Raw genomic sequence first — 55,794 nt, forward strand, 5'->3', positions numbered from 1 at the left:
CGGGGGTCAGTCCGTGCGGTCGCCCCAGCGCCCGCCCTCCCCGTCGCCGAGCGTGCTGCCCGTGACCCGCTCCAGGACGTCGAACACGTCCGGGTGCTCGTCGGGACCGAAGTCGGAGAGCAACGAGCGCAGCGCCGTCCGCTGGGCCTCGTACAACCGCCGCACGGCGTCCTCCCCGCGCCAGTTCAGCTCCCAGGGGTCGCTGTCGTCGGCCAGGTAGCCCGCCTCCAGCAGCTCCTGGTGGGCATCCTCCCAACGGGCGGCGCTCAGGCCCGACAACCGGACCAGGTCGATCACGCCGAGCGGCCCCTGGACCCCGATGTGGCTCAGCGCCCAGCAGGCCTCCGTCGACACCTCCAGGCCGGAGGCCTCCCGCAGCCGCTGGTACATGGTCTCGGCGCCCTCGGCCCCGCAGGCCTCGTAGATCTCGCGCTCCACCTGCTCCATGGCGCTGCGACTGGGGGTGACCACCGGGGACACCGTCTCGTCCAGGTCCGGGGTCCTGATGGTGGTGCGCAGTACGTCCTGCCGCAGGAAGAGGGCGAGCACCAGTCCCACGAGGGCGACCGGTACGGCGCACAGGAACACGGTGTCGATGGCGTCGGCGTAGACCTCCAGGAAACCCGCCTGGACCTGTGGCGGCAGGCGGTCGATGGCGCTCGGGTCACTCTCCAGCGAGGTCGCGTCGACCCCCGCGGGGAGGTCGAGGCTCCCGGCCCGCGCGGCCAGGTTCGAGGCGAGCTGTCCGGCGAAGACCGACCCGAACACCGCCGTGCCGAAGGAGCCGCCGATGGAACGGAAGAAGGTCGCGGACGAGGTCGAGACTCCCAGGTCGTCGTAGGAGGAGGCGTTCTGCACCACCAGGACCACCACCTGCATCACCAGGCCCAGTCCGGAGCCCAGGACGAAGAAGTAGACACCCATCTCCCACAGGGAACTGTCGGGCCCCATGCCGGACATCAGGAAGAGGCCGATCGCGGTCAGGGCCATGCCCGCGACGGGGAACACCTTGTAACGGCCGGTCCGGGTGACCAGGCGGCCACTGGTGATCGAGGTGATCAGCATCCCCATGACCATCGGGAGCAGGTGGAGCCCGGACGCCGTCGGGGAGAGCCCGTGCACGATCTGGAGGAAGAGCGGCAGGAAGGCCATCGAGCCCATCATCGCGAAGCCCACGCAGAAGCCGATGGCCATGGCGACCACGATGGTCGGGTTGTGGAACAGACTGAGCGGCATCACCGGGTCCGGGGCGCGGCGCGCGGTGAGCCACCAGCCCACTCCGAGGACCAGCCCCGCCGCGCCCAGGGTGAGGATCTGCCACGACAGCCAGCCGTAGACCCCGCCGCCCCAGGAGGCCACCAGCGTGAGACAGACGGCGGTGGCGGCCAGCAGCACGATGCCCGCGTAGTCGATGTCGCGGCGGCCCACCGGATCCTGCCGCGGCAGCACGGCCAGGACCGTGAGGAAGGCGATCAGCCCCAGCGGGAGGTTCACGTAGAACACCCACCGCCAGGACAGGTGGTCCACGAAGAGCCCGCCCAGCAGGGGCCCCGCCACGCTGGAGACCCCGAAGACGGCGCCGAAGAGGCCCTGGTACTTGCCGCGCTCCCTCGGCGAGACGACGTCGCCGATGATCGCCGAGGCCAGCACCATGAGGCCGCCGCCGCCCACGCCCTGGAGTCCGCGGGCCAGCACCAGTTGGAGCATGTCCTGGGCCAGACCGCACAGGACGGAGCCCAGGAGGAAGATCGCGATGCACCCCAGGAACAGCCGCTTGCGTCCGAACTGGTCGCCGAGCTTGCCCCAGAGCGGGGTGCTGGCGGTCACGGCCAGCAGGTAGGCGGTGATCACCCAGGAGAGGTGGTTGAGCCCGCCGAGGTCGGAGACGATCGTCGGCAGCGCGGTGGAGACGATGGTCTGGTCCAGCGCCGAGAGCAGGACGGCCAGCATGAGGGCGGTCATGATCAGCGCGATCCGCCCTCCGTGGGACTCGCGCTGGTCGGCGGGGCTGTGTGACATCGAATCGCCTCCCGGGGTCGGGCCGCCCGACTCTCCACGGCCCGGCTGCTGGTCCACCCTAGGAACCGGGGACCGCGCCACTCCCGGGAACCGCCCAGGCCACCCGGAACTTTGCTCCGGCTTGCCCCCCGTACTTCAAAACCGAACGCGGTTCGGTTACCGTGTGGGAGCACAGTGATCCCCGACACCCTCGGAGCAGAGCATGAAGCGGGAACTCTTCGACGCCGACCACGACCTCTTCCGCGAATCGGTGGCCGAGTTCCTCAAGCGGGACGTCGTCCCCTTCCACGCCCAGTGGGAGAAGGACGGGATCGTGCCCCGGGAGGTGTGGGTCAAAGCGGGAACCGTCGGCCTGCTCGGCCACGGGGTGCCCGAGGAGTTCGGCGGCACCGGCCTCGACGACTACCGGTACAACCAGATCGTCAACGAGGAGATCTGCCGGGCGCACGCCAGCGGCCTGGGCATCACCCTCCAGAACGACGTCATGGCGCCCTACATGGTGGGCCTGACCACCGACGAGCAGAAGCGGCGCTGGCTGCCCGGCTTCGCCAGCGGCGAGCTGATCACCGCGATCGCCATGACCGAGCCCGGCACCGGCAGCGACCTCCAGGGGATCCGGACCTCCGCCGTGCGCGACGGCGACGAGTTCGTCGTCAACGGCGGCAAGACCTTCATCACCAACGGCGTCAACGCCGACCTCGTCATCGTGGTGTGCCAGACCGACCCCGACGCCGGGGCGCAGGGCTTCTCCCTGATCGCCGTGGAACGCGGCACCACCGGGTTCGAGCGCGGCCGCAACCTCGACAAGGTCGGCATGAAGGCGCAGGACACCGCGGAGCTGTTCTTCGACGACGTCCGCGTGCCGGCCGCCAACCTCATCGGCACCGAGGGCCAGGGGTTCATCCACCTGCTCCAGAACCTGCCGCAGGAGCGGCTGTCCATCGCCACCTGCGCCGTGGCCTCGGCGGACCACGTCCTCCAGCACACCATCGAGTACTGCCGGGAGCGGACCGCCTTCGGACGGCCGATCGGGCGGTTCCAGAACACCCGTTTCGTCCTGGCCGAGTTGGCGACCGAGGTCGACATCGCCCGGACCTACGTGGATCGCGGGGTCGAGCTGCTCAACAAGGGTGAGCTCACCGTGGAGGACGCGGCGAAGGCCAAGTGGTGGACCACCGAGATGTGCAACCGGGTGATGGACCGTTGCCTCCAGCTTCACGGCGGGTACGGGTACATGATGGAATACCCCGTGGCACGGGCCTGGCAGGACTCCCGCGTCCAGACGATCTACGGTGGCACCACCGAGATCATGAAGGAGATCGTCGGCAGGGGCCTGGGCCTGTAGGACCCCCCGAACCCCGAAGGGACCGGTCGTGAGCGGATCGTGGGACGGCCTCATCGTGATGGGCCTGCTGGCGGTGCTGTTGGTCATCGCCGTGCGCAAGCTCCGACCGAAGATCCACATTCCCTGGGCGACCAGCGGCATCGTGGTCTTCTTCGTCTTCGTCTGCCTGCTCCTGTGGGCCAACTCCTACCGCTGAGCGCGCCCGCGCCGCGACACCGGAGCCCCGACGCACACCGAAGGCCCGCCATCCCAGCTCCTCGACTGGGGCGGCGGGCCTTCCGGCGTCCGGGAGGAGGGACGGGCACGGCGCACGATCCAAAGGCGGGTGAGGACCGTGCGGGCGGACCCGGCCGTGATGGTCTGACGGGTCGGGGGCGGGCCGGTTCTCGTGGTCGGGTCAGGGGGCGTACGGGTCGAAGTCGATCCCGTCGGGCAGGGCCTTGGCCAGGGAGTCGGCGAACCGCTCGTCCTTGAGGTCGAGCTGGGCCGCACCGTAGTCGGCGGTCACGAAGATCTCCCGGATCCCCTCGGGGTAGCCGTCCCAGCCGACCAGGTCCGGGTACTGCCACTCGCCGTAGTGGTTCTCGGGCGGGTCGTCGTGGTCGGCGGCGAACCGGAAGGCGTGGGTCGAGGCGCCGTCCTTGTGGTAGACGATCTTGGCGTGCGTGCCCTCCCACAGGAGGTCCTCCGCCGCGCGGGTGTCGTAGTCGCCGTGCGCGGAGGCCGACACGTAGCGGGCCTCGTCCTCGAACACCCAGACGACGACGTGCTCCAGGTCGTGCCGGTGCCCACAGCAGCCGTGCATGATCTGGTCCTTCTCGAAGTAGAGCGCGTACATGTACGCGCACCACCCGCTACCGTCACAGCTGGACCGGGAATAGGAATTGGTGTTGTCCAGGTCCGACTGGTCCCGGCAGTTTCCGTTCAGCGCACCCGAGGTGTTGAGCCCCTCGGCGACAGTTCCGTCCGGCCCGATGGCGGGGGTGGAATAGCAACCGTCCGTGTCGTAGTCGAAGGCGGGCTGCCATTTGGCCTCGGCCTCGGAGGAATGGGCGGGGAGCGCGGGAGGCGGTTCCGCGAAGGCCGGCGTGGCCATCGCGACCACCAGGGCCAGGGCTCCCACGAGCGAGACTCCGCCGCGCAGAGCGGACCTCTTCGGGAGGCGAAGCGGCCCCGGGAACCTCTTGGGACTTTGTTCCATGAAACCCCATGAGGAACCCGGAGCCACTTTCGCGCCGTCTTCCCGCAATGCGCACACCGCCATTCTCCGAACCGACCAGTCCCTTTACCACTGAATAAAGTAACCAGTCGACTACAGACAAACAAGACGGGTTCTCCGCATTTTTTCCGTGGCCGGGAACAGGTTTACCGCGACACTGTCCCCGACCAGCGAAAAAGGCGTCGGAGGGCGGTCACAGCCGTCCGGCGTCGATGATGCGTTGGAGGAACCGACGGGTGCGCGGCTCGGTCGGATCTCCCAGGACGCGCTCCGGCGGCCCCTGTTCGAGGATGCGCCCGCCGTCGAGGAAGCACACCGTGTCGGCCACCTGGCGGGCGAACCCCATCTCGTGCGTGGCCAGGAGCATGGTCATCCCGTCCTCACGCAGCCCGCGTACGAGGTCCAGCACCTCACCGACCAGTTCCGGGTCCAGGGCGCTGGTCACCTCGTCCAGCAGGAGCAGGCGCGGGGAGTTGACCAGGGCCCGCACGATCGCGACCCGCTGCTGCTGCCCGCCGGACAGCCGGTCCGGGTACTCATCCGCCTTGTCCAGCAGGCCGACCCGGTCCAGGAGGGCACGCCCCCGTTCCTCGGCCTCCGCCCGCCGCCTGCGGTGCACGCGGCGCGGGGCCAGTGTGACGTTGTCCAGCACGGACATGTGCGGGAACAGGTTGAACGCCTGGAAGACCATCCCGATCCGGCGGCGCACGCTGTCTTGGTCCACCCTCGGGTCGGTGACGTGCTCGCCGTCCAGGTGGATGGAGCCGTCGCTGATCGGCTCCAGCAGGTTGGCGCAGCGCAGGAGCGTGGACTTGCCGGAACCGGAGGCGCCGATGAGCACCACCACACCGTGTTCGGGCACGTCGAGGTCGAGCCCGTCCAGTACCACGTCGCCCCGGAACTCCTTGCGGACCCCGCGCGCCCGCAGCACGGGGACGTCGCCCTCCAGTCGGGAGAGCCGTTCGAGCTCGCTCACCTTGCGCCCTCCGAGGACTGTCTGCGGGCGGCCCGTACGGTCACCCAGTCGGTCACCGCCACCAACGGGATCGCCATGAGCACGAACAGCACCCCGGCCACCACGTAGGGGGTGAAGTTGTAGGTCTGCGCGGTGGCGATCTGCGCCGCGCGGATGGCGTCGATCGGCCCGGCCAGGGAGATCAGGCCCACGTCCTTCTGGAGGGCCACCATGTCGTTGAGCAGCGGCGGCGACACCCGGCGGACCGCCTGCGGCAGCACCACCCAGCGCATGGCCTGTGTGTAGGTGAGCCCGAGCGAGCGGGCGGCGGCGATCTGGCTGGGGTGGACGGACTCGATCCCCGCCCGGAACACCTCGGCGATGTAGGCGCCGTAGGTGACCACCAGCGCGATCCCGCCGAGCACGAGCACGCTCGGCGTTCCCTCCAGGCGGAGCCCGGGCACGCCGAAGGTCATCAGGTACAGCACGATGATCAGCGGGGCGCCCCGGAAGCCGTACGTGTACGAGGCGGCCAGGGCGCGCAGGGGGAAGAACACGGGCCCGCGCAGGGTCCGCATGATCGCCACGAGCAGGCCCAGAGCCAGCGCGCCGAGCGCGCAGAACACCAGGACGCGCAGGTTCAGCCAGAGCCCGGTCAGGACGGCCGGGAGGGCCTCGCGGGCCACGCCGAGGTCGAAGAAGGTCTCCCGGACCCGCTCCCATCCGGGCGAGCCAACCACCACGGTGACCAGCACCGCGCCGAGCAGTGCCGTGGAGAGCGCACCGACCAGGACCGAGCGCACGCCCTGGCGGCGGCGGAACGTGCCGCGCTCCGTCTCCAGCAGGCTCGGGACGTGCGGTTCCCTGGGTCCGGTCACGACAGTTCGGGGGCGTCGGCGGCGTCGGCGAGCCACTCCTGTTCGAGTTCGGCGAGCGTGCCGTCCTCCCGCAGGCTGTCCACGGCCCGGGTGACGCAGTCCGTCAGGGGTGAGTCGAGGTCCAGGACCAGCCCGAACGACTCGTCCCCGGACGCCGACTCCGCCTTCGGCAGCTGCCCGACGATCTCGGCGTCCTCCAGTTCGGCGGAGGTGACGTAGAAGGCGGTGGGGAGGTCGAGGACGACCGCGTCCACCTGACCGTTCTCCAGGGCCTGCTTCGCGTCGTCGTTGTTGTTGAAGACGAGGGGCTCCTGCTCCGGGGCGATGCTCGCGATCAGCGCGTCGTAGCTGGTGGTGCCCACCTGGGCGCCGATCACCAGCTCCCGGAGGTCGTCCAGGCCCTCGGCCCCGGCCGCTTCGCCGTCCGAGAGCGCCACCACGGCCTGTCGGACGTCGTAGTAGGGCGAGGAGAAGTCGACGGCCGCCCGCCGCTCGTCGGTGATGGAGAACTGGTTGACGTCGAAGTCGTAGTCCTTGGGACCGGGGGCGATGGCGTTGTTGAAGGTCACCACGGTCCACTCGACCTGCTCGGCGGGGTATCCCAGCTCCTCGGCCACCGCGTACGCCACCGCGGACTCGAATCCCTCACCGTTGGCGGGGTCGTCTCCGACGAACCACGGCGGGTAGGCGGGGCTGTCCGTGCCGACGGTGAGGGTGCCGTCGGTCAGCGTGGGCAGGGCACCGGGCTCGCAGGCGGCGGCGTCGCCCTCGGCGACCGGGCCCGGGGCCTCCTCCGGGGAGCAGGCGGTGGCCAGCAGCACGGCCGAGGCCGCGACCGCCCCGAGCCGGACGAAGGGTGAGGCGGTGAGGGGACCACGGGTGCGGGGTCGCAGGGGCATGGGGTGCTCCGGAGGCTCAGGCGGGGGACGATGATTTCCCCACATTAGCGACCAAAGCAGTGGACAACCAGGTCTTCTGCGTCACGCTCCCCGGGAGGGCGACGGCCCTGCGGACCGTCGGGCCGCGGTCGCCTCGTCCCACGATCCGTCCCCGATCCGCCTCGGCCACGAGGCGTCCTCCACCGGGCCCCTGGGGACGGGGCACCGGTCGGCAGCCGCGCGGTGGGCCGGGCGCTCCCAGAGCGGCCCGGCTACTCGTCGTCGTCCTTCTCGGCCTCTCGGACCTCGGCCTGCATAGGCATCTCGAACCAGACCGCCTTGCCGTCCGGGGTGGGGCGCGATCCCCAGCGACTGGCCAGCTGCTCCACCAGGTAGAGGCCGCGTCCGCCCTCGTCGTCGGCGGCGGCGCTGCGGATGCGCGGCAGGCGCAGGTCGTGGTCGAAGACCTCCACCCACACCGCGTTGGCGCCACGGCGCAACCGGAGGAGGAACTCCTTGTCGGCGGGGTCCTCGGCGGACTCGTCCTCCTCCGCGACCGCTTCCAGGAGGTCGCTCCAGTCCTCGTCGAACTCGTCGGCCCCACCACCGGCGGCGTCGATCGGGGTCTCCGAGTCCAGGACCCCACTGCCGGTGAACTCGCGGTGCACCGGGTGCGGGGTGGCGTGGATGACCACGTTGGTGACGATCTCCGAGACCAGCAGGCAGGCGAGTTCGGCCTGGTCGCGGTCGACCCCCCACTCCTTGAAGGTGTCGGCCGCCAGGTGCCGGGCGGCGCCCACGGTGGAGGCCTCCGAGGGGAACCAGCCCTCCCGCAGCGCCAGCTCCTCGGAGTGGGTGCGCACCACCATCAGCGCGGTGTCGTCGTCCAGCACGCCGGGCACGCTGTGCACGGCGGCCTCGGCGATCTGGTCGACGTCCTTGTCGGCGACCTCGGCGACGCGCTCGGTCATCCGGGCCAGCGCGCGCTCCGGGTCGGCCTTGCCGCCCACGGGCCGGCGGTCCACCAGCCCGTCGGTGTACATGACCAGGGTGGCGCCCAGGGGAAGGCGCAGGTTGGCCTGGTGGTAGACGATGTCCTCGCCCGAGCCGCCCTTGGCGCGCACGCCCAGCATGCGGTCGGTGACCTCCAGGTCGAGGGTCTCGACCGACTCCGAGGTGATGAGCAGCGGCGGAGCGTGCCCGGCGTTGGCGTAGGACAGCTCGCGGGACCAGGCGTCGTAGACCATGTACAGGCAGCTGACGCTGGGAATCCACACGCCGCCCCCGTTGTCGGGGATGCCGAGCTGTCGGACCCACTCGTCGAGCTCGCGCAGGATGTCGGCGGGCTCCCGGTCGGCCTGCGCGAAGGCGCGCAGCGCGGCGCGCAGCTGGCCCATGACGGCGGCCGCGTGCGGCCCCCGTCCCTCGACGTCGCCGATGACGAGCCCGACGCGTCCGGCGGAGAGCGGGATCGCGTCGTAGAAGTCGCCGCCGACCTGGGTCTGTATGCCGTGGCCGTGGCCCTGGAGGGGGCCGGCCGGAAGGTAGCGGTGCGCGACGGTCAGACCGTCCAGGGCGGGGAAGTCGGTGGGCAGCAGGCTCCGTTGGAAGGCCACCGCGGTGCTGCGCTGCTCCTCGAAGAGCCGGGCGTTGTCGATGGCCAGGGCGACCCGGGAGGCGATGGCGCCGACGAGGTCGCGGTCGAAGCCGCCGTAGCTGCTCTTCTGCCGAGGTGAGAGCCCGGACAGGGCCAGGGTGAGCACGCCGAGAATCTCGCCTCGGGCCCGGAGCGGGGCGGCGATGGCGGAGGTGACCCCGACCTGCCGGGAGACCCGGTCGGAACGGTCGCTGGGTGAGTTCTCGAAGAGGTAGTCGCTGGTGACCACTGTCTCCAGACGACGCATCGCCTGGGTGACGAAGTGGCGTTCGGGGTAGCGGACCTCGTCCCCGACGTCGAACCACGAGTTGGCCGGGGGCGTCCAGCCCTCGGCGTGCACGGAGACCTGTCTGACCAGGCGGTCGCGGTCGTAGAGGTCGATGAAGCAGTGGTCGGCGAACTGCGGCACCAGGATTCCGGCCACGCCCCTGACCGTGGAGTCGAACTCCAGGGAGCTGGCCAGACGGCTGCCGATGCGTTCGAGCAGGCCGTACTGCTCCTCGACCCGGCCGCTGCGCAGCGCCTCGCGGGCGATGAGCGTGATCCCGTCGATCTCGCCGGACTCGTCGCGCATGGGCACCGCCTGGGCGCGCACGTGGATCCACGTGGAGTCGCCCTTGAGCACGGCGAACGTGCCCTCCCACGGCTCGCCGCGCAGCACACGCCGCGCCAGTTGCGAGGCGTGTTCGCGGTCGGACTCGTGGATGCCGATGTCGAGCAGCGACAGGCCGACGTAGTCGCGCCCGCCGACGAACCCGAACAGCTCGCGGGCGTACGGGTTCCAGTAACGAAGGAGGCTGAACCGGTCGATGACGACGATGGCGATCTGGGCCTGGTCGACGACCTCGGCCGTGGCGAGCGCGTCGCTCTCCCGGAAGGGCTCACCCCACCGTGTCATCTAGCCGCCACCTCGCCGTCATGAGCTGCACACATGCCCGCTCCGGGTACCCCGAACGACCGCACCTTGGGGCGAGCGTAGCAACACAGTCAACGTTCCCGCAGCGCAATGAGACAATCCCGATGAGCAACCAATCAACGTGGACGAACGCTTCACGGCTTGGCGACGAAGATGTGCCCGGCGACGTCCGCCGGGAGCTCGGTGTTCTCGATCTCGCCGATGACGCGCACACCGTCGTCGGAAGCCTGAAGCACGACTTCCTGTCCCGGTTGTACCCCGGATTCGCGCAAGGTGAGCATGATGTCCGCGTCCGGTTGGAGTTGTTCACTGATGCGCCGCACTGTCACGGTGGTCTCCGTCTTGGAGGCGGCGTCGATCATCGGCACGATGGAGTCGTCGGTGAACGGCTCGGGGGAGTATCCCTCCAGGCCCAGCTCCTCCAGCCCCGGGATCGGGTTGCCGTGCGGGCACACCGAGGGGGCGTTGAGCAGCGTCACCAGACGCTCCTCGACGGCCTCGGAGATGACGTGCTCCCAGCGGCATGCCTCGATGTGGACGTCCTCCCACGGCAGCCCGATGACGTCGACGAGCAGGCGCTCGGCGAGCCGGTGCTTGCGCATGACGTGGGTGGCCAGTCTGCGGCCCTCGGCGGTCATCACCAGGTGGCGGTCGTTCTCGACCTTCAGCAGGCCGTCGCGCTCCATGCGGGCGACGGTCTGGCTCACCGTGGGGCCGCTCTGGTGCAGGCGCTCGGCGATCCGGGCCCGAAGCGGGACGATGCCCTCCTCTTCGAGCTCGAAGACCGTACGGAGGTACATCTCCGTGGTGTCGATCAGCCCGTGTGCGGTCAAGACTCCCCTCCCAAGGCTCTGCGCCCGACGCGCGGTCACGTGCGGGCACGGCAGGTCTCTCACAACACAGGCCGGGACCACGTGATTCCCTGGGGCCAAGTGGGGACCGGGGCGTCCGCAGGACCGCGGGAGCGACCACCGATGCGTCCAGCATATCGCGACGCGACGGGCGTGGATTTCGACACTGTCTCACGATCCGGACACCATGGGTCCCTGTGGCCCCGACCGCGCAAGGGTCCAAGGTCACAGGCGTGCAGGTGATCCGGTCGATACAAGAAGTATCCGGAAGACCCTTGCCAAACCCTCTCACGCACCCCGCTCCCGCCCGAACCCGCGTTCGACGCGACCAACGTCACCTCGGGGCCAGGATCCACGGGAGCGCCCGTCCGAGCCCTCCGATGGCCGATCGAACAGGGGCGCGGCCTCGCGGTGCCCGGAGGTCCCGGGGACGCTAGGGAGCCAGGCGTTCGATCTCCCAGGCCCGCCCGGTCCACAGGTAGCGGAACCGGTCGTGCATGCGGTCCTCGCCGCCCTGCCAGAACTCCACCTCGCTGGGGATCAACCGGTAGCCGCCCCAGTAGGAGGGCCGCGGGATCGCCTCGTCCGCGCCCCAGACCACGTCGAACTCGTGGAACAGCCGGTCCAGCTCGGGACGGTCGGCCACCGGCTGCGACTGTCGCTCGCTCGCCCAGGCGCCCAGCTGCGAGCCCCGGGGGCGGGAGGCGAAGTAGAGGTCGTTCTCCTCGTCCCCGAGCGGCTCCACGCGCCCGGCCACCAGGACCTGGCGCCGGATCGCGTGCCAGGGGAACACCACGCTCGCGCGGGGGTCGGCCTCCAGGGCCCTGCCCTTGCGCGAGGTGTAGTTGGTGAAGAAGCGCAGGCCGGTGCTGTCGTAGCCCTTCATCAGGACCGTCCGCGACCTGGGCATCCCGGAGGGCTCCACGGACGAGAGCACCATCGCGTTGGGTTCGGCGAGGCCGGACTCGTGGGCCTCGCCGAACCACACGTGGAACTGGGCCATCGGCCGCTCTGCCAGGTCGCGGCGGCGCAGGGGTTCACCCAGGTACGGTTTCCGCAGTTCCGCGGGGTTCAGGTGGTCCACACGACGCATACTCTCACGCCGGTCGTCCCCCGATCCCCGGGCCCAGGGGCAGGCACTCCTCACCTGGTTCGATGGTGTTGGCGTTGCGCATTCCGCACCGCTGCACGACGTGCTGGCGCTGCTCATGGCCGGTCTCCGGGTTGACCACCTCCGGGCCCACCAGCACCAGCTGCACCATACGACCGTCGTACCAGTTCCCGTCGTTCCCGGCGTCGAACTCGATGTACCCGGAGACCCCGGTCAGGTTCCGGATGCCCTTGATCCCGCTGTGCAGGTCGTCCCGCTGTTCCTCGTACTGTTCCTGGGTGCGGAGGAAGGGCGGCCGGTCCAGGCCGACCCAGCGCAGTGGACTCTTCTCCGCGAGCTGCTCCTGGGTGAGCCCGGTGGTGGGCAGCGCCTCGGAGACCACCAGCAGGGCGTCGCTGGCCACGGCCGCGTGCGCGATGGAGGGGAACTCCGTCTTGGGCGCCGACCGCTCCTCCTGGCCGTCCTCCCTGAACAACTCCTCCTGGAGCGTCGCCATGTCGCGGTAGAAGCCCTGGTCACCGCCTCCGGGGCGACCACCCGGACCGCCCCAGGGCCCGCTGGGCGCCAGGGGCGTGTAGAACACCGAGTGGTAGGCGGCGTTGTTGCCGATGAGCTCCTCCTCGTCCGAGACGAACTTGGAGACGTCGTCCCCGCCCAGGATGGTCATGCGTCCGTCCACGCAGTCCTCACCGCCGGTCCGGGTGAACCGGCGGTAGAACTCGGTGAAGTCGTCGGAGCGGCCCGCGTAGTAGAGCAGGTCCGGCGGATCCTCGTCGGTGCACAGGCGCTCGAGCTGCTGCTCGTAGGTGGTGTCGGTCTCCGACTCACCGTTCTGGTAGAGCAGCACGCCCTGGCCGTCGTACTCGTCCCGCTCCAGCCCCTCGGCGCCTTCCCACACCCGGCCGCCGCGGTCCTTGAAGGCGGCGATGAACTCTCGCGCCAGGTGCGGCCCGTACTGTTCGTGCGGCCCGCCCTCGGCGTCCGTCTCCCCGCTGGCGATGGCCACGGCGGTCTGGTGCGGCCTCAGCCCGCGCTCCGCGCCGTCGGCGTCACGCCAGGACACCCCGTACCGGGCCCAGTGCGCCGACTGCTCGGCGATCCTGGTGTTGGCCGGGGAGACCGGGAAGTAGAACTCGCTGTGCTCGCGCGCGCCGGACTGGGCGACGTCGTCGAAGGTGGCGGTGGTGCCCACCATGGTGATCGAGGCGTCCCCGACCTCCTTGATGGCGTTGCTGTTGGGCACGACGCTGTGGCCGAAGCCGACCGCGGCGATGGGGCGGTCCATCCCGAGCCGCTCGTCCTCGGCGCGGTCCACGATCTCCTTCGCGGCCACCAGTGAGTGCTCCCAGTTCCGGCCCGCGTTGGCGATGAGCAGCTTGATCCTGGGGTACCTGGAGTCCTTGATCCGGTTGTGCTGGCCCTGCTGGTACGCCAGGCCGAGGAGTTCGCCCTGGCTGCCGGAGAGCGAGGGGTCGTCGGGGTCGACCACGTCGAACTCCGCGAGGTGGGCGATGGTGACGTAGGGCTGGCCGCTGGCCTCCACCTCCTTGTTCTGCTCATGGACCAGTTCGGTGACCTCGGTCAGCCGCTCGTTGAAGACGAACGCGCCGTCGGTGACGCCGACGCACTGGTCGCCCTTCCGCGTGATGCCCTTCGGCTGCCAGACCCCGTCCTGGACACACGGGTTGCTGGCCTGCGCCAGCGAGGGCAGGAACACCATTCCGAACAGCACCAGGACAGCGGTGGCACCCGCGACCCCGCCGGTCCACAGCCCGGCGAGGACGGGTCCGCTGAGGACCCACTCGGGGGTGCCGCGCCGCGTGAGCTCACCACCGCCCTCGGGCAGCGGCGCGATGTGTCTCGTGATGACGCGTTCCACACCGAGCACACCGGCCAGGTAGCGGCGCCGGGTCCACGACCGCACCGGTTCGAGCGCCCTCTTCTCTTCCTCCTCCTCGTTCTCCTCCCCGCCCTCGATGAACTCGGGCATCGCCTCGTTGCGTGTGGAGTCGACGGTGCCCTCCACCAGAGGACCGAGCCCGGCGTCGCGCACCTGGACGAGCAGCAGGGGGTCCGGGAAGGCCCGGCGCAGGCGCTCCTGCTCGATCAGCCACACGAAGTACCGGCCGACCCGGTCCAGGCGTCGCTGGTCGTAGACGAGCACCGGCCGGGCGCCGCTGCCGCGCCGGAGGCGGTAGCTGCCCGCGCCGTACTCCCGGTGGAGGTCGTCCAGGAGCGCGTTGACCGCGATCTGGTGAGTGCCGGGCGGGCGGATCGGCCCGTTGATCCGGGCCCGGTCCATGGCGAGGTTGTTGAGCTGGTTGAGCAGGTGCACGCCGTGCGCGCGGTGACGGCCCCGGCCGCCCGGGGAGGCGCCCTGCTCGGGACCGCGCCCGTCCAGGTCCATGACGTAGCGGTGCCGGTTCAGCCACAGGTAGGGGCGCCACGGGAGCAGGAAGAAGAACACCGTCAGCATGTAGACGGTGACCAGGAGCGTGCCGACCAGCAGGGAGACGAGTTCGTCGGCCTGCTGCGCGAGCAGACCGAGGTAGGCGACACCGAAGGGGGTCGCCGCGAGTACCAGCGAGAACACGAACGACAGCGGGGTGAGGATCTTCTCGTCCGCGGCGCCGAAGGTGATCACCCTGGAGGCCGCGTTGACGAACCGGGAGAACCCGGCCGCGCCGCGGGCGAGCCCGCGCCAGTAGACCGTGCACCTGCTGCGCAGCAGCTCCCAGCGGCTGGGGGCCGTCACGGCGCCCGGATCCTCGGCGGCGCGCTCCGCGCGTTCCAGGAGCTCGTCCCTGCGCTTGAGCGCGCTGTCGAGTCGCGTCTCCCGCAGGGCCCTGATCACCTCGACCTGGGTGCTGCTGGTGTTGAGCAGGGTGCCGTGCTCGGAGACGCCCGTGCCCTCGGAGAACTTGCCCCTGATGACCTGGAAGTTGCAGCGCCGGAGCCACAGCAGGGAGCGGACCTGGGAGAAGCGCGGCGGAGGTGGCGGCTTTCGTCCGCGGGGCGCCGCGGGCTGATCGTCCCTCCACGCGAACCCGCCGTCCACCAGGCGTTCCAGGAGTTCGTACAGCTCCTGGGTGGTGACGTCGCCGTCGGCGTCCCCGGAGGACGTGCCCTCGCGCGGTTCCCGGACGGGTTCGGCACCAGGGGGCGGAGCGTCGGTGTCCCCGGGCCACGGCCAGCGGCGGCTCCAACCGGTGGTGCGCCGCGCCGGTGGTCGGTGGGCCTCCCCGGTCTTCCGGGCCGGGACCTCCCCGGCCTCCTGGCGCTCCTTCTCGGGGATGCCTTCCGGGAGCAGCCACACGGGGCCGAGCGCGCTCGCCCTCACCAGGGCGCGCAGCACGGCGGGGCGGTCCTCGCGGCGATCGGTCACCAGGTCCAGGACGGGAGGGGGTTCGGCGATGTCACCGCGCTGCCGCTTGCCCCTCCGAGCGGGTCGACGTCGCGCCACCGTGTGTTCCAGGTTACGGACGGTGAAGTGTTCGGAGCGCGAGGGGCGTCGGCGCAGGTTCTCGAAGACCCGGACGAAGGCGGGTCTGCTCGGCTGGTCGTCCTGGGTGTCGGGTGTCTGATCGGACACTCGAAGCATCCCTCCACGGTCTTGTTGTAAGGGTCGGCCCCCGGCAGCTGCCCCATTAGACAGCAGGAGAAGGCCGGCCGACATCCCTTTTCCCCGAATTGGGACTGGCCCATACCGGCCAGAACCACCGACCTGTGATGATTCGTTGCGCGGGTCACGCGGTTTCACTTGCACCAATTGCCGACCTGACCGGCGCCGCCACGTTCTCCACCACTACGCTGGTCGGCGTGACCGAGATTCAGATTCCCGCGAACCTGCTGCCCGCCGACGGCCGATTCGGGAGCGGCCCCTCCAAAGTCCGCGCCGCCCAGCTCGACGCCCTCGCCGCCTCCGGCTCCCGCTACCTGGGGACCTCCCACCGGCAGAAGCCGGTCAAGTCCCTGGTCGGCCGGGTCCGCTCCGGTGTGAGTGAGCTCCTGTCCCTGCCCGAGGGCTACGAAGTGGTTCTGGGCAACGGCGGGACCACCGCCTTCTGGGACATCGCCGCCCACGGCCTGCTGCGCTCCAAGTCGCAGCACCTGGCGTTCGGCGAGTTCTCCAGCAAGTTCGCGAAGGTCGCCAAGGGCGCCCCCTGGCTGGACGACCCGACGGTCATCACCACGGACCCCGGCACCCATGGCGAGGCCGTCGCCGAGGCCGGTGTGGACGTGTACGCCCTCACCCAGAACGAGACCTCCACCGGAGTGGCAGCGCCGATCCGCCGGGTCGCCGGGGCCGACGAGGACGCGCTCGTCCTGGTCGACGCCACCAGCGGTGCGGGCGGCCTGCACGTCGACATCTCCGAGACCGATGTCTACTACTTCGCGCCGCAGAAGAGCTTCGCCGCCGACGGCGGCCTGTGGATCGCGGTCATGTCGCCCAGGGCCCTGGCCCGCGTGGAGGAGATCGCCGCGAGCGGCCGCTACGTTCCCGAGTTCTTCTCGCTGCCCACGGCGGTCGCCAACTCCGCGAAGGACCAGACGTACAACACCCCGGCCGTGGCCACACTGCTGCTCCTCGCCGAGCAGCTGGAGTGGATCAACGGCCAGGGCGGTCTCAAGTGGGCCGTGGCCCGCACGCACGAGTCCAGCTCGATCCTCTACAACTGGGCTGACCACTCCCCCGTCGCGTCGCCGTTCGTCGTCGACCCGGCGCAGCGCTCCCAGGTGGTCGGCACCATCGACTTCTCCGAGGAGGTCGACGCCGCCCGGATCGCGCAGGTGCTGCGCGCCAACGGCGTGGTGGACACCGAGCCCTACCGCAAGCTGGGCCGCAACCAGCTGCGCGTGGCGATGTTCCCGGCCGTGGAGCCCAGCGACGTCAACGCGCTCACCGAGTGCGTCGACCACATCGTGAGCCAGCTGTCCTGACGGGGATCACCCGGGGACCGTCCTGAATCGGTCCACGGACACTGGAGAATGGAGGCCGACCCGCCGCGCGTGGGTCGGCCTCCTTCTCCTACTTCCGCTCATCGTTTCCCAGGACGGTCCCACTGTGCGCAGGAACAAGAAGACTGAACTCCCCATCAAGATCATCTCCCACCGGGGGGCCTCCGGTCACCGACCCGAGCACACGCTGGCCTCCTACGAACTGGGCGCCCGGCACGGCGGCGACTTCATCGAGATGGACCTGGTCGCCACCAAGGACGGTCACCTGATCTGCCGCCACGAGCAGGAGATCGGCGAGACCACCGACGTGGCCGACCGCCCGGAGTTCGCGGACCGGCGCACCAAGCGGACCATCGACGGCCGCACCGCCGAGGGGTTCTACGCGCAGGACTTCACCCTCGCCGAGATCAGGACGCTCCGGGCCCGCGAGCGTATGGCCGAGGTCCGCCCGGACAACGCGGTGATGGACGGGACCTACGGGATCCCGACCCTCCAGGAGGTCATCGAGCTGGCCCTGTCCCTGACCAAGGAGCTGGGCCGCCCGATCGGGATCTACCCGGAGACCAAGCACCCCGCCCACCACGTGGAGCAGGGGCTGGACCTCGAACCTCCGCTGATCGCCGCGCTGCGCGAGGCCGACCTGGTCGGCGAGGAACCCGCGGTCCCGGTGTTCCTCCAGTCCTTCGAGGCCGAGAGCCTGCGCAAGCTCGCCGAGACCGGGCTGCCCCTCGTCTACCTGATGGGCACCGAGGAGCACTGGCTGCACCACACCACCCCGGACGGCCTGGCCGAGGTGGCGACCTTCGCGCACGCCATCGGCCCGCACAAGAGCCTGGTGATCCCCACCAACGAGGACGGTTCCCTGGGGGAGCCCACCGACCTGGTGAAGGACGCCCACGAGGCCGGCCTGGTCGTGCACCCCTTCACGTTCCGCAGCGAGAACCACTTCCTGCCCACCGACCTGCGCTCGGACGGCGACCCCAAGGACTACGGCGGCTTCGCCGCCGAGTACGAGGCCTTTTTCGACGCGGGAGTGGACGGCGTCTTCACGGACTTCTCGCGCCACGCGTTCCTGTGCCGCGAGCACTACCTGGACCCCCAGCCCGAGAAGTAGCGGAGAGGCGGCCACGGCCGTCGCCCGCCTCCCACCCCCCGTATCCAGGACCGGCGGGGGTCGGCCCCGAACAGGACCGCCGACCCTGCCGGTCCTGTTCCGTGTCCACGACCCGAATCCCCCGCGGGTCTCGTCAGGGGGTCGCCTCCGCCGGCCCCGAGTTTCGGTGCGCCCCTGACCTGCCCGCATGCCGCCAGCATTGAACACCCGCGCCGAATCCAGCATAATATGGCATTTGCCGAAATTGCTGACAGACGAGGAACCGATCGCGCATGAGCAGACGTCCAATCGACGATGCAGAAATGAGCGAAAGGGCGCCCTTCTTCACCCCGTGATCCCGGTGGAGCCGTACCGACACGGGCGCTCGCCCGGATTCGCCGACGGAAATCGTCGGCCCCGCACCCCGAACATGAGCGTCCAATCAAATGGTTCAGCTCCGCAGCGCAGAGTTGATGGACCAGAAAAGGAGTAGCCGTGGCGGACGTGGTCAGGGTGAAGTCGAAAACACTGGGCATCGACACACACGAAGCCCCGAGCGCACCCGATCAGCGCAGCGACAAGAGGGACGCCGAGCCGGCCGAACCCTCCGTTGACAGGACGCCGAGGAGAAAACGTCAGCGAAAGCCCCCCGAGAAGGACCCGCTCACCGAACTCAGGCAGAGGAGGCAGAGAGAGCAGGAACGGTTCGTCGAGGACGTGCGGGCCTCGCGCATCACCGCACCGGGTCAGACCCCCCAGGACCAGCACATGATGCTCAACAACCTGCATCAACGCCACGTCTCGACGATGGTGGACCTGTGCCTGAGGCCCCTCCGGAACAAGGTCACCCCGAAGAGGGTGATCGCCACCGTCGGCGTGGCTGCGGCGATGTGGATGCTGTCGCCCAGGTTCCGCTCCCACGTGGGCGAACAGGCAGCACGGGTGGCCGATGCCCTGGGCGTCGGACGCGGTGGACGGGCGCAGACCGCTCCAGCTCCCTTCACCCCGGACGGACCGCTCGGCGCGAACGGGAGCCCGCCCTGGGGCCGGAACGAGCAGCCCCGGGAAGCCTCGAACGACAGCGGTCAGGGCCCCCGGTCGAACGAGCAGAGTGACCGCGAGCCGTACACCGAGGAGAGCGCGGCTCTGGCACACGTGGGGATCGCCCAGAACGCCTACGACGAGATGCGCAGGCCCGGCGCGGACCAGGATCTGATCAGGCAGAACTACCGAAGCGCCCTGGACGGCCTGTACCGCTCCGCGGAAGCCGACGGGTTGAGCCGTGAGGCGATACGGGGCAACATGCGCGCCGTAGTGGGCCAGATGATCGAGCGCGATCCCTCGAAGGCCTCCGTCTTCTCCGGATTCGCGCATGGCGGCGATCCGGGGACCAGCGGCCCCTCGGGGGGTGAGATGACCACCGATGAAGCCTTCACGGTGCGCGAGCCGATGAACGCCGCCGAACACCGCGCGGCTGCCGCCCGGACCATGCACGAGGACCTCAGCAACGCGCACGGACTGGCCGAGTTCGACGAGGTCGTGAAGCAGTACTACGTGGGGTCCTTCACCCGCGAGCACCCGGACCTGGCAAAGGAGGGCAGGGATCCCGCGGAACGCGCCCGGCTCAAACGCTCGCAGTCGATGTTCGCGTCCATGAGCGACGACGGACTCAGTATCGATGAGCAGGGCAAGTTGCACAGGCAGGCACTCGTGGAAACCCTCCAGCACGTGGACCCCCAGTGGGAGAGGCGCCTGCGTGACCTCGACGACAGGGTGAACCAAGCACGCGAGAATCCACGAGGACCCCGGACCTGGGCGGAGCCCGGTCCGGGCGCGCAGCCGGACCCGGAGGACGTCGTCACCGTCGAAGCGGAGATCGTCGATGCCGAGATCGTCGACGAGGACCAGGACGCCGTCGGTGACCAGGGCCCGGCGTCCTCCGTCAGCCAGGCCGTCCCGAAGCCTCCGGGTCCCTCTTCCGCCGTCGAGCAGGCGCAGTCCGGACCGGAGGACCTGCGGGACCTCGCGTCCGGCAGTGACGACACGATGACCGGCCCGAGCCGCGCGAGGACCCTGGCCGCACGGCAGCGCGTCGCGGTGAACCAGGGGAACACGGGTACGTACATGGGCGCCCAGTCGAGGCTGCCCGCCCTGGGACCGGCCCCGTCAGACGGCCCGGAAATGGGCTGATCGCCCCCACGGGAGGGAACGGCGAGGAACCCGGCAAAGAGCGGAAGACCGACGAGGACGCGCTGGAGGGATTTCCTCCAGCGCGTCCTTGTCGCATACACGCTCCTACGAGTTCCCGTCGAAGATGAAGAGAAGCAGAACCAGGTGAGGGATGACCACTGCGGCGATGGCCACGAGATAGCCGCCCCAGTCGATTCCCAGCGGCTCGTTGATCATGGCGATCAGGCGGTCGAATCCGGGGCGTGCAATCTCCAACAGGGGATCAGTCAGGCCGGACAGGAACAACAGCCAGAACAGACCCCACAGCATTGCCGCCGCGATGCACGCACCGAGGAGACGGCGCACGCTGATCGAGCGCCGACCGGCTCCGTTTCCGGACATGAATTCCTCCTCCTCAGCGAGCCGTCGCGCTCACTTTCCTACGGTTTACCATCACTGGATCCCGATCCCCACCGGGTCGAGGTCGACGATGGAACAGCCCCTTCTCGGACGACTTCCCTGACCTGGCTCGAAAGGTCGAGCCTTTGGTTCTCGCGCCCTTCCTCCGTGTTCCACCCGGTCACTACTCCTGAGAACGCATCACGCTCGCCATCGCCCGGTCGAACTCACCGCGCGCCACGTCCAACCAGCTGTCCTTCTCGGCCAGGAACTCGTAGAACGCTCCATGGACGCTGAACCCGTGCAGGTCCGCCCATTGGCCGGGGTCCTCAGCGAACACCCGCTCCTCGCTGCTGGCGCTGGCCTGCTGGAGTCTGCGCATCGCCTCCGACTCGTCCTGACGGGAGATGAAGACCCTCGTGCCGTCAGCGCTGCGCAGGGAACCGTCACGGCCCGTCGAGAAGTGGGCGCCATCCTGTTCCAGTGCGGTCCGAGCCGTCTTGTACGCCTCGACGATCTGTCCGTCCAACGGGCCGTCCAACGCACCAGCGTGCGGCCGCTCGGGGTCCGACGAGAAGTTGACCAGCATGTCCCGACTGATCTGCCTGTCGGCGTAGCGCATCACCCTGAACTCGTCCATCCGCGACTGCTGGATGTCGACGAGCTGTTGCAGGGCCTCGTCGAACTCCCAGTCCATGTCGTCCATGTCCACGTCGCCCTGGATGTCCTCGGGGTCCACGTCGTCGGAACCGCTCAGGCCCTTCTCCTCCGCGTACTCCTCGCCCCGGGCGGCGTCCACCAGCTCCATCACGTCGTTGGCGTAGGTGTCGGGGTCCCGCCGAGAGACGTCGACCGCGGAGAGGCCGTGTGCCGTCCGGTACTTCTCACGGCAGGCCACAGCCAGTTCGGCCTGCTGCATGCGCTTGGCCAGCATCGCCTCGAAGTCGGGCTGGTTCATGCGCACGTCGAAGTCGAGCGCGCTGGACAGTGTGGGGATGGTCTGGAGCGTGTAGTCGTGGCCGGGGTGCACGATCGAGTCCCTGAACAGCCGCCAGCTCATCGGGAGGATCATCTCGTTGCGGTTCCACACCGGGGAGTCGCCCGCCCGGAAGACGATCGAGTTGCGTTCGGAGATGAAGGCCAGGTCGTTGTAGCTGATGACCGGTTCTTCCTTGGTCGCCATGGTGTAGGAGACCTTGCTCTCCACGCTCATGCCCTTGACCAGCTGACCCTTGTCCTGAGTCACGGTCTTGGAGTCCATGTAGGTGGTGTGACGCTTGCCCGACATCTTCTCCAGCGTCTCGAGCATCGAGTCGTCCGTGCTCTTCAGGAAGACGATGTTGGAGGTGTTGCCCTGCACGATCTTGTCGACGCTCTCGCCGTACACCTCTCGCAGCTGCTGCAGGGTCTGGAGGATCAGTGTGAACTGCTGGTCCTGTCCCAGACCGATGGAGAGCATCGTCTCGAACCCGGAGATGCCGTGCCCCTCGGACTGGAGGTTGCCGAGCTCGTCGAGCATGAACCGGGTCTTGTACAGCGGCTTCTGGTTCTCCTTGGTCATGTACGACTTGTCGAAGTTCAGGTCGACCAGCTGCTTGATCAGGATCAGGATCAGCTTGGCGTACTTCATCAGGTGCGGTGGCGTCACCAGGAAGACCGCCTTGGGCTGTTCCGAGTAGCGCACCATCGTCTGCGTGATGGCGCTCGCCTGCCCCATCTCCTTCTGTGGCTGGTCCCCGGTGATGTTGGTCAGGCGCACCTGCGGATAGGTGGTGTGGCCCGGCGCGAACGAACCGTCGTCGTTCCTCTTCAGCTCCAACAGGATGCCGTTGCGTACGATCTTCCTGTTGGTCACCGGGTCGGTGATGAAGAACCGGCCGTTGAGCGAGGTCTGGTAGTCCTTCGTGAACCTGAAGTAGAAGGTGCGGATCAGCATGCCGGACTGCGGGTTCAGCAGCCGCAGTCGGACGTAGGCGACGTCACCCGTGAACTTGCCGCTGAAGTAGAAGCGGGCCCAGCCCTCGCGGGAGACGATGTCCTCGTGCTGGAAGTCCGCACCCAGGTCCTGGGTGAACGCGGGGTCGGCGAAGGCGTCCCACCTGGCCTGGGAACCGATCAGGTGATCGCGCTTGAGGTAGTTCATGGTGAACCGCACACCCATGCGCCGCGGGAAGCTCAGGCCCCCCAGGTCCGTGTTCTGGCTCGGCGTACCCGAGGTGAGCGTGGAGATGGTCGGGTCGGTGAAGAAACTCATCGCCGTGATCGCGATGCCGTACACGGAGGCGAGCATCTTCTCGGCCGCGCCCATGGCACGCAGGGCGTTGTCGGCGTTGCCCACCAGGGTCCGCATCGAGTTGACCGGGAGCGCGTTGGTGGCGTTGAAGAACAGGGTGAGCATGTCCAGCTCCTCCTTGTTCTCCCACAGGAAGGCCTTGCGCTCGGCCTCCGCGTACTCCGCCTCGGCCTCCGCGTCACGGAACGTCCCGTCATCCGGGTTCCCGTACTCGCCCCTCTGGGCCTTCTCCTCGACCAGCTGGACCGGGTTCTTGACCTTCTTCGCGGAGAGCTGCACGAACAGCTGGTAGCAGTTGTAGAGCGTGACCTTGCCCCACCGCTCGTCGAGCTTGGTCTCCAGGACCCTGGGGTCCATGTCCACCCGGCTGGCGTAGGCGCGCAGCTCGCGCTCCTCCTCCAGGTAGTAGTCGATGAGACCGTAGGCGGCTCGTTTGAAGGCGTTGTTGGCGGCGTTGGGCCAGACCGGGTCCTCACCGCCATCGAGAGGGAAGAAGACGTCGGCGATGTTCTCGATGTACATCGCACACTTGGTGGAGTCACCCTCACGGGCGGCCTCCGCAGCCATGCCGAGCGGGTTGTAGATGTCGGTCTTCATGGCGTTGATCAGGTTGAACTGCACCACCTGGAATCCACGCATGGTGGCCCGTACGTAGTGTTTGACCAGCAGTTCGCCCTTGGGGTCATTGATGACCATGTTGTTGGGGCGCTTCTCGCGCAACCACATGTCGATCATCGGCTCGATGTAGGTCTGCCCCTTACCGGCCCGCGTGATGGCCAGCACCATGGTGTTCACGGGGGCGGTGTCGACGATGTAGGCGCCAGCCGGCCGCTGAACCTCGTACTCGGGGAAGGTCCAGTCGTCATTGACCATGTCCGCGACGGTCTTGTACCTGCCGAGCTTCTCCCGGTCCTTGCCGTCGGGGTTGTAGGGGACCCTGGTGGTGTCGAACCTCTTGCGCAGGGACTTGTCCTTCGGCAGGCCGGAGGCCTCGAAGAGCTCTTCCCCGAACCTCTCGTCGATCAGCGGCTTCTTCCTGGTGATCGCCCGATCGTCCTCGTCGAGCAGGATCTCGCCCTTGAGGTACTCGATGTCGCCGTCAGAGTCGAGGACGTCCTCCTCCGCGCGCTGGGCAGCCTGGACCTGTTTGAGGCCCTTGTTGGTCATCATGACGTGGCTGATCATCGAGTTGGGCTGTACGCCCGAGTGCGCACCGGCGTCGGGGAACCAGTCAAACTTGCGCACGATCTCCTGCGGCAGGGCGATGTGCTGGTCTCCGTCGTACTGGTTGATGTCACTGGTGTCGTGCAGCAGGTTCTGAGCGTCCCGGTTGCGCATGAGCAGTGTGTGGACCACGCCGAACGTGACCAGGCCTGCCCCGAAGCTCACGGCCAGCTTGAGCCAGCTCATGTGGAGGAGCCAGCCCACCAGTCCATCGGGTTGGCCCGCGCGCTCGGCGTCGAGCTCGGCCTGCTGGGCCGCCATGTCGTCCAGCACCCACTGCGGCGGGTCCTCCAGGGCCTCTGCCTCGGAGTCGTAGCAAGGCCGGTCGGCCATCACCTCGCCGCTCTCGTCGAGGGCCCGGAAGCAGTAGCGGGTCGGAGAGAGGCTCTCTCGTTCCACGAACTCGGGGGCGGTGGGGCTGCTGAACGACGCGGACACGGTGCTGACCGTGAGCTGGCCCGCCGACCACACCGCCCACACCAGCAGGGTGACCAGAACGCTCACCACGACGGCGAGGACGGTTCGCGAGGTCCGAGTCCGTTTGCGTTCGATCCTGGAGCGATCGAGCTGCTGGGATTCGTAGACGTCGCGGTTGGCGTTCGTCTCCTCGGTGCTACGAGAGGAGAGCTTGTCCCAGGCACCCGCTTTGGGGCTAGAACTCCTCCTGGCCATGGTGCGCCTTTCGTTGGTGCATGCGCTCGGAAGCGCTCACTTTCCTGCTTCGCCAGATCTCACGACGGGACGTCCGAACGACGCGAACAGGGCACCACCCTCGTTGGTCGGAGGTGATGCCCCGCGCGCGGTCACCGCTGCGCGTCATGGCCATCAAGGGCCTAGTCGGACCACACCGGGAGGGCCATCGCGCTGGCACCGAACGTGTTGTAGCCGAACCACCAACCGATGATCACGCCCACGCCGACGGCCGCCAACGCGAAGACGGCCATGAGCACGAAGAGGATCTTGTTGGCGCGCCGCTGGACATTGTTGGCACGGTTCAGCTCTTCGATGCTGGCGTGGTTGGTGCGGTTCAGCGCCATCAACTGGCCCTGGTACTCCTGGTGCATCGTGTCGGTCATGTTGCGGGTCTTCTCGACCAGGTCGGAATACATCTGGTTGTTGATCTGGGCCTTGTGATGCCATTCGCCCTCGCGCTCGCGCATCCGCACCTCCGCCTGCTCGCGGCTGCGTTCCAGGTCGGAGGTCAACCTGTTGAGATCGGCCTTCAACCGCAGCATCTGGTTCTCGTGCCCGGCCCTGAGCTCCTCCGAGCGCCGGGCGTGCTCGGCCTTCAACTTCTCCACGCTGGTATCCAGTTGCAGCTGCACAGCCAACGCCTCGGCCCGTGCGATGTCCTGCTTGCGGTTGTCGTCGATGTAGCGCGTGAGCTTCGCGTTCCACTGGCTGAGCAGGTCCATCTCGGCCTGGCGCTGGATGGCCTCACGCTCCGACAGCAGTTGGAAGGCGCGCGTGGTGCCCAACTGCATCCGGGTCTGCGCGTCCTTGCGCCGCATCTCGAGCACCAGCTGGCGCCGGTGGGTGTGACGCTCCTCGTTGCGCCGTTCAACCTCCAGGGCCACATCGGCGATCCGACGCTCAAACTCGGGGCGAGCGCGGTCCCAGAACGCCTGTCTGGCCTGGGCCGCGGCGGTCTCGGCCCGGTTGTCGGCGTCCTCCTCGTAGCGCCGGGTGATCTCGCTGCGCTGGGCGCTGACGTCCTCGGGCGCCTTGGACCTGAGCTCGCCGTACTCTGTGTCCGCGGCGACCATCAGCGACTGGTAAACAGAGCCCTCGCGCTGTTCGTCCACCGCACGCATGACCGACTCCACATGCAGGCTCATGGTCTCGACGAAGAGGCCGCGCAGTTCCCTGCGGTGGTTGCGGTGGAGCTTCGCCAGTTCGGAGTTGGCCTGGTTGGCCAGCAAGGAGACCTGCTCACCGAGCCAGTCGGTGGGCTTCTCCGTGCCCCTGTCACCCAGTTCGAGGCGCACCGCCGGTGCCCGGGTGTCGAACGTGGCCTCGAACTCGTCGAGGGCGATCTCAAGTTCGAGGTCTCCGGAGAGGAAGCGCCGCGCGATGCTCGCGCGCACCTGCTCCTCGGTGAACTCTCGGTCCCGGTGGTGCTGCGCGTACTGTTCCCAGTCCTCGGACCCCGCCTCGTCATCGACCTCCGTGTCGTAGTCCTCGTCATCCTCGTCGTCGTAGGCGACGAGGTCGTCGTGGCCGTGGTCCTCGAGGTCCGGCTCCGCGTCCAGGTCCGTCCCCGCGCTGAACGCCTCCTCGACCCCCTCACCGAACACCAGGGGCTCGGCGGCGACGTTCGACTCGAAGTGGTCGTCCGCGTCGGCCTCGGGCTGTCGGGTCGCCGCTGTCGGGGCACCGTGACCGAAGACCGTGGGGGCGTCGTGCCCCGCGCGCTGGGCGGGGCCGCCGGGGACGGTGTGCGGCAACGGGGGTGTTCCGGCGGGTGGGGTGTTCACCGGGGGGCTGGGAGTGTCGATGGCCTGGGTCCATGCCCACACGTGCGGCAGGTGGTCGGCAAGGCTGCGGCTGCCGTTGGCGATGGCCACGACGTCGGCGAAACTCGCCTCCTTGCCATTGACCGGGTTGACCAGCAGTTCCTGACCGTCCGGACTCGGGCTCAGCACCATCCAGTGATAGGTGGTGTTGGTGAGCAGCGAGTACTCCTCCATCCGCTCCAGGGTCTGGGGGGTGGGGATGATCCCCAGTACCTCCTCATCCAGGAGATAGCGGGTGGTGATGGCCTGGATGTGGTCATGGTTGATGAGCTCGATGAGCGAGCCCTTGGCCTCGTCCTTCTGGTGCTTCTTGCTCAGACCACCGATGTAGTCCACCGGCAGGGCCAGAGCAGCCCACGAGTTGGCACCCGGCAGGACGAAGGGTTCGTTCTGCTTGAGCAGGTCGATGACGGCGTTGACGGTGCTCTCGCGCACCACACTGGCCAGCATCTCCTCCGGCTTCCGCCGCTTGGCGCGCTTCTTGCCGTCGCCGTTGGGCGGGGCCGCGGCTTCCGGATTGTCAGAGGACGTGCCGTCGCCCGCCCCCTTCTGCCGCATGTTGTCGATGAATCCCATCGGCACAACCCTCTCCGGTTCGAACCATGACTTGTCGTACTGGCTTTTCGTGAGCCCGCGCGGGCTTCTTTCGGCCGAGCGAACCCGGTGGAGCTCGGGGGGTTCCTAACGGGCCGCGGAGACCTCGACGTAGGAGTCGCTCTTCAGCAGGCCCTTGTCCTCGCTGCGCATCATGCCGCGCACGTCCACCCGAAGGACCCGCTCGTGGGGGTGGGCATTGATGAAGGCGGCGATGGAGATGGTGACCTCGTCGGTCATCTTCGCGATCGCCGCACGCGCACCGCCCGCGTTGGAGTCGGTGTCCCCGTGGTCGTCGATGAGGTACTGGAGGACACGCTCGGCAATCTCGACCCGGACCCCGTGCTTGACCATGACCTCGCGGCGCATCTGGCGCAGCTTGTTCATGACGATCTTGCGCTGGGTCTCCCGCGAGAGGGGTTGGAAGGGAACGATCGCGTCGATACGCCCGAGCAGTTCGGGCGGGAACTTGTTGTCGCCCTGCGTGGTGGAGATCGAACGGCGGATCTCCTTCATCTTCTCCACCAGCTCCTTGCCGGAACCGGTGTCGTCGACGTTGTACTGGGCGATGGTCTCGTAGATCTCCGAGCCCGCGTTGGTGGTGAGGACGATGTAGGTGTTGAGGAACGAGACCTGGCGGCCGTTGTCGTCAGAGAGCCTGCCGTCGTCGAGCACCTGGAGCAGCACACGGGTGATCGCCGAGGCCGCCTTCTCGATCTCGTCGAAGAGCAGGACCGCGTGCCCCATGTCCCACACGCGTTTGGTCAGTTCCGAGCGGAACAGGTCCAGCGACTCCTCGCGCGCGAACTCGGACATGTCGAACCGGACGAGGTGGCGCTGGTCGTCGCCGAACAGCAGTTTCGCGAGCTGTTTGGTGAGCTCGGTCTTGCCCGTGCCCGTGGAACCGGTGAGCAGGAAGGAGGACATGGGCTTCGTCTTGTCGTTCAGATCCGCGACGCACAGTTGCAGCCTCTTGGAGACCACCGTGGTCGCGAAGTTCTGGGAGAAGACCGCGCTGTCGAGCTGCTTCTTGATGCTCACCGCGTCAACGTTGAAGGCCACGTTGACGTTGGTCGACTCCATAAGGACATCCGCCAGCAGGGCACGGTCCATCGGACGTCCGGTGTGGCGGTGCCAGCCCACCATCGAGTCGAGGACCAGAATCGACTTGCGCGGCTGGGTCGACGCCGGAACGTATCGGTTGGTGTACTCGTAGATCATCTCGAAGAGGTGGTCGTCGTAGAACTGGTCGTCCACCTTGTACCGTTTGGCCATCCCCTTGAGAATTTGGACCGTGGTCCTCTGGTCCGGCGGGTTCACGTTGATGCGTTGGAGTCGCTCCATAAGCGGCTGGTTCGGCGCCACGTACTTATGGAATTCGTCGAACGTCGTCGCCGCGATCACACGGATCCCACGCGCACCGGAGGCAGCCAGCACCGGCTTGAGAGCCTCGACGGAGGCAGCGCTCAACTGCACCACCTGGTGGAACTCGTCGATGAACAGCACCAGCTCCGCCTGCTGTTCGGTACTGAACCGCTCGGCCTCGTCGAACAGTCCCTTGATCAGCGCCGCCATTTCGTCGGAGCTGTTCAGGCCCGCGATCATCCGGGCCAGATCCACTTCCAGGTAGACCCGTTTGGCGTCCGCCAACATGGCAGCCTGCACCAGAGCGGTCTTGCCCGACCCGGGAGGGGCCAGCAAGAGGGCGTTGCACAGCTCGGGCCGGGACATGGCGGCCATGAGCTGGGAGATCTCGTATTCACGCCCCACGATCTCCCGCTCGGGAGCCTTGAGAGGGTCGCTGAACTTGGCCAACTTCGGATAGAGCGAGTCGAGCTCTTCGCCGGAGGAGCCATCGGACCTGGTGAACAACCCTTACCACCTTCTGTGGATGAGAAGGTTACGAGTCCATCTCAGTTCCACTCACGTTTTTACCCATAAAGCAGCATTATTCTAGCACGAAACAACGCAACTAGGACAAGCTAGATGCCTTGTTTGATGATGGCCGAAAATACCGCGATGGACATCGCGGCAAACAGTGGGAAGACACCGCCCGCCCGGAAAGGCGAATGGGGAAACGTGTCCCTTCGTCCGTCAGGATGAGCGCTGGCCTCCCACCATTACGACGCGCACCGAACACACTTTGTTCGCGGGATCCCGCCGAAAGCAGGGGCGCACGAGGACCGCGGCGGCCTCCGCCTGCCCGCGCGGCCCGAAACCCCGCGGGCCGACGAAGCCGTCCGAGTCAGGCACCCGGCAGGTGGTCACCCCGTCCCTCGCCCCTCGCCTGGTCCGGGGAGGACTCCGGGGCTCGCGTGTGACCGGTGTCCGAGGCGGACGCGCTCGCCCCGTCCGTCTCGACGGTGTCCTCGTCCCAGTCCAGGAAGGCGTCGAACTCGCTTTCTCCCCTCTGCTGAGGGCCGGTCTGCGGTACGTCGGACGGGAGCTCCTCGGTCGAATCCGCCAAGGCCTCCTCCACACCCGGCGTGATCCTCTCCCGCAACAGGCCCTCGGGGCTGCCGGGAACGTAGTCCACCCCGGGCCGTTTGGCGCCGTCCTCGGCACGGCGCTGGGACTCGACCTGGTCCAGAAGGAGGTCGAACACGCCCTTGGGGACCTCCCCCGGCCCGCCCCTCTCCGAGGGCGCCCCCCGAGGCGGCGATCCCGCCCCCCGGTGGACCGACTCGTCGAGTTCCTCGTCAGCGAAGAGATCATCGATCTCGTCCGAGTGCGTGGGCACCGCGAACTGGCCCCCGTCCTCGAACTCGGATTCCTCGGCGGAGTAGTCGGGGAAGTACTCGGCGAGGGTGTATCCGCTGCTCTCCTCGGTGAGCACGGCGCTGTTCTGGTCGCGCACTCCCACGAACACCAACGGCGGCTGGTCCATGGTCTCCGGGGAGACCACGAGGAAGTCGACTCGGGCGGGAAGCTCCCACACGATGCCGACCATCGTGTTGGGCACCTGGAAACGGGGGCTGAAGTATCCCTTGTTGATCAGCTCGTTCAGCTGCGCGGTGTCGAACTCGTAGAAGGCGTCGATGCTCGGTTCCGAGCCGGAACGGTAGGGCAGTTCCGTGATGCCGAACGGCAGCGCGACCTCCGGCTGCACCTGGAGGATCTGCCCTCGCAGGTGCAGGTAGGGGCGGTAGTTCTGGTCGGCGCCGTGGTGGAGGATCGACACCGCCTCCATGCGCACGGCGAGTTCGCAGTGCACCGCGCTCAGGGTCTGCGTACCGACCCCGCTGTTTCGAGCCAGACGATGGGACCAGGGGTCGGAGATCTGCAGGGGTGCGATTTTCACACGGATCGCCTTTCTTCGGTTTCGGGGGTCAGCGACCGGTTTCCTCGCCCAGCAGGGCACGCCGGGCCTTCTCCCCCAGCCGCCGCTGGACGCGCCACAACCAGCGCGCCAAGACGAGCACCAGGACGAAGATCAGCCCGATGAGGAACAGGCTGGGTGCGAGCCAGTGCGCCAGTTGCATCTCCAGAGGGGCGGCGGGGCCGATGCCCGTTCCGGTCGCCACCATGAGGAAGACGTTGGGGACGACGGTCACCGCGATGAACATCGCCAGAACATAGACGGCGAAGCAGGTGGAGAAGATCAGACCGGCGCGCGCGGCCACCACCAACGACTGCATTCCTTTCTCGCCCAGGCGGGCGCGGGTGCGAGCCCTGATCGAGGGCTTCACGCCGTTCTGGTCCGCCTGGTCGGCCGCAGCGGGCTCCTGTCCATCGTTCTCCTCGACCTGACGTTTCCTTGCGCGCCTGTCCGAGGCGGACTGGGCTCCCTTCGACTTCTTCCTGGCCGTCGGCGAAGCGGGACTCATCGGCTGTTCTCCTGGCGGGGCGTGGGGTGTTAGGAGCGTGCGGGGGTTTCGTCGAGCCAGTGGGCGTCGATCTCGGTGATCTCGCCCCTGTTGTTCGTTGACCACATCACGGACAGGGAGGCGACCGCGGAGGCTTCGTCCTCCTCGTCACCGTCGTTGCTCGCGAGGTCGTCAGCGTCGAACACGTCGACATCGACGAAGTAGGAGTAGGTCGAACCCACCTTGTCGACCAGGACCGCGTCGAACTCTCCCAGCTCCGCCTGTGAGCCCTCACGGAGTGCGGGCACGCCGTCGGTGGACAGGTTCCCCAGCGAATCCAGGGTCCCGTCGTCAGAGGTGTCGGGTTCGCTCGCAACGCTTCCACCCGCCTCCACCGCGTCACGCAACAGCGCGTGCATGGCCTCCCGGTCACCGTCCAGCCGTTCGACGCGCACCGGAGTGGCACGCTCCAGTGCCTCGGTCCAGGCGCTCTGGAACTCGGCTTCGGCCTCCTCGGCCTCGTTCTCGTGTTCCTCCGCGAGGGCAGCGACCGCGGCGTGGTCGGCCTCCCGCCCCGATGACGCCGACCAGACGGCCAGTCCGCCCACGGCCAGCGTCAGGACGGCCACCCCCAGAGGCACCCAGGACACGACGAGCCGGATCCGCTCGCGGCGGAGTTTCCGCTCACGCTCGTAGGCTTCCATCTCGGCAAGGCTCATCCGCGCTCACCCTCCCCCTCGTGCCCATCCTCGTCCGTCGGGACGTCGGCCCCACTGTCACGCGTGTCCTCGTCGGGATCGCCCTCGGTCTCGGAGTCCCCCTCAGCCTCGGCTTCGTCGGCGCCCTCCTCACCGTCGTCGACGCCGACCGTCCCGAACGCCATCTGGTCGAACTTCTTCGACAGTGGGTCGAAGGTGCCTCGCATCCATGCGACCGCCCTTCCGGACTCGTCCTCGGTGAGGGTCCAAACCAGGGGGATCGAAGAGTCACGTTCGAAGACGAGTGCCTCGTGCGCGGTCCAGGTGTGGTCGGCCAGGGAGACGTCCTCCTCCACGGTCGACACCCACGTGTGCCACTGGGTCACCGCGTCGAAACCGTCCGGGTCACGCACCTGCGCCGCGAAGTGCGGGGTCAGACTCCGCTCCAGGCCACCGATCGCCTCCTCGCGCAATCCCTCCGCGCAGGCGGTGAGCTCCTCGTCGGTGTAGTCGCGCGGGGTGGTCGGAACCTCCTCGAGGTAGGAGACGCACTCGTCGCGCTCTCCCGCGTCGGGGGTCTGCTCGGGCAGCTCGTCCAGGGGAAGCGGCCCGCTGTGTTCGAGGAAGGTGTTCTGGGCCTCGGCGACCCTCTCGCCCACGGAGGTCGCCTGGCTCAGCCACCGATCGGCCTCGTCCCTGCCCGGCAGGTCCTCCAGGCTCTGTTGGGCGGTGGTGGTCCTGCCCTGTGCGTCGAACCCGGGCTGGGCCTCTTCCTGCAGTCGGGCCTGGTGCTGAGCGCTGATCAGCCCTGCCGCGAGCAACAGGGTCAGAGCGCCCAGGATCCCCAGACCGGTGGCCGACCAGTACGCGATCCTCGGAAGGAGGGAGGGGCCCTTCGGGGGTGGGGGTTCCTCCTCCTGCCCCGCACGAGTGGCCCCCAGTCGTTCGGCCAGGCTTCCGGGCTCGTAGTTGGAGAACGAGGGCGGAGTCGGGGGCCTTTCGGGCCCGTGCTCGCCATCGGCCACGTTGACCTCCTCCCTCATGTCACCACGAGGAATATTTCCTCGGATATCAGAACAGTTCCATCAACACACACTAGTGACCGGTCGGCCTTCCATGGCCGCATGACGGGTCACTCGGGGCCGGAGGAACGGACCTGTGACGTGGCGGCATACCCCTCGACGTCGTGCACCCCACCATCACCGTCAGTGGTCAACAACACCGTGGAAGTGTTGAACGCACTGGCCTCACCGTCGTCGGACGTGGTCCGCACATTGACCAACACCAGATAGGTGTACTCGGTGCCCAGGACCGACATCAGCTGGGTGTCGAAACTGTGCACCCGTGAATCGAGACCAAGCAGATCGATGAGCGGGTACTCCTTGCCCTCGCTGTCGACGTTCATCGGCGCCTCCGGCAGGAACTCGGTCATGAACGCAGAATCCTCCGGAACCTCCCACGCGGTCGTCATGGCCGTGCGAGCGCTCACGTACTCGGCGTGGGTCTCCCAAGTCAGGGCGGTGTCCAGCACCTGACGGATGAGTTCCTCGTCGGCGTCCAACCGTGCGACGTTGGTGCCCACCACATCCTCGGCGACCTGGCGTCCGCGCTCCGCTTGGTCGGCCTCCAACTCGGCCTTGCGCTCGTCCAGTTCACGGATCTGCGCTTCCTGCTCCGCCAGAACGGATTCCCTCGCTCCCTGGGTGGCCGCGAACGAGGCACTGGACACGACCAGGAGCCCGGCCGCGACCAACGGGAAGGCGTTCCGCTGGAGAAAGCTCATCAGTCCTCCTCCCGCGCCGCGTCCGCCGGACGTTCCCCGATCGAGGTCCTGCCTACCTGGAGGCTGTGAAACCTCCCCGTGTCGCCGCTGAACGTCCCCCTGGCCCAGGCCAGCACGTCACCCGTGGAGGCGTCCCGATTGAGCCACGCCACGTCGACCACGCTGGCGGAGCCCGTACGCGGGGTGGTCGACACCAGCTCCCAGGAGTTCAGCGTCGGGTCGGCGTAGTCCGTTCGCGTCTCGTCCGCGTGCCGCGAATACCAAGGGTCGAGCACGTCGATCTCGCGGGGGCCGTGGATCACGTGCGCGCCGGGGTGGTGGGAGTCCTCGTCCTTGATGACGCGGGCCGACTCGTCGAAGAGATCGACGAGCTCCTTGCGCTGTTCGTGCGCGTCATCCGTCTCCCGGCCCTCCGCCAGGTCCTCGTCGTCGAGGTCGACGAGGATCTCCTGGTACTCGTTCTGCGCCCGGGCGACCTGCTCGCCCTTCGTCTGGGCGTCCTCCAGCGCCTGACCGAGTCGCTCCTCAAGGTCGGCGACGTCCGGCTCCTCCTGCGTCTGGGCCTCCAACAAGCGGATGTCCCCTTTGAGCGAGGCGATGCTCTGCTCGTTCGCCTCGGACTGCGCCTCCGTCGTGTCAGTGCTGGCGGCGGCCAGGTACCCGGCCGCCAGAGCTCCGAGCATCAGGGCCGAGCCCAGGCTCAACCGCACCGACCGACCCACGTCCCGCGGGCGTCCTCGGCCGCTGACGCCCCGCTCGGACCGCTCGCGTCTGCGCTGCTGGCGTTCGGCGCGGCGCTCCCGCAGCATCTCCTGGACGTCGTCCCCGGTCAGCCTTCTACGATTGGCCCTCTGCTTGGCCTGGTAGCCGTCGAAGCGTTGCATCACCTCCTCGCGGCTCATGTGGCGCCAGGACTTCTTCGCGGCCCCCTGCTCCTCATCCGAAGCACCGGTGCCCGACGACCGCTCGTCGCCGCCGTCGCGCTCGTTGTTCCCTTCGCCGGACACTCCCTGGCGCTCCTTTCCTGTCGAGCCGGACACAAGAACTCCACCGGCATCCGAACCACTCCGGAGGAGGACGCAGACCGCGCCCTGTTCCCGTCAGGGAGCCGTTGTGCGCTCGGTCATTTGAACGTTCCCGGCTTTCCCACACTGACATGAATGTGGTCGATGTGACTCTGGGTAATGTCCCCTCGCTCCGCGTCCCGGGTGATCTCGTTGCTCCACTTTCCCACCGGGTCCCGCAGAGGGTTCCAGACACGTTCGTACCAGAGGATGCCGAGAATGTTCAGTTCCTCGTGGTTCGCGACAAGATAGTTCACGACCTCCGTTCCCGAATTCTTCATCTCCTCGGTCGGAACCTCGCCCAGCTCGGCCATCATGTAGTCGATCGCCTTGCCCTCACCGTGGTTACTCGTCGCCTCGTCGCGGTAACCACCCGCGCTGATGAAGAATCCACCGAACTCGTCCTGGAGGTGTTCGTGCAGGTCACAGGCCTGAGAGTCCATCGTTCCCAGCGACGCGCAGGGGATCATTTCTCCGGCCTGAACCACACCTCCACCGCTGACGTTGGCGGTCTGGCAGTCCTGCACCACCGCGGCCCGGCGATTCTGATTGGCCGCACTCAGAGTCGTCTCGGCCTGCTCGAGAACGGAGTCGGCCAGACTCTTGTCGGCCTTCCAGGAGTCCAACTTCGCGAACCACACATCGGCGTGGTCCAGGCGCGTGGCGAGCTTGGCACGGTTCTCCTCGACGCCGAGTGTCAATCCCTCCCACTTCACCATCCACTCCTGGGTGGATTCCTCGATCGAGCCGTCCGGGGACTCAATGAGTTCCTTGGCGAAATTCACCCGCGCGGGGTCGTCCTCCGAGAGCATGAAAGCGAACTGGGTCTCGAGTTCCCACCACTCACCACCGGTCTCCTCCGCGTAGTCAGTGAGCATGGTGTTACGACCGTTGGTCCACTGACCAAGGCCAATGCCCACCAGATCGATGGCCGGGTACCTCGCCGCGTAGTCGGCGTCGATCAGCTCGACCTTGAAGCCGTTCTTCTCCGCGGCCTCAGTGCGTGGTCCGTACTCGTAGGGCTCGGTGTAGATCGTCTCCACGGTCGTCGGGTCGATCATCGACTCCTGCTGGAAGTTGCCCAGCACGCCCGCGATGTTCTCGTCCTGCATCCCCATACCGCCAAGAATGGAGTAGACCTTCTCGGCCATGTCCTCCATCGACTCGTCGTTGAGCTGAGCCGCGGCCTTGGCGTCGATCTCGTTCACGGTCGCCTCGGTCTCCGGACGGCAGTCCTCCGGCATGGCGTCGCGCTGAGCGGTCGCGTTGTTCTCGTTCGTCGCCTGTACCGCCGTCGCGACGATCGCGACGATCGCCAGAAACCCCGCCCCGACCGACATCGCGGCGCCTGTGACCACGGAGATGGCTCCGCCGACGGCCGCTGCCACCGCGGCGCCGACCGCCAGAACCGCGCCCACCACCGTCTTCGCCACCGCGACGACGATGGACCACAGGAGGTTCAACAAGTTCAGCAGCATGGCCGCCAGCGCGGACATCAGGCCCTTGAGCCACTTGAGGAACATCATGATGACCAGGAGTTGGGCGCCGAGCCCGATGGCGGGGATCGCTGCCGCCGCCCCCACTCCCTTGGCCACGCCCTTGGTGCCCTCGGCCCCGTCCTTGGCGGCCTTGGACGTACCGCCGGCTCCCAGACCGGGAGGACCTCCGCCGGGCCCGCCCGGACCGCTGGGCGCTCCCTCCGAGGCCTTCTCCGGGCCCGCCCCTGATTCCGCGCCCTTCTCAGAACCTTCGCCGGGTCCGCCCTTCGCGGCGTCGCCCAGGCCGGGAACACCCTTCTGCGCGGCCTTGCCTATCTCACCCGAATCCCCGGGGCCGGGGGGCTGCAGGCCCCCGGCTCCACCACCGATTCCCGACACGGTGTCCTCTCCTGTTCCCTTTGCGTATCGCCTGGACTTTCAGACTGCCGAGCGTCATGCTCCGGTTCAGTAGGTGAGCAGAACCTCTTCGTCCGAATTGATCGAGCCAGACGAATCAACGCCGCGCAGCAGTACCTCCAGCTCCAACAGATCGCTGTGGGAATCGACCTGGTAGGCGTTCTTGATGCGGTAGTACTCCTGGTAGGCCTGGGTGGTGTTGTTCATGATGTCGGTCAGGGGTTTCATGGCCTGCTGCGACTGCCCGTAGTCCTTCAGGTCGTTGCCGTCCGTCAGGAGCCATTCGATGTCGTTGGCGGAGAACTGGGAGTTCTCCCCGTCGTCGGCCTGAGCCTTTTCCCCGAGAAACGTGATGTAGGACGTCTCTCCCACGGGCATGATCGAGTCCAGGTATCCCTGGTCGATCGAACCCGAACGCCAGTCGAAGTCGTAACCGCGCGGATGCACCCAGTCCGTTTCGAGATCCAACGTGGCCTCGGTCTCCTCTTCGGCAGCCTGGCCCGCGATGGAATCCCCGTCGATCTGTGCCGGAACCTCAGGTGGTTCGATAAAGACCCCGTCGACGTTGACCCGGTTCATCTCCGCCTCGTATTCGGAGATACGGGTGAGGTAGGAGCGCATTTCCAGGAGTTGTTGATCCATCGCGTCACGGATCTCCTGCTCCTGTTCGGAGAGCACCAACTCGTAGTAGAGGGCGGCGGGGTCCACACGGGTCCCCTCCAGGGAAGTCGCTTCCCGCGTGCCCGAGGCTCCCGGGTTGAGGAAGACCCGCCACTGGTCGAACTCCGCGAAACTGCCGTCGTCCTGGAGGTCCTCCCGCAGCTCACGACCCGAGTCCGCGTTGTAGACCAGTTCGCTGTTGGCCCGGAGGGTCAGGCTCAGGATCTGCTGCGCGAAGGGCACGTCGGAGTCCAGCACCACTCCCAGGTAGCCGGTGGAACCGAAGACGAGGATCGAACCGGTGATGTTCGACTGGAGCGCCATCGTGTCCAGTTGCTCGTTGGAACCAGTGAGGAAGGCCTGGTAGTTGGCGGCGTCAGCGGAGAAGCTTCCCGCGTCGGCGTCACGGAAGCGCATGAGGACCAGGGCCCGGGTGTTGTCGTCGTTGGTGTAGATCCCCTCGACGCCGCCCGACAGTTCGGTCCTCGAAGTGGTGAACGAAGTGGTGTACAGAGCGGTCTCGTCCAGCCGGGCCCGGTTGTTCGAGGCCGCGGAAGAGATCGTTCCCATCAGGAGCATGGCGAAGGTGACGGTGAAACACGTGGTGATGACCCCGAACCGCTCGATGGCATGGTGGGGTCCCAGTTTCATCTTCGCCGTAAAGGACGAGAAATTCTCTTTCAAGCTCAAAGGTCCTGCTCCTGACTTGACGATCGAGCACAAGCCGACCTGTGGAACGAACAAAGGGCCGACAGCTCCGTTGGCCGCCGACCCTCATCAGTACCTACCGTTGCACAACCATGTCCCAGGACTCCGGTGCGGTGGCGCCTTATCTGAATTGGTCGAGACCGAGGAGGATCATTCCGCCGCCCAGGTCTTCGATGGTGGTCCGACCACCGGCGGCGATGGTCGAGATGAGACTGAAACCACCGACCATCAGGGCGCCGCCGATGAAGATCAGACCGATGATCTTCACCCAGCTGGTCTGGTCCTGCTGCGAGGCCATCAGCTTCTTGACGAGGAGAACGCCGCCCCACACGACACCGACCGTGCCCATCAGGGCGAGGAGGGATCCGCCCGCCATGCGTACGTAGTTGGTGGCGTTCTCAAAGAACGAGAGGAGGTCCCATGACGCGAAAGGGAGGTTGGTCAAATTCATTATCGGTTTTCCTTAGTCGTCTGCTCCTGGCCGATGGCGGCACAGTAGGCCCCTCGCGGCAGGAGGTTCAACAGGTTTGGGGCGGCATGTTCGACACCGGGGGGTCGTGCGCTTTCCGGAGGGTTTGTCAGCAGTCAATTCTAACTGTCGGCTGTCGCCAGCAGCAAGTTCGTTCCGCATCGCTAACTCAACGTTGACCCTGGGCACAATCACTGCTCCGTGGCCACTGTGACCAAGGTCAACAGCGCTTCTTTCCATATGAGTCCTTCAAGGTTTTCCTATCGCTGGACAGAACTACTTGCCCTTACGTGGCTTCGGCTGCTTCGGCGGCTTGGGAGGCTGCTTCTGGGGTCGCGGCTGCTGTTTGGGAGCGGGCTTCGGGGTCTTCGGGGTGCCGCCGCCCCCACCGCTTCCGCCGCCCGTGCCGGTACCGGCCATTCCGGCGACGTTGGAGACGGTCTTCCCGGCCTGCTGCATCTGCTGACCCTGTTGGATCTGCCTGTCCTGCCTGGCCGTGGACTTCGGGGCGTCGAGCGTTGACTGCGAAGCCTGTTGCGAAGCCTTGCTGGCCTCCGCGTTCCTCGACACTGCGGATCCAGCAGCCGCAGTGGCGTCTCCAGCTGACTTCGCGGCGCCGGCTCCGTCTCCAGCGACACCGCGCCCCACGGCGATCGCCGCGTGCCCGGTCGCCTTGGCGGCGTCTCCGGCCGCTCCTATGCGGTGCTTGTCGGACTCCATGTAGCCCGCCGCAGACTGCTGGGCCGAACCGGCCATGGTCTCCAACGGGTCATCGGACAGACCGTCGGTCTCCACCTGACGACCCAGCCTGGCCTGTTCCGCGGCGTTCTGGTCCTGTTCACTGGTTCCCAGGCCCGATCCCGACCGGTCGTCCCCGAACATTCCCGCCGGGCCCTCCAACTTGCCGTCGGTGTCCACGTCCCCGCTGACCGTGCTGTCGGTGCCGCCGCTCGCGGCGGCGGTCCCACCCGCCGCACCCCCGCTGGCGCCGCCGGCGTTCATACCGGCGCCACCCTTGGCGCTGCTGGCACCGCCCATCCGGTTGGAGGCCGTCGCCCCCGACCCCTTCCCTCCGGCACCAGCAGTGCTGGGCATCTTGCCTCCACCGGGCTGTGCCGAGGAGTCGGTGAACTTCTCCACCAGCTTGCTGCTGGCGTCCTCGACCGCCTTGACCATGGTCTTGCGCAGACGCATCGCCATGACCGTGAAAAGGACGATCATGATGATTGAGATCAGGGCGATGACCATGGTGAGGAAGCCCCCCGCCTGCAGGAACAGAAGGAAGGCACCGACTTCGTCGGCCCCTCCGTCTAGCGCTCCCGACAAAGGGGCCTCGATGATCCGGGGAAGGCTCAACAGGAACTCCTGTACGAACTTGTACAGGAACAGGGTGACCACGACCTCCATGATCAGAGCGATCGTGTAGACGATGACCTTGGCGATTCCCGATATCACACCCAGTGTCGCGAAGGGGATCGCCATGATCAGCTGGAAACTCCGGCGGATGTTCCCGACGATCATCGCGATGGCGTAACCGAAACCGATCGTGATGAAAGCACCAAGCAGAACCACGGCGTTGATCCAGTACACGAAACTCATCGTGCCCGTGCCCACGAGGTTCACGGAATTGTGAATGGACCTGGTCGCCTCGCTGGTGGTCCTACCAGAGGAATAGGAGGTGTAGGAAGTCGGCCCGAAATCAGTGTTCAGGTAGTTGTACATCGCCAGCGGCGAAAGGTTACAGGCGATTGGTCTACCAGAATTGTCGGCGATTTCCAGGCCGCAGTCGCGAGAACTCCCCTCGGTCGAGAAAGCGAGGGTGCGGGTCGACTCCTCCGAATCGTTCTGGTTCTCCCGTTGCCAGAGCCAGTCGAAGAACTTGGTGCCCCACCCGCTACCACTCGACTCGGCCTGCAGGCCGGTACCGTCCGCGACCGTGAGCAGGGGGTTGTGCTTCACCTCGTCCAAGCCGACGAGGTCCTTGGGCTTACCGGTGTAGTCCTCGAACCAGTCTCGTGCGTCCTGCTTGGCGTCACCGCTCAGAGTCGACTTGGCCTGGGTCTCGAAGGAGGAGGCGCTCACGTGGGAGTTGCCCATGTAGCGAAACAGGATGTCCGTGATCTCGCCGTACTGGGTCTGGGAGTACGAGATGCCGTCGCTCGCCAGTGCGCTGTCATTCCATCGCTGGTCGTCGTCGGTCGCCGTGGGCGCCATCTGCCTCTCCAGCCCCAGGACCTGGGCGTTGATGAGCAAAGCGAGGTCCCGCACACTCGCCTGGGAGCGTCCAGTGGGGGACTGCCTGTCCTGGTCCCATTCGATGTACACGTCATGGGACTGGTCCGGCACACGCAGGCGTTGCTGGGTCGCCCACCCCTCAAAGTCCACATACGTGGAGAGCACCACGCGTGTGGACCCGGTGTTCCCCTCCTTCGTTGCGAACTGCATGGACTCCAGCATCCCGGTGTACATGGAGCCCAACAACGGCACGCCAAGCACGATGAAGAACAGGCGTATGAGCAGCTTCTTCAGCCCGGGTCCCTTGAACCTCTGGAACATCAGTGCGCCCATGAGGAACGTGCCGACGAACAACGGCACCATGACGGTCCACGACATGTGGATCAGGGCCAGGTACCAGGAATTGACCCATTGGAACAGCGACCCCAGGAACTCCGGTGGGCCCTCCCCACCCGTCATCCCGTCCGCCCATGCGGGGTTGATTCGGCTGATCGCCCCGTAGAACAACTTGAAGGGGTTGAGGAAGACCAGCACCTCGATGATGATGCGCCAGAGGGCGTCGACGGCGGCCGAGGCGGTGTACAGGAGGAAGATGATGCCGCCGAGAAAGGCGTTGAAGAAGCCGATCGAGAGCCCGGTGCTCGTGTTGTCGAGCCCCAGACCGTTCAGGGTGGCTCCGAACAGCGCGAAGTCACGCGCTCCGTGCGCCCCCGAGGAACCCGCGTCCGAGCTGCCGAGCAGCGTGTTGTAGCCGACGCTGTCCGAGGACTGGGCCGTGCTGGAGTTGAACCAGCCCGCGATGGGGTTGTAGTCCTGGTCGGCGTAGCCCAACATGGCGCCCGCATTGGCTGGGGAATCCAGGACCGTGATCCAGCCGGTCTCCTCGTCACTGTCTTCGAAGCTGACGTCCTCTCCTGGTTCCTGCGCGGTGGAGAACAGCGCGGTCATCGAGGAGGAGAGCCGGTAGAACGACAGGGCGGCGATCTCGTCGTCCTGCTGCTGATCGGGCTGATCGGCCTGGTCGGCGAGTGCGGACCCACCCAACGCGCTCATCAGCAGCGTCAATGGGAACGCCAGCACCAGCACCCACACGGCCAGCCGCATGAAGGTGCCGACCCTCTCCCCCCGGGGGGTCGGGTCCGGTTCGGCGGGCGCGATCACGCCCTGCTCCATCTCCTCTGTCGCCCCTCTCACGCCCATCTAGTGCCCCCGCTTCTCACGGTTGTCCTGGACGGGCGGGGTCGGGTTCTCGATCCGTCGCTTCTGGGATCGCGGGCGTGGTCTCCTGGCCGGCTTCATCCGCTCCGCGCTCTCGGCGTCCAACCGCGCCTCGGCCCCGTCCCTGGCCACCCGCTGGGACCTCTCCTCGGCGCGCTCTCCCTGAGCGGCCACCACAGCCGAGGACTGGTCCGGCTTCGCGCGCTCGTCCTGTTGGCGCTGTATCGCTCCCAGAATTCGGGCTCGCCGTTCCGCCCGTGCCGGGTTGACGCCCAGCGGCAGGTCCAGGTGGAAGACGACGTTGGTGTGGCCGCGACGCAGGTAGGCCAGGTTCTCTCCACGCGTGGTCACCAGACGCTCGAGGTCAGGCGGAATGTCCTGGTGGAGCTGGCGCTGGTACTCGGTGACGGTCGCGTCGCGCATCGGACCGAGCACCGTCCAGTCCGCGGCGTCGAAGCGGTTGAACTTCGAGTCGGCGAGCATCATGTCGATGTCGTTGTACAGGTAGGCCACACGGCCACCACGCAGGAACAGGTGCGAGAACTGTTCGCTGAGGTACTCCTTGATCCGATCGTCGATGTTCTCGGCACCGTGGATGATCACCGTGTCGCCCAAACCGAGGTTGTCGACGGCGAACCCGATGACGTTGACGAGCTGGGCCATGGCCACACCCTTGCCGCGCTTGAGCAGCCGCGAGAAGTCGTACAGCACCCGCCGGGCGTCGGCCACCCCGTCGATCTCGTCGTTGGTGTGGGTGTTGAAGAGGTCGCCGTTGTTGTCCAGCAGGTCCTTGAAGACCAGGCGCAGGATGTTGTAGGCGTGCAGGGCCTCGTCGTCGCGGGCGGTGGAGTTGGCCAGCGCCCGGTACTGGGTGTCGAAGTAGGTGACGATGTCCTGGAGCCGCGGAACCTGGGTGTGCGGGATCCCCACCACGCGCAGTCGGTCCCGGTTCTGCTTCGCGTTCCGCGCCCACATGCCCTTGTCGATGTAGAACTGGCTGAGTGTCTCCTTCAGGGACCCGCGGATGATGGAACGGTCCGAGTCGGTGGTCTCGTAGGCCTGTTCGGCCATGAGGACGACCTTCTCCAGGTGAGCGGGGAAGATCCCGAGCTCGTCCTCGGACTCTCCGAACATCTCGAACATGTTGATGTCGCCGGAGTTCATGTCCAGTCGCGCGGTGAGCGAGTCCAGACGCGGACCCAACTCGTCCATGCGCGCCCCGTCCAGGACGATGTGCACGGTACGAGCGTTCGACAGCAGGGCCGCCTGGGAGATCTTCGATCCCCACATGTCGGGCACGTGTGCCCGATTCAGCACGGGGTTGACGGAGTTGTCGGCGATGACCACGTGGTGGTCGTAGCCGTTCACGTCAAAAAGCACCGCGGAGTTGTTGACGTCGCCGACCATGGATCCGACGTACTCGCCCGCGGCGTCATTCAGGCCGTTGGTCACCAGGGAGTGGGACCCGGCGAACTCCACGCTCGTGAAGTGGAAGCCCTTACCGCGCTTGCGTTCGTTCTGGCCGAAGAGGTTGGTCAGCTCCTGGCGCTGCTCACCGGGGTAGGCGGCGACGGTGAGGGTGCCGAACCGGTCAATGTAGAGTCGGCCGATACGTTCGACGGCATCGTCGAGCGTCTCCAGGCTGGGGGCTCTCACCAGCAGACGGTTGTGCACGTGCAGGTAGCTGGCGCCGTCCTGGAGCTCACCGGCGACGATCTCCATATCGTCGCTGACCTTCGCGGCCTTGCGCCTTGAGGTCATGGTCCCCGACTGTGCCTGCTCACTGTCCTCAAGACGGTCGAGTTTCTCGACCGTCTTGATCTTCTCCTCGATCCATTTCTCGCCCTTGCGGCGGACCTGCTCCAGCACCACCACGGTGACGTCGTCCGGCAATCCGCTGGGGATCCGGTTGATGCCCCAGAACGCACTGAAATCGTCGCGCGAACCGTCGTCATGGAAGAAGCCGAGCACACACGAGTAGCGATCGTCCACGTGGAAGTAGTCGCTACGGAAGACGTAACGCTCCTTGGGCTTGATCGCGAGCAGATGCGGATAGTCGTCGAAGGTGCCGACCAGCTGACGAGCCTTCTTCTTCGCCTCGCGTCGCTCCTTGGCGCTCATTCCCGCGTATGGGTCGTCCTCGCCTTGTTCCTCCTGGTCACCGTCGCGCTCGGGAGTGACCTCCGGTTCCTGCGAATCGGTGAACGGATTCTCGAACGTCGGACCGCCGGTGTTCTCCCACTGCTCCGGAGCGGACTGGTCGCCATGCGACGTGCCGTGTCCGTTGCCCGAGAGTACGCCAGGCAACTGCCCGTGCGAGGTCCCGGCCGCGCTACCCGAGAACTGTGCGCCGGAACTCATTCGCGCCCTTCGCTTTCTCCGCTTGTTTCGGCCATTACCGAGTGATTCAGCATAACGAGATCCGTATCCTGCCCCCAGGGCTCACCCCCGGTTGTGACCCGACCACAACCTTGCGAAGACAGAGACTGATTCATCGAGCAGTGGTGTAGAGGGTTCGCAGCATGTCGTGGAGGTCGTCGGCCCCCAGCATGGTGGCCTGCTTGATCATGAGGCTGGAGCCCTCCACTTCGGCTCGCACGAGGGCATGCGCCCGACGCAGCGCCTCCAGGTTGTCGGCCTTGATGACCAGGTACTGGTGGATGGAGTTGAACTGGCCACCCACGTAGTTCTTGAGGATCGAGTAGCGCTCGTCGAGCAGCTCGAACAGTTCCGGGTCACGGACTTCCAGGCCCTGGTTGAGCAGCTCGAGGTTGCCAAGCTGGCGGTAGACCCGCTGCGGTTCCTTGGTGGTGATCCAGATGTACTCGACGTTGGTGTCGGTCTTGCGCCAGAAGCCGTCGACACGGTTGAGGATGGCCTTCTTGTCCTCGTCGAAGACCAGCACCGAAGCGGAGCCGACCACGAGGTAGGCCTGCCCGACCGTGCCGTCCCACCATTCGATGTAGCCGGTCTGGTCGATGTTCTGGATGCCCACGACCGAGGAGAAGGAACTGGGGTTGGCCCCCCGGCGGGTGATGATGCGGCGAGCGGGCTGGGGAACGTACTCCACGAGCGCGGGGAGCGACGTGAGCCGCAGTTCCTTCGTCTTGGAGTACTGACCGAAGAACGCGGTGGCGGCCAACCACCAGACGATCACCAGACCGATGAGCCACCAGTCGGCGCTGGAGACGAACGTGGACGTGCACACCCAGAAGAGCAGCATCACGGAGGCGACCCAGAACAGGATCACCTTCACCGGCAGCGGTCGCATCTGCCATCCGCCACCGGCCAGCGCGATCTCGTGGTCCAGGAACGACCGGTCCAGGCTGGTGGGGATCTTGAAGATGCTCTTGGCCATGCCACTCACTCCGTTTCCGCTCGCAAGGGAGCATCACCTTGACGCTGTGCAGCGAGCGTCCGACCGCTCGCTTCGCCCCCGGCGAGTCGGCAAGCCACCTGCTGACTCAGTACCTGTCGGGGATCTGGGGATGAATCTTCGTTGATCGGCTCTGTGGCTTGGGGTCCGGGTCAGCTCACCGCTCCCGGAGAGACGATGCTTCCATCACCCAGGGACACTTCCGGGAACCTCCCGGCGCGGGAGCACACCACCCACTCAGACCCATGGGTGGTGTGGGGCGATTCGGGATCGAGAGGGCTTCAGGTGCGTGGAGCCCTGGGTTCAGTCGAACGTTCGGGCGGTTGAGGGACGCCCCCGCTGGGGAGCCGGGAGATTCAGCGTGCGCGGTGGGGATGGGGTGGCGCGTTCTCCCGGCCTGGGTCCTGGACGGGGATGAGACCCACTCCGCTGGTGGGGTCGACTCGAACGTCACGGGTCCGCCTCTCCACTCCTCGTACCGCACGACTGGATGACTTCGCGTGGTGTGAGTTGCGCGGCGCGTGTCCCTGGTTCTCATCCTGACAGGATTGATCTCGCACGGGGTCTGTCCGTTTTACTACTCCAAAGTGCTCCCTTTGCGCCCGACTCCGTATCTGAGGAGGTCAGGGCTGGTTCCGCGATCGCGCCTGCCTGTCACAAAGATCCTGGCCGAAAGCGGCCAACTTTTCTGCTTCCTTAGCAAGCGCGCGACTCCGGCGTCCGTTGAGCTCGGCCCTGCCTCCATCTTCGCCATGAATCCTTGGAGCCAGGGCCACCCCGGAGCGTCACACATCCGAGAGCAGAGCGCGGCAGTCATCGGGTGGAGGTTCTTCCTGGAGATCCAGCAACCGCCGCAGATCGTCGCGGGACCTCAATCCCTGATCCAGTTTCCATTACTGTCCGCCTGCCAGGACTGGATCTCGAACTCATGAATGAAGAGGTCGCCACTTTTCATCACCGAGACCTCGGCATAAGCAAACCTGGAATCCATGGTGCGCTTGAACCTGACCATTGCGACGTTGTCGTCATCACTCGGAGAGGATGAGCAATTGATCGGAAGGACTGCCGAGGCGTAGTCATCGCTCAACTCGACTGAATCGATGCTCTCATCGGTCAGTGCTCGGGCCATTCCGCGGTCCACTGTGAGGTCGGGAGCATCAAGCCAAGCCTCAGCGTCCTGGAGGAGGCGATCCAGGCCACCGTCGGAATAAATATACTGATATTCCACGGCACACATCGAGGGGTCGTCAGATTCAATCGCGGTCAGAGTGATGACATCATGGTAGCGGTCCTCACGATATCTCTCCTCCTGATCGATGACCTCCTCAGGAACACGGAACTCAATACTCGACACACCCTCCGACGGAGGACTGACGAAATCGAACTCCACCGTGGAGGGCCCCGTAGCGCCCGACCCTTCAGAGGAACCGGACGAGGAGGACTCGGGGGAATCAGAGGAAGAACACGCGGTCAAGGTGAGCAGAGACGCCAGGCTTGCGGCCGCCAGGCGGGCAGGGGACTTGGTGATCACGGTGAAGGTCTCCTCAGACAGGGGCCGCGAACCGAAATGGACGAACCCTGTTCTACCGCATCACGATGAACCCCGACATCCCAGACCTGGAACATCGACCCCCAAGAACACAAACCCGCTGGTGAGGCGGTTTCTCCCGAAACCGTGACAGTCGTGGGTCTCATTCGCCACTGCTAGTTTTCAGCCATGCGCACTGGCGGACAAGCGGAGACCCCGGCCCCGGGCACGGCGTCCTACCCTGGTGAACGCGTGCTCGTCCCTGACCTTGCCCGCGGCGCGATGCTCTCCCTCATCGCCATCGCCAACACCCACTACTGGTTCCGACAGGATCTCGACGCATCCGGGGCGGTCGAGGGTCTCGTCTCCGGCACGCTGGGCCTGCTGGTCGACGCACGGGCCTACCCGCTCTTCGCGCTCCTGCTCGGCTTCGGCCTGGCCACCCTCTCGAGCAGGTCCGTCCACGAGGGCCTGGCCTCGGGCCTTGACCGCGGGCAGGCTGAGACGCGGGCCCGGGCCCTGCTTCGCATACGGGGCCTGTGGCTGATCGCCTTCGGTGCCGTGCACGCCCTGGTCTTCGCCCAGGACATCCTGGGCGTCTACGGGCTCATCACGATCATGATCGCCGGGGTCGTCACTGCTCGCCGCTGGTGGGCGGCACTGGTTCTCGCGGGCGCGGTCTGTGTGTCGTCCACGCTGTTCCTCCTGGCGGTGGGAGCGGACGCCGCCCTGGCGCGCAACCACGGCTCTGCCGCGCAGATCCTGTTCGAGCAGGGCCCCGTCGGGTGGGCCACCAACCTCGCGATGTGGATCGTGGTGGTACCGGCAACAGTCCTGACGTCCATGGCACTGCCCAGCGCGCTCCTGGGCGCGTGGCTGGCGGGACGGGGATGGATCGAACGACCGCGGCGGTACCGACGCGGGCTGACCGTCGTGTTCCTGGTCGGGCTCCTCCTGCCCGTCGTCGTCACTCCGGTGCTCAGGGCGGGGGTGGGCGGTCAGGCCGCGCTGGAGCGCGCCTTCGTGGCCTGGCACCAGGGGTTGGCCGGGGTCTTGGCAGGGGTGGGCTACCTTGCCGTCATCGCTCTGGTGGCCTCACGCCGCGCGGCGGGGACGGGTGTGCTGGGGCGGGCGCTGGCGGCCACTGGCAGGCGAACCCTGAGCGTCTACCTCGCCCAGACCGTGTTGGTTGCCCTCACGGCCGGGGCATTACGCCTGTTCGGGGTCGACTCCGTCGCGCTGGCCTGGCAGTTGCTGGTCGCGGTCACCGTCTGGGCGGTTTCGGTCCTGGCCTGTTCTCTCGCGGAGCGGTACGGGATTCCGGGGCCCGCCGAACGGGGCCTCCGCCATCTGGTCGCCGCGAACACGCGGGACTGACACGGGGTCAGACCCGCGAGACGTGATGCTGGTCCTCGGGTACAGCGCCAACAGAACGAGGGCCACACCCACAAGAGCGACCGAGAAGACCATGGGTTCAGCCATGGACTCGATCAGGAACACAGGCACCAGAACCGAGCCGACGTTGAACAGCGCGTGCAACACGATGACCGGCCAGAGCCTGTCCATGTGCTCATACACGAAGGCGAGCAGTATGCCCAGCGGGAGCGCAACCGCTATCTGAACGAGGTTGCCGTGCAGCGCGGCGAAGGCCAGCGAACTGACCAGCGCCGACGCGAGCACCGACCAGCGGCGGCGGAGCAGCGGATAGACGAGGCCACGCATCAGCGCTTCCTCACCCGCCGGAGCGGCGACCACCATGGCGAACAGCAGTACCACCACGGGAACCGCGCTCCGCGCCGCCTGGGACGAGTCGAAGGCCGGTGAACCGAACTCGGCGTGGAGCCACACCGCGAGGGTCTGGCCGCCGAGGAAGCTCAACATCAGGCCCGCGGCGACGAGGACCCAGAACAGGGGCTCGTTCGCCCGCGCGGAGACGGGCCTCGCAGAGGGGACGCCCCGTGCCCACCGGCGCCAGACCACCACGGCGCCCAGGATGACGAGACCGGAGACGAGCGCGCCCAGCACAGCCGAACCCGTGAGCAGCCCAACCGAAAGGGACACGGCTACATAGAGGGCGAGCCCACCAAGACACTGACCGGTGATCGCCCACCAGGAGGACGACCGCCCACTGCGCTCACTCACACCCGTCACCGTGTCCTGTCGTCGCTCGGTCGGAAATCGGGGGAAACCCTATCCCCTGGCGCGGTTGGCCTCGGCGGCCTCCTTCTCGGTGGTCACGTGCATGATCTGACGCACCCACGGGCCGTCCTGGTAACGCCTCACCCCCTGTTCGGGGGGGCACATCACGAGGATCCGCAGGCCGAGCTGCTCGGCCTGGGAGAGGACCAGACCGGGGAGCGTCTCGACGGCGAACTCGGCGTGCGCCGAACCGCCCTCACGAACGGCCGGGATGAGCATGAGGTTGGCGTCCATCGAACCGATTCGGTCGAGTTCGACCCGTACGGTTCCCGCCGCGGCCTCACGCAGCCGGGGGGCCTCGGCCATGGTGACGTCCTCACCGGGTACCGGTGCGGGTTCCATGTTCGGGTCGTCGTCGGGAAGGCCCTGGCCGAAATCGATCAGGTCGTAGGGCACCCCCTCCGCCTCCAGGGTCAGGGCGACGGCGACCCCCGACAGCGTGGTCGGGTCCACGAGGCCGCGTTGGATGCCAAGGCTTCCCACCAGCCGGGAGACGGTCTCACGCATGAGGAACGTCGTCGCCCTTGGGTCGGCGATGAACGCCACGGTCCGTTCGACGTGGGGCCCCTGGGGTTCGGGGGTGCCGGTGCTGGTGTCGCTCATCAGTCATTCCCGTGCGGTTCGAGGGTGGTCTTCTCTCGCGGGCCGGTCACACGGGCCGAACACACGAACGGCCACCGCTCGAACATCGATGGCCGTGAGGGCGGAGAAGGGCGGCAGCCGCGAACACCACCCTAACCGCCTGGCCTCAGGGCCCCTCCGCGCCCGTCGGGTCACTGGACGTCGAACTCGTTGCCCTCCGGGTCGAGCATGCACTCGTGTGAGGCGCCGGGTTCCTCGATGACCGTGACCACCGTCGCGCCCAGCGCCTCCAGGCGGGCCACCTCGGCGTCGCGGCCCTCGGGGCCGGAGCGCAGGTCGAGGTGGACGCGGTTCTTGACCGTCTTGGGCTCGGGCACCTGCTGGAAGAGCATCCGGCGGCCCAGCCCCGCGCCGGTGAAGGCGTGCACCGGGTCGTCGGGGTGGCGGATGGCCGCGAGCGTGATCCAGGCCCGGCGCCCGTCCACGACAGTGGAGTCGTCCTCCGTCGCCAGTCCCTGGGCGGCCACCTGTTCGATGAGGGCGCTGTTGTCCTCGGCCAGGTAGCCGAGCGCGGACGCCCAGAACCTGGAGAGTTCCAGGGGCTCGGCGCAGTCCATGGTGATCTGGTAGTCGAGTGCCATCGGTCGTCCTCCTGAAGGGGCCCGGTTCCGTGATGCCAGTTCTACTGCCTGGCTGCGACATTCCACCGGAACGGGCCGGGCCGGAGTGTTGGCGCCTCGGGCCCGGGAGGTCCCGCAAGGGGCTCAGGTGCGCCGGACCAGGAGGACGATGGCGCCGATCAGGACCACGGCCACGACGGCGCCGCCGAGGATGAGCGGGAGGGCGCCGCTGGCACCCGACTCCTGGGGCTCCTCACCCTCGTCCTCGCCCTCGTCCTCGTCCTCGTCGGAGGCCGGGGAGGCCTCGGCCTCAGCCTCGGCCGCCATGTCGGGCAACTGCTCCCCCGACAACGGAACGCGCCAGACCGGGGAGTTGGCCCCCTCGGTCCCCGCCATCAGCGCGGTTCCGTCCGGGGTGAAGGCCACGGACTCGCCCTGTTCCGTCTCCGGCAGGTCGAAGGAGCCCACCGACCGGCCCGGCACCCCGTTGGTCCCGTCGTACACGCTCACCCCCCAGTAGGTGCGGACGGCGTAGCGGGTCCCGTCCGGGCTGAAGGCGGCGTCAGTGGCGAAGAGCGGCGCGGAGTCCACCCTGGTCAGGACGTTCTCCCCGAGGGGGTCGAGGTTCTCGGGTGCGGCGTAGACACTGCCCGCGAACTCCTTCGACACCACGTAGAGGCGGCCGTCGCGCGGGTCGATCATCATCCCCTCCGCGTCGCGCCCGCCGTCCTCGTAGGTGAAGGTGAACACCGACGGGTCCAGGGCGGAGTCACCGAGGACCTCGGGTTCGGTGAAGTGGTAGACGCGGATGTTCGGCCACCCTCCGCCGAAGTTGTCGCCGATGTCCCCCACGAAGACCGTGGGCACCCCCTCGGGGCCCTGGGCGAGGCTGATCGCCTCCCAGTCGCGGCGCTCCACGTTCAGGGTGACGGTCGCGAGCGTCTCGCCGTCCTCGTCGACCGCGTAGACCTCCGAGGGGTGGTCGCCGCTGTCGTTGTGCGTCCACCACACACCCTCGTGCAGCAGTGAGGGGGCCAGCCCGCTGGACTCGGAGATGCGGTCGTCCTGGAACTCGAAGGCGATCTCCGAACCCTCCGGCCCCTCGCCTCCGCGCGGGTGGTCGATCCCGCCCGACCCCTCCCCCGGGTCCACGGGGGCGGCCGCGGCGGGGACCGTCGGGGCCAACGCGAACAGGGCGGCCGCGACGAAGGGCAGGGATCTTCTCATGCCCGCCATCCTGCCAGGGCGGGCCGCCGGGGGCTTGCACCCGGGTGCGAGCGGGAACATTCGGCATAGAGAGCGCCGCAAGGAGAGACCTCATGAGGATCGTCGCCTGTCTCAACGGTGACCGCCGTCCGGGTGCGCACCCGGCGCTGCCCGTCTCCGTGGACCAACTCGTCGCCGACGCGCACGCCGTGGTGGCGGCGGGCGCCACCGAACTGCACGTCCATCCGCGTGACTCCCAGGGCGCGGAGTCCCTGGAACCGCAGGTGGTGGGGACGTTGATGGAGCGGATGCGCGAAGAGGGGCCCGACGTTCCGGTGTCGCTGACCACGTCCCTGTCTGCGGAGTCCGACCCCTGGCGCCGCTACGACCTCGTGCACAGGTGGGCCTCCCTCGCGTTGCCCGACTCCGTGTCGGTGAACCTCCACGAGCCGGGCTCGGTGGACCTGATCCAGCTCCTGGGCGACCGCCGGGTGGCGGTGGAGGCGGGTGTGTGGACGGTGGACGCGGCGCGCATCCTGGTCGCGACCAGGGTGGAGGTGGCGGCGGTGCTGGTGGAGCCGACCCAGGTGGCGGTGGAGGACGCCCGCCGCAACACGGAGGCGATCACCCGGGTGCTGGACCGCGGCCGGGTGAACGTCCCCCGGATGCTGCACGGTGTGGACGCGACGGCCTGGCCGATGCTGGGACAGGCGCTGGAGGACGGTCTGGACGTCCGGATCGGTTTGGAGGACACCATGCGCCTGCCCGACGGCGCGGAGGCGCACGACAACGCGGCCCTCGTGGCGCACGCGGTCTCGCTGGCCGGTGCCTCGGCCTAGGCCCTGCTGCATGGACCTTTCCTCCCACCCGTCGTCCGCCACAACCCCCTCAACGGACGGCCCGCGGCGCGGTGTCCTCGCGTTACCGCCAGGCGGCCTCTCGCTGCGCCGATACCACTCGGACAGCCGACCCCAGGCTGACCTCGCTCATCGTCTGGCGGGAGATGGCCGGGCCCCGCTGTGCGAGGCGGCGGGGAGCTTGCGTAGCAGCGCATAGTAAGGGAGACGGCCGCTCGCGATGCCGGCTCCGCCGACACGAGCGAAAGCATCCAGGCAAGCAGGCCGGGCCCTAGGGTCCGTCGGACAACTGGCGTTCGATCCGCCGTTCGGTGGCGGTGAGCGCCTCGATCCGCTTCCTGACCGCCCGGAGCCGGTGCTCGTAGAGGGCCACGGCCTCGGCACAGGCGGGTTCACGGACCAGATCGATCTCCAGGCAGTCCTGGAGTTCCTGGACGTCCTCCGAGGCCAGCCCGGAATCGAGGAGCAGGCGGATGTTGCGCACCCGCTCCACCGCCCCGGGCCCGTACTCGCGGTAGCCGTTGGCCGTCCTCTCCGAGACGAGCAGCCCGCGTTGCTCGTAGTACCGCAGGGAGCGCGGACTGGCGCCCGTGCGTTCGGCGAGTTCTCCGATGCGCATGCCGTCTCCGACCTCTGTGGGGTGGCCGCGCCGGTACGCGGCCACCCCACAGCCTACGAAGACCGCTCCGTGGCGGCCACGGGTGCGGTGGCGGGGAACCAGCGGACGGAGAACGCCATGAACCCCAGGGCGGCGACTCCCACGGCGGCGGCGACCACCGGCACGGCCGCTCCCCCGTGTCCGGCGACGACCACGCCGCCCAGGGCCCCGGCCAGGGCGGTGCCCACGTACAGCCCGCCCGTGTTGAGTGCCAGGGCCTCGGTGCCCGCGTTCCCGGCCAGGTACAGGAGCCGGGCGCTCATCGGCGCGGCGAACCCCCAGGCGGCGAAGCCCCACAGAGCCAGCACACAGGCCAGGGCCCATACCGGGACGCTGGCGGGGAGCGCGAACGCGGCCAGGAACAGGCTGGTCCCGACCATCCCCGTGAAGGTGCCGAGCAGGACCCGGTCGGAGCCCCAGCGGTCGGTGGCCCGCCCGCAGAGGAAGGTACCGACCGCCCCCGCCGCGCCCACCACGGCGATCAGTGGCGCCAGATGGGCGCCGCCCGCTCCGGTGAGGTCGCGGGTGAGCGGGGCGACGTAGGTGTAGGTCATGAAGCCGCAGGTGGCCCCGGCGACGGTCCCGGCGACGCAGGTGAGGATGGCCGGTCGGCCCAGGTGTCGCAGTTGTTCCCGCACACTGCTCTGGGCCGCTCCGGGGAGTGGGGGGAGGTACCGGGCCGAGGCGGCGAGGACCCCGCAGGTGAGCAGGGCGACGGCGACGAAGGCCCAGCGCCAGCCGAGGGCTGATCCCAGGAGCGCGCCGATGGGCACACCGAGGAAGAGGGCGACGGTCAGCCCCGCGGCGACCGCGCCCACCGCCCGCCCGGTGTGTCCGGGCGGGGCGAGGCGGGCGGCCATGGAGAAGGCCGCCGGGGTGAGGGCCGCCGCGACCAGCGCCGCGACCACCCGCATCGCCATGAGGCTGGCGTACGTCGGCGCGAGGGAGGTGACCAGGTTGGCGAGGGCGAACGCCGCGAGTCCGCCGAGGAGAAGGGGGCGGCGGGGCACCCGCGCGGTGGCCACGGCCAACGGCGGGGCGGCCAGGGCGTAGGTGAGGGAGAAGACGGTCACGAGCTGCCCGGCCGCGGCGACGCTGACGTCGAGGTCCAGAGCGATGGCAGGCAGGAGCCCGGCGATGACGAGGTCGTCGGTGCCGACCGCGAAGGCGGTCAGGGCCAGGCAGGCCAGCCAGCCGGAACGGAGCGTGTGAGTGGACATGCGCCGCACGCTAGGACCCTGACACCGGCGTCAGGGTCAAGCCCGGCGGGCTCAGCCCACGAGGGCACCGAGGATCACGATGAGCATGATCGAACCGAGCACCACCGGCAGGAGCCAGCGCTGCTTGCGGTTGTTGGTGAGCATGCTCATGACGTGCCCCGCTCCGGTGCTCGTTGGGATTCGCTACCCCAGGGTAGTCCCCAGCTCCGGACGGTCCGGTAGCGGTCCGGTCCCGACGGGAGGCTCTCGACGAGGTCGACCCGGTCGGCCCGCCAGCCGGTGGCGAGCGCCGGGCCCAGGGCACGCAGGGTCCGGGAGACGTCGTGGCGTCGGCGGGCGCGGGCGAGGGTGACGTGCGGCACGAAGGGGCGTGACGAGACGGGCACCCCGGCGTCCCGGGCGGCGTCGGCCAGGGCGTCGGCGAGCTCGGGGAGTCCGTCGCCCGTCACCCCGGCCCACACGACGGAGGCACCCGAAGCCGGCTGGTCCGTCTGGGGGAAGACGCCCCAGCCGTCGAGTGCCAGGTCCAGGGGCGGGCGTCCCTCCAGGGCGCGCTCCAGCGCGGCGGCCAGGCCGGGGAGCGGCACGGCGGGCTCCCCCAGGAAGACCAGGGTGAGGTGCCATCTCTCCGGCGGGCTCCAGCGCAGCTCAGGCGCGGTGGGACGTGCGGCTCGCACGGCCCCGTCCAGACGCTCCCGCACCTGGTCGGACGGCCACAGCGCGACGAACAGGGTCATGACATCATCTTCCCTTCGACACCCGCCGCCCGCCACCCTCCGGCGCCGGGCCCGGTCCACCCGCCCTCGTCCTGTGAGTCGCCTCCGTGTACGTCCTCGCCTGTGTTTTCGTGGTCCTGACCCTCGCGGCCCTGATCCGCATCACCGCAGGGTTCGGGTTCGCCCTGGCGGCGGTGCCACCGCTGGCCCTGCTCCTGGACCCGGTGACGGCGGTGGTGGTGGCAGCGACCCTGGCGGTCCCGCTGAACCTGTGGGTCGCGCTGCGCGACCGCGCGCACGTGGACCGGCGCTCCGCGCTGCTGCTGCTCGTGTGCGCCCTGGCGGGGGTGCCGTTCGGTCTGTGGGCGCTCAACGTGCTGTCAGAGCAGGTGCTGCTGGTGCTGATCGCGGCGACGGTCGTCCTCGGCACGGTCCTGGTGTGGCGCCGGGTGCGCATCCCCGGCGGGATGGGGGCGGTGGCCGGGATGAGCGCGCTCTCGGGCGCGGCGTTCGCCTCGACCGCGATCGACGGCCCGCTCATGGTGGCCGGGCTCCAGGGCTCGCGGCTGGCCGAGCTCGAACCGCGGGTCCAGCGGGCCACACTCGCCGTGACGTTCTCCGCGACGAGCGTGGCGACGCTGGTGGGGTTCGGGTTCGGGGGCCAGCTAACGCCGCAGGTCGGCGGCCTGCTGGTGGTCGGGGCCCCGGCCCTGCTGATCGGCACCCTCGTGGGTGAGAACCTCTTCCGCAGGTTGGACGCCGAGCTCTTCCGCCGCACCGTCCTGGTGCTGCTCGCGGTCAGCTCGGTCTCCATGGTCACCCGGGTGGTCACCGCCTGAGGCCACCGGCTCGGGCCCGCGCCCGCGTCGGGTCAGCAGGTCGCGGACGGCCACGCCCCTGGTGCGCATCAGCAGCAGGGTGAGCACGCCGACCACCACGGTCGTCACGGCTCCGCCCGTCAACAGGCTGGCCTGCGGTCCGAAGGCGTCGGCGATCAGGCCCACGACGGGCGCGCCGATCGGAGCCACACCCATGAACACCAGCAGGAACATGCTCATGACCCGGCCGCGCATCTGGGGGTCGACGCTCAGCTGGAAGGTGGCGTTGAGCGTGGTCACGAAGGTCATGAAGAGCACGCCCATCGGGACCAGGATCACCACGAAGGCCACGTAGCCGGGCATGAGTCCCGCCACGAGCTGGGTGACGCCGAACCCCATCGC

General features: G+C 67.8%; 40 protein-coding genes and 2 pseudogenes. 8 read left to right on the top strand and 34 right to left on the bottom strand.

All coding sequences use genetic code 11. The features are described 5' to 3' along the window. Positions 1-6 precede the first annotated feature (6 nt). Positions 7-2,019 carry an MDR family MFS transporter gene (locus tag D452_RS0109985; RefSeq protein ID WP_017544008.1) on the bottom strand — a complete coding sequence of 671 codons (2,013 nt, stop codon included), beginning with the start codon at positions 2,017-2,019 and terminating at the stop codon, positions 7-9. Positions 2,020-2,221: 202 nt separating this feature from the next. Here D452_RS0109985 and D452_RS0109990 point away from each other — a divergent pair, with 202 nt between their 5' ends. Continuing rightward, a complete protein-coding gene (locus D452_RS0109990; RefSeq protein ID WP_017544009.1) occupies positions 2,222-3,364 on the top strand; it encodes an acyl-CoA dehydrogenase family protein in 1,143 nt (380 codons plus the stop codon). 28 nt (positions 3,365-3,392) lie between these two features. Continuing rightward, positions 3,393-3,560 carry a hypothetical protein gene (locus D452_RS30865; RefSeq protein ID WP_017544010.1) on the top strand — a complete coding sequence of 56 codons (168 nt, stop codon included), beginning with the start codon at positions 3,393-3,395 and terminating at the stop codon, positions 3,558-3,560. 201 nt (positions 3,561-3,761) lie between these two features. On the opposite strand, the gene D452_RS0110000 is transcribed toward D452_RS30865, so the two are convergent. The 8 genes from D452_RS0110000 to D452_RS0110035 all read right to left on the bottom strand — a co-directional run bounded on the left by D452_RS0110000 (position 3,762) and on the right by D452_RS0110035 (position 15,421). Next, entirely contained in the window at positions 3,762-4,487 is a 726-nt protein-coding gene (locus D452_RS0110000) for an NPP1 family protein (RefSeq protein ID WP_017544011.1), read from the bottom strand. 289 nt (positions 4,488-4,776) lie between these two features. Then, complete coding sequence (locus tag D452_RS0110005; RefSeq protein WP_017544012.1) at positions 4,777-5,559, bottom strand: amino acid ABC transporter ATP-binding protein; 783 nt, start codon at positions 5,557-5,559, stop codon at positions 4,777-4,779. After that, positions 5,556-6,416 (bottom strand): amino acid ABC transporter permease, encoded by an 861-nt coding sequence (locus D452_RS0110010; RefSeq protein ID WP_017544013.1) that lies wholly within the window; start codon positions 6,414-6,416, stop codon positions 5,556-5,558. The genes D452_RS0110005 and D452_RS0110010 overlap by 4 nt, the downstream gene beginning before the upstream one ends. After that, the gene (locus tag D452_RS0110015) at positions 6,413-7,315 is read right to left on the bottom strand and encodes an ABC transporter substrate-binding protein (RefSeq protein WP_017544014.1); all 903 of its coding nucleotides are present in this window, start codon (positions 7,313-7,315) and stop codon (positions 6,413-6,415) included. Before D452_RS0110015 ends, D452_RS0110010 begins: the two co-directional genes overlap by 4 nt. 251 nt (positions 7,316-7,566) lie before the next feature. Next, positions 7,567-9,849: a SpoIIE family protein phosphatase gene (locus tag D452_RS0110020; protein ID WP_017544015.1), complete on the bottom strand. Its 2,283-nt coding sequence runs from the start codon at positions 9,847-9,849 to the stop codon at positions 7,567-7,569. Between the two features lie 152 nt (positions 9,850-10,001). Then, positions 10,002-10,700 (bottom strand): metal-dependent transcriptional regulator, encoded by a 699-nt coding sequence (locus D452_RS0110025; protein WP_017544016.1) that lies wholly within the window; start codon positions 10,698-10,700, stop codon positions 10,002-10,004. 451 nt (positions 10,701-11,151) lie between these two features. After that, positions 11,152-11,802 (bottom strand): pyridoxamine 5'-phosphate oxidase, encoded by a 651-nt coding sequence (pdxH, locus tag D452_RS0110030; RefSeq protein WP_026129155.1) that lies wholly within the window; start codon positions 11,800-11,802, stop codon positions 11,152-11,154. A gap of 13 nt (positions 11,803-11,815) precedes the next feature. Further along, the gene (locus D452_RS0110035; protein WP_017544018.1) at positions 11,816-15,421 is read right to left on the bottom strand and encodes an ABC transporter substrate-binding protein; all 3,606 of its coding nucleotides are present in this window, start codon (positions 15,419-15,421) and stop codon (positions 11,816-11,818) included. A 227-nt stretch (positions 15,422-15,648) separates the two neighbouring features. Here D452_RS0110035 and serC point away from each other — a divergent pair, with 227 nt between their 5' ends. The 3 genes from serC to D452_RS0110050 all read left to right on the top strand — a co-directional run bounded on the left by serC (position 15,649) and on the right by D452_RS0110050 (position 20,071). Further along, on the top strand, positions 15,649-16,770 hold the full coding sequence (gene serC, locus D452_RS0110040; RefSeq protein WP_017544019.1) for a phosphoserine transaminase: 1,122 nt from the start codon (positions 15,649-15,651) through the stop codon (positions 16,768-16,770). Positions 16,771-16,894: 124 nt separating this feature from the next. After that, the gene (locus tag D452_RS0110045) at positions 16,895-17,902 is read left to right on the top strand and encodes a glycerophosphodiester phosphodiesterase family protein (RefSeq protein ID WP_017544020.1); all 1,008 of its coding nucleotides are present in this window, start codon (positions 16,895-16,897) and stop codon (positions 17,900-17,902) included. A 474-nt stretch (positions 17,903-18,376) separates the two neighbouring features. Continuing rightward, positions 18,377-20,071: a hypothetical protein gene (locus D452_RS0110050; RefSeq protein WP_017544021.1), complete on the top strand. Its 1,695-nt coding sequence runs from the start codon at positions 18,377-18,379 to the stop codon at positions 20,069-20,071. Between the two features lie 105 nt (positions 20,072-20,176). Here the strand turns inward: D452_RS0110050 and D452_RS0110055 are convergent, their stop codons facing one another. The 17 genes from D452_RS0110055 to D452_RS0110135 all read right to left on the bottom strand — a co-directional run bounded on the left by D452_RS0110055 (position 20,177) and on the right by D452_RS0110135 (position 46,519). After that, entirely contained in the window at positions 20,177-20,452 is a 276-nt protein-coding gene (locus tag D452_RS0110055) for a hypothetical protein (protein ID WP_017544022.1), read from the bottom strand. Between the two features lie 181 nt (positions 20,453-20,633). Next, positions 20,634-24,638, bottom strand: coding sequence for a type IV secretory system conjugative DNA transfer family protein (locus D452_RS0110060; RefSeq protein WP_017544023.1), 4,005 nt, complete (start codon positions 24,636-24,638; stop codon positions 20,634-20,636). A gap of 161 nt (positions 24,639-24,799) precedes the next feature. Next, complete coding sequence (locus D452_RS0110065) at positions 24,800-27,058, bottom strand: hypothetical protein (RefSeq protein WP_020379983.1); 2,259 nt, start codon at positions 27,056-27,058, stop codon at positions 24,800-24,802. A 105-nt stretch (positions 27,059-27,163) separates the two neighbouring features. Further along, the gene (locus tag D452_RS0110070) at positions 27,164-28,948 is read right to left on the bottom strand and encodes an AAA family ATPase (RefSeq protein WP_017544024.1); all 1,785 of its coding nucleotides are present in this window, start codon (positions 28,946-28,948) and stop codon (positions 27,164-27,166) included. Between the two features lie 373 nt (positions 28,949-29,321). After that, positions 29,322-30,377 (bottom strand): AAA family ATPase, encoded by a 1,056-nt coding sequence (locus D452_RS0110075; RefSeq protein WP_193374225.1) that lies wholly within the window; start codon positions 30,375-30,377, stop codon positions 29,322-29,324. Between the two features lie 28 nt (positions 30,378-30,405). Beyond that, positions 30,406-30,903: a hypothetical protein gene (locus D452_RS0110080; RefSeq protein ID WP_026129156.1), complete on the bottom strand. Its 498-nt coding sequence runs from the start codon at positions 30,901-30,903 to the stop codon at positions 30,406-30,408. A gap of 29 nt (positions 30,904-30,932) precedes the next feature. Continuing rightward, positions 30,933-31,601 carry a hypothetical protein gene (locus D452_RS0110085; RefSeq protein WP_026129157.1) on the bottom strand — a complete coding sequence of 223 codons (669 nt, stop codon included), beginning with the start codon at positions 31,599-31,601 and terminating at the stop codon, positions 30,933-30,935. Next, entirely contained in the window at positions 31,598-32,623 is a 1,026-nt protein-coding gene (locus D452_RS0110090) for a hypothetical protein (protein ID WP_017544028.1), read from the bottom strand. The genes D452_RS0110085 and D452_RS0110090 overlap by 4 nt, the downstream gene beginning before the upstream one ends. A gap of 89 nt (positions 32,624-32,712) precedes the next feature. After that, positions 32,713-33,363 (bottom strand): hypothetical protein, encoded by a 651-nt coding sequence (locus tag D452_RS0110095; RefSeq protein WP_017544029.1) that lies wholly within the window; start codon positions 33,361-33,363, stop codon positions 32,713-32,715. Further along, positions 33,363-34,370: a hypothetical protein gene (locus tag D452_RS0110100; RefSeq protein ID WP_017544030.1), complete on the bottom strand. Its 1,008-nt coding sequence runs from the start codon at positions 34,368-34,370 to the stop codon at positions 33,363-33,365. Before D452_RS0110100 ends, D452_RS0110095 begins: the two co-directional genes overlap by 1 nt. Before the next feature lie 116 nt (positions 34,371-34,486). Continuing rightward, positions 34,487-36,304, bottom strand: a complete 1,818-nt coding sequence (locus D452_RS0110105; RefSeq protein ID WP_017544031.1) for a phage tail tip lysozyme — start codon at positions 36,302-36,304, stop codon at positions 34,487-34,489. A gap of 66 nt (positions 36,305-36,370) precedes the next feature. Then, positions 36,371-37,633, bottom strand: a complete 1,263-nt coding sequence (locus tag D452_RS0110110) for a hypothetical protein (RefSeq protein WP_017544032.1) — start codon at positions 37,631-37,633, stop codon at positions 36,371-36,373. 178 nt (positions 37,634-37,811) lie between these two features. Beyond that, on the bottom strand, positions 37,812-38,141 hold the full coding sequence (locus D452_RS0110115) for a hypothetical protein (RefSeq protein ID WP_040693485.1): 330 nt from the start codon (positions 38,139-38,141) through the stop codon (positions 37,812-37,814). A gap of 294 nt (positions 38,142-38,435) precedes the next feature. Continuing rightward, on the bottom strand, positions 38,436-41,588 hold the full coding sequence (locus D452_RS0110120) for an ABC transporter ATP-binding protein (RefSeq protein WP_152498556.1): 3,153 nt from the start codon (positions 41,586-41,588) through the stop codon (positions 38,436-38,438). Positions 41,589-41,594: 6 nt separating this feature from the next. Continuing rightward, positions 41,595-43,973, bottom strand: coding sequence for a hypothetical protein (locus tag D452_RS0110125; RefSeq protein ID WP_017544034.1), 2,379 nt, complete (start codon positions 43,971-43,973; stop codon positions 41,595-41,597). 130 nt (positions 43,974-44,103) lie between these two features. Further along, positions 44,104-44,970, bottom strand: coding sequence for a hypothetical protein (locus D452_RS0110130; protein ID WP_017544035.1), 867 nt, complete (start codon positions 44,968-44,970; stop codon positions 44,104-44,106). Between the two features lie 889 nt (positions 44,971-45,859). Then, entirely contained in the window at positions 45,860-46,519 is a 660-nt protein-coding gene (locus D452_RS0110135; protein ID WP_017544036.1) for a hypothetical protein, read from the bottom strand. A 249-nt stretch (positions 46,520-46,768) separates the two neighbouring features. Between D452_RS0110135 and D452_RS0110140 the strand changes: the two genes are divergently transcribed. Further along, entirely contained in the window at positions 46,769-47,893 is a 1,125-nt protein-coding gene (locus tag D452_RS0110140) for a DUF418 domain-containing protein (protein ID WP_026129159.1), read from the top strand. A 153-nt stretch (positions 47,894-48,046) separates the two neighbouring features. Here the strand turns inward: D452_RS0110140 and D452_RS31695 are convergent. From D452_RS31695 to D452_RS0110165, 4 genes and pseudogenes are all read right to left on the bottom strand, one after another. Further along, positions 48,047-48,397, bottom strand: a pseudogene (locus D452_RS31695) (CPBP family intramembrane glutamic endopeptidase); the annotation flags it as partial. A gap of 309 nt (positions 48,398-48,706) precedes the next feature. Continuing rightward, entirely contained in the window at positions 48,707-49,318 is a 612-nt protein-coding gene (locus tag D452_RS0110155) for a hypothetical protein (RefSeq protein WP_017544040.1), read from the bottom strand. A 170-nt stretch (positions 49,319-49,488) separates the two neighbouring features. Beyond that, complete coding sequence (locus tag D452_RS0110160; protein WP_017544041.1) at positions 49,489-49,938, bottom strand: VOC family protein; 450 nt, start codon at positions 49,936-49,938, stop codon at positions 49,489-49,491. Between the two features lie 123 nt (positions 49,939-50,061). Continuing rightward, positions 50,062-51,144, bottom strand: coding sequence for a hypothetical protein (locus D452_RS0110165; protein ID WP_017544042.1), 1,083 nt, complete (start codon positions 51,142-51,144; stop codon positions 50,062-50,064). 92 nt (positions 51,145-51,236) lie between these two features. Between D452_RS0110165 and D452_RS0110170 the strand changes: the two genes are divergently transcribed. After that, a complete protein-coding gene (locus tag D452_RS0110170) occupies positions 51,237-51,962 on the top strand; it encodes a 3-keto-5-aminohexanoate cleavage protein (protein ID WP_017544043.1) in 726 nt (241 codons plus the stop codon). 289 nt (positions 51,963-52,251) lie between these two features. Here D452_RS0110170 and D452_RS0110175 read toward each other — a convergent pair whose 3' ends face one another. The 3 genes from D452_RS0110175 to thpR all read right to left on the bottom strand — a co-directional run bounded on the left by D452_RS0110175 (position 52,252) and on the right by thpR (position 54,595). Then, positions 52,252-52,599 (bottom strand): MerR family transcriptional regulator, encoded by a 348-nt coding sequence (locus D452_RS0110175; RefSeq protein WP_026129160.1) that lies wholly within the window; start codon positions 52,597-52,599, stop codon positions 52,252-52,254. Positions 52,600-52,652: 53 nt separating this feature from the next. Then, positions 52,653-53,858 carry an MFS transporter gene (locus D452_RS0110180; RefSeq protein WP_017544045.1) on the bottom strand — a complete coding sequence of 402 codons (1,206 nt, stop codon included), beginning with the start codon at positions 53,856-53,858 and terminating at the stop codon, positions 52,653-52,655. A 146-nt stretch (positions 53,859-54,004) separates the two neighbouring features. Beyond that, entirely contained in the window at positions 54,005-54,595 is a 591-nt protein-coding gene (gene thpR, locus D452_RS0110190; protein ID WP_017544047.1) for an RNA 2',3'-cyclic phosphodiesterase, read from the bottom strand. 110 nt (positions 54,596-54,705) lie between these two features. Between thpR and D452_RS31345 the strand changes: the two are divergent. After that, a pseudogene (locus D452_RS31345) lies at positions 54,706-55,329 on the top strand (sulfite exporter TauE/SafE family protein); the annotation flags it as partial. Here D452_RS31345 and D452_RS30310 read toward each other — a convergent pair. Then, positions 55,240-55,794, bottom strand: a 555-nt coding sequence (locus D452_RS30310) for an MFS transporter (protein WP_152498559.1), incomplete at its 5' end; no start/stop codon positions are given. The pseudogene D452_RS31345 and the gene D452_RS30310 overlap by 90 nt on opposite strands.

This window comes from Nocardiopsis prasina DSM 43845 (assembly GCF_000341265.1).
In the GTDB taxonomy this organism is placed as follows: domain Bacteria; phylum Actinomycetota; class Actinomycetes; order Streptosporangiales; family Streptosporangiaceae; genus Nocardiopsis; species Nocardiopsis prasina.

Bases quoted from the DNA above. Each gene is read 5' to 3' on its own strand.
- D452_RS0110020 (WP_017544015.1), bottom strand. From the start codon at position 9,849: ATGACACGGTGGGGTGAGCCCTTCCGGGAGAGCGACGCGCTCGCCACG.
- D452_RS0109990 (WP_017544009.1), top strand. From the start codon at position 2,222: ATGAAGCGGGAACTCTTCGACGCCGACCACGACCTCTTCCGCGAATCG.
- D452_RS0109985 (WP_017544008.1), bottom strand. From the start codon at position 2,019: ATGTCACACAGCCCCGCCGACCAGCGCGAGTCCCACGGAGGGCGGATC.
- D452_RS0110080 (WP_026129156.1), bottom strand. From the start codon at position 30,903: ATGAGTCCCGCTTCGCCGACGGCCAGGAAGAAGTCGAAGGGAGCCCAG.
- D452_RS0110095 (WP_017544029.1), bottom strand. From the start codon at position 33,363: ATGAGCTTTCTCCAGCGGAACGCCTTCCCGTTGGTCGCGGCCGGGCTC.
- D452_RS0110170 (WP_017544043.1), top strand. From the start codon at position 51,237: ATGAGGATCGTCGCCTGTCTCAACGGTGACCGCCGTCCGGGTGCGCAC.
- D452_RS0110165 (WP_017544042.1), bottom strand. From the start codon at position 51,144: ATGAGAAGATCCCTGCCCTTCGTCGCGGCCGCCCTGTTCGCGTTGGCC.
- D452_RS0110060 (WP_017544023.1), bottom strand. From the start codon at position 24,638: ATGGCCAGGAGGAGTTCTAGCCCCAAAGCGGGTGCCTGGGACAAGCTC.
- thpR (WP_017544047.1), bottom strand. From the start codon at position 54,595: ATGACCCTGTTCGTCGCGCTGTGGCCGTCCGACCAGGTGCGGGAGCGT.
- D452_RS0110090 (WP_017544028.1), bottom strand. From the start codon at position 32,623: ATGAGGGAGGAGGTCAACGTGGCCGATGGCGAGCACGGGCCCGAAAGG.
- D452_RS0110085 (WP_026129157.1), bottom strand. From the start codon at position 31,601: ATGAGCCTTGCCGAGATGGAAGCCTACGAGCGTGAGCGGAAACTCCGC.
- D452_RS0110130 (WP_017544035.1), bottom strand. From the start codon at position 44,970: ATGGCCAAGAGCATCTTCAAGATCCCCACCAGCCTGGACCGGTCGTTC.
- D452_RS0110055 (WP_017544022.1), bottom strand. From the start codon at position 20,452: ATGTCCGGAAACGGAGCCGGTCGGCGCTCGATCAGCGTGCGCCGTCTC.
- D452_RS0110125 (WP_017544034.1), bottom strand. From the start codon at position 43,973: ATGAGTTCCGGCGCACAGTTCTCGGGTAGCGCGGCCGGGACCTCGCAC.
- D452_RS0110175 (WP_026129160.1), bottom strand. From the start codon at position 52,599: ATGCGCATCGGAGAACTCGCCGAACGCACGGGCGCCAGTCCGCGCTCC.
- D452_RS0110115 (WP_040693485.1), bottom strand. From the start codon at position 38,141: ATGAATTTGACCAACCTCCCTTTCGCGTCATGGGACCTCCTCTCGTTC.
- D452_RS0110160 (WP_017544041.1), bottom strand. From the start codon at position 49,938: ATGGCACTCGACTACCAGATCACCATGGACTGCGCCGAGCCCCTGGAA.
- D452_RS0110065 (WP_020379983.1), bottom strand. From the start codon at position 27,058: ATGGGATTCATCGACAACATGCGGCAGAAGGGGGCGGGCGACGGCACG.
- D452_RS0110015 (WP_017544014.1), bottom strand. From the start codon at position 7,315: ATGCCCCTGCGACCCCGCACCCGTGGTCCCCTCACCGCCTCACCCTTC.
- D452_RS0110155 (WP_017544040.1), bottom strand. From the start codon at position 49,318: ATGAGCGACACCAGCACCGGCACCCCCGAACCCCAGGGGCCCCACGTC.
- D452_RS0110110 (WP_017544032.1), bottom strand. From the start codon at position 37,633: ATGAAACTGGGACCCCACCATGCCATCGAGCGGTTCGGGGTCATCACC.
- D452_RS0110180 (WP_017544045.1), bottom strand. From the start codon at position 53,858: ATGTCCACTCACACGCTCCGTTCCGGCTGGCTGGCCTGCCTGGCCCTG.